Origin of the sequence: Ensifer sp. ENS08 (assembly GCF_014852195.1) — a bacterium.
In the GTDB taxonomy this organism is placed as follows: domain Bacteria; phylum Pseudomonadota; class Alphaproteobacteria; order Rhizobiales; family Rhizobiaceae; genus Ensifer; species Ensifer adhaerens.
The window spans coordinates 1-42680 of the sequence record NZ_JACVBF010000028.1; the positions used below are offsets into that span (position 1 = coordinate 1).

Sequence of the window (42680 nt, forward strand, 5' to 3'; positions counted from 1 at the left end):
CTTGACCGGCAGACGCCGGATCAGGCTTACTTCAACGCGCTGACACCGATGATGGCGGCAGCATAATCGAGGCGGAAATCCACTTAGCAAAACGCCCGAAACTGTTCAGACAAACCGAGCCAGCTCTGAACCAGCCCGGTCATACGTATAATCGATCTGGGTAAACTCGGCGGACAGTTGAAGCGCCGTGGCGGCAGCTTCCGCTGCAGCCGAAGCAGCCTCCGCAGCGGCAACATTGCAGACGACGCCTGACCGCTCAGCAGACGCGCTGCCTGACACGATGCCGAGAATGATCATGCCGCCCAGTAGCGGGGAGAGCGGTTGCGAGCGTCAACGCTTGAACGCGTGCAGCGAGTGCTCGAAGACGCAGGAATCGATTTCATCCCCGAAAATGGCGGCGGGCCAGGGGTACGATTTAAGAAGCCAATTTCCGACTAGCACTAAGGTCGCAAAGAATGGAAATTTTGCCTGCCATGGAGCGCGAACGATGTTGGACTGGAGCTGGGCAGACCTCGCGAAGCAGCAAGCGTTTCACACTAAACTATGGCCGACCTTGAAAGAGAAGCTGACGACGGATTGTGCACGCAGCGTCACGGCGTTGGCGAAGGCGGGAATTGAGACCGAGGCGAATAGTCGTGGCAGGCGTCGGCGTTCGTTTCAAGAGATCGGGCCCGCGATGTGCCGTTGACGGTGCTTGATCCCACTATCACAGACGCAAAGCGTGGAAGAGAGATATGAGCCAACTTTGAAGGGAGCTCAGATTCGCGCAGTGAAGGAACTATGGAATTTCCCCAGCCTGTGTCATCAATACCTCCGTCTGTGAAGTCGAACGCTCAGACGGAAGGCCCCTTAAGCTCCAGGGCCAAAGGGACCTTCGCTTAGCAAATCATTTTCTGAGCTATTTGTCACAGTGGTTCGACGTTTGACACCCCCCCTACGCTGCCCTAGCATCCCTCGTGCCGAGGGGCGCACATTGACTGTGCTGAGATGGCGGTGAGCCAGACCCTTGAACCTGATCCGGATCATACCGGCGTAGGAACGGCGAGGGTGCTTCTGCTCACCAGCCGTCTTTGCGCTTGTCGACCGGATCTCCGTCCATGTCCGGGAGGTTGCTTTGCTCGTGTCTGTTCTTGACTCAAACCGAAAAGGCTCAAGCCTCATGCAGGTGGGCCGATGACCGCGATCGCCGTTACCATCGCAGGCTCGGATTCCGGCGGCGGGGCTGGTATTCAGGCGGACCTCAAGACGTTCTCGGCGCTGGGCGTTTATGGCGCCAGTGTGATCACCGCGGTCACCGCGCAGAATACCCGCGGGGTATCTGCGGTGGAAGATATCTCCCCGACTGTCGTTACGGCACAGATCGATGCTGTGTTTTCCGATCTCGCCGTCGATGCGGTGAAGATCGGCATGGTCTCGCGGCGCGAGACGATCGGGGTGATTGCGGCCGGTCTGAAGCGGTACGACCGGCAGGCTGTCATCGATCCGGTGATGGTGGCGACCTCGGGCGATCATTTGATGCGGCCGGACGCGATCGCGACTCTCAAGGAGGAGTTGTTGCCGCTGGCGCTCATTCTGACGCCGAACCTGCCCGAGGCGGCGCTATTGACCGGACGCGCGATCGCCGAATCCGAAGCCGAGGTCGCGCGTCAGGCAGAGATGCTTCTGAAGCTCGGTGCGCGTTCGGTGCTGATGAAGGGCGGTCATGCCAAGGGCAAGGACGCGATCGATATTTTCTATAGCGGGGAGAGTGTCCTCAACCTGTCGCGGCCACGGATCGAAACCAGCAATGATCATGGCACCGGGTGCACTCTCTCGGCAGCAATCGCCTCGGGGCTTGCCAAGGGTATGCCGATTGAGGATGCGGTTGTGGCAGCCAAGGCCTACTTGCATGCCGCGCTGGTGGCGGCCGATGGCCTGACCATCGGCCATGGGCATGGGCCGGTTCATCACTTTCATCATTGGTGGGGCAACGAAAAAGGGTCGGGCGCCGCGGCTTCGAACGTAGCCGAAGCCCAGGGCGCTCTTGGCCGTGCTTCGCGATCTGGCTAAGCAGTGTGGGCTTCGGGCTTACCTCAGGCCACTGCCGCGCTCGGCAGGGCCGGTTGCTCGCCCTTGAGCATTTTCCGATAGAGCGCCACATGTTCCCGCGCGCAATCGACATGGCTCGTCGGTCGCCGAAGTGTCGCACGCAGATTGTCCCATGCCCGTGGCGCGCCCAAGACGTCGATCAGGCGGTCGGCCAGATCCTGGGCGCTGCCGGCGCGGAAGTGATAGCCGTCCAGCCGGTCGCGAACCTTTTCGGCCATGCCGCCGATGTCTGAACACAGGATCGGCCGGCCGTGATGCAGCGCTTCCTGGATAACGACAGGGGAGTTCTCCCACCAGACGGAGGGCATCACCACCCAGTCGACCGAGCGCATCAGCCTTGGCATGTCCTGGTTCTGGTAGGCGCCGTAGAAGCGGACGCGGCGACCGGCCTCCTCGATCAGTTTCGCCACCTTCTCCTGATAGTCCTTCGGCTGACGCTCGAGGTTGCCGCCGAAGATCATCAATGAGGAATCATCGCCCCAGATGTCGTCGGGCACGCGCGATACCGCGTCGATCAGCACGTGAACGCCCTTGAACGGTGTCATCTGCCCGAAATAGGCAAAGCGGTTGCGTCGGGCCGTCGGCGACGCCAGTTCGCGGGCTGGCGCCTTGTCGCCCATGACGATGCCGTTTTCGATCACGAAGATCTTTGCAGCTTCGAGCCCCCATTCGACATAGCGGTTGGCGAGAAAGGCGCTGGGCGCGATGAAAGCATCGGCGAGATTAAGCATGCCGCGCACGAACTGCTCGCGGCGAACGAAGCGCGACACCTGGATTTCAGGGAAGCACGTGTGGCAACTGATCGGTGAAGCGCCGTTGCAAAGCTGGCCCGAGGGGCGTTTCACCATTTGCCCGTGATTGTGGCAGATCGGCAGATATTCGTGGAACGTTACGATGATGCGCGCCTTGGGCAGGGCATCACGAACGGCGTAGAGCGCTTCCAGGCCGAAGCCGAGGATATGATGGAAGTGAACGATGTCCGGCTTGATATCGCCGACGAAGCGCAAGAGGTCACGGCGGATCGCGTCCGTATCGCCGTTGGAGAGGAAGAAATGGTCGAAGTCTTCGGCGTGGTAGAGCACTTCGTCCATGGCGAGACGCAGGCTCATCAGCGCGGAAGCGCCATGGCGCGGAACCGGATTGCCGACGCGGGCGAGGTAGATCGATTCCACACCCGACAGGCCGTTCAGCGCCTTGTGAAGACCATGCGAAGCAATTTCCGCCCCGCCAAGCGAATGGGTCGGGTGGCCATGGGAAACCACAAGTACGCGGAGTTTTTCGCTCATGCGTCAGTCTCCTCGAAGAATGTTTGGGCGGTTTCGGAGGCGGGCATCCATCGGGCGCGGAAGAGCGTCCGGTCGACACGCTCCACGAACCGGGCGGTGGCGGCGGAGCCCGCTCCGGGCACGTCGTCCGATCCGACCATCTGCAGGGAAGGAAGCCAGTAGGCTTCGTAGCCCTTGCCGCTGAGGCGAAGGGCGAGATCGAGGCCCTTCAGCGCTGCGCCGAGATAGGTCGGCGACAGACCTGCGTCCTCCATCAGCGCTTCACGCGGCAGGATGCAGCAATCGAGCGATGCGGCTGCGACCCGCGTCAGCTTGAGGCGATTGACGGCGCCAACAGGGTAGCCGGCGTAGCGGCTCGATTGAAGATGGTCGGGGCGATCGAGCGACGTGCTGCCGGCCCAGCGGATAGAGTGATCCTCGTAGGCAAGGGTCGGCGAAATGATGCTTCCCGTGTTTGCCTCGTAAGCGGCAACGAGTGCCTGATACCACCCCGTATTGGCCGGCGTCAGCGACGCGGAAAGCAGGATGACGGCGTCGCTGTTCGTGCTCGCAGCGGCCGCTTGCGCCAGGTCGCATGCATCGCCGGCGCCTTCGACGGATACGAGCCGCAGCGGCAGGCGATAGAATTCGGAGAGTTGACGGATGTGGACCGCGTGCCTTCGGAACCGCTCGGCCTGGAGCACGAGCGCGATCGGGGCCCGGCGCGTTTGCGGATCAAGCGCGAGCAGCCCCAGGAGCGGTGCGAAATCCGTTTCGGTTTCTCCGGCGACAAGAAGGATGGCGGTACCCTCGGCCTGATCGAACGGTCCCATGTCGACGACTGTCTCGACGCTCGGTGCGGTGTTGCGCGCCGCCGTCAGGAACGGGACGATCTGCCGGTCGATGATGTCGGGCAGGGCCCAGCTTGTCGGATCGATCGAGCCAAGCAGCCGCAAGGCGGCGGCGCGTGCGGGCAGCCGCACCGGGAAAAGTGGCATGTAGGCGCGGCGGGCGTCTCTGAGGGTGAGTTCGAGGTGAACTGGTCCCTCCGCCTCGCCATCAAGCAACTCGACGCGACTGATAAATCCATGGGACCGGCGATGGCCGGAAATCGCGCTTTTGAATTCCGGCCGATCGACGAAGGCCTCTTCGACGTCGGATCGTTCGGTACGGGTCCAGGCTGCGTCCAGCCGTGCCCCGCCGCCCTGCCGGCAAAGTCGCACGCTTTCAACATGGCCCTCCGCGTCTAAGAGCCAGCCCGAAATCAGGAAGGCACCATCCTCACCCTGGTAGAGCGCATCCACGCCAAGGCGGACAGGAACCGGAAGGCTCGAGATCGTCTCGGTGCCATCATATCCGCTCGCGGCATCGCGCAGGCGAAGCATGACCTGGGGCGAACTCTGGCTCTGGAGCAGCATCGCGCGGATATGGCCGGGTGTCTCGAGCGGACCTGTCACGACCCGGCGTTCGTGGAGCCCGGCATAACGCCAGGCGCCACGGCCGCGATAGAATATGCCCTTGATGTCGCGCGCTCGGGGCAGGTCGTTTGCGGACAGGAGGCCGACAAAGCCAGCCGAGCCGTCAGGCGCGTCGTTGCGCTGGAAAATGGCGACGTTGCAATCGGCAAGGACGGTATCGTCGCTCTTGACGATCGCCCGGCAGACGCCGGCGGGCAGGTCGTGCGCCCATCCTTTCAGGGCGATGGTCCCGTCATGGCCCTCGCCGAGCAGTTCGATATATCCGTCGCTCGCCGCTCCCGTTTTAAGCAGGGTCGTAATGGCCGCGAGCCGTTGATCGGCATGCGGTGGCTTGATCAGCACGTCGACCAGACGGCCGAGGACATGGACAAACTGCGGACCGGCAAAATCCTTCAGCATCGCCGTGACTTCACCGATCGAAACAGTGCGTGGCGCAACCATATAGCGCTTGCCGTTACCCGCCTTGCCGAAGCGCAGGGTAGTCGGCAGCGGCTCGGAGCCTTCGACCGGCAACAGCGCGGCGAAGCCATGCGTGGCGGAAGACTGGGGTGCCGCCAGCCGCCAGCCGACGACCGACGCCATGACCTGGCTTGACGCATCTTCATTGATCTCAACCGGCAACTGATCGGCCATCGGGCCACCGGTTCCGATAACGAGCAACAGTGTTTCGTCGATCGGGCAGGCGATGATCCGTCCACTACGCGCGATGCGGCCAAGCGGTGCTGGGCTTGCGGAAAGGCTGAGTTCCGAACTGGGCATGAGATGCGCCTCAGGTCCGAAGGAAGACGGAAAGGATCGCGCCTGCCGCAAAGCCCGCAAGCACGAAGAGTAGCAGAAACGCGGGCTTCAAATCGCCGTTCGAGCGCTGCTTCAGTGCGTTGAGGCTCTTTTCCATGCCCGCGATTACACCGTCGAGCCGCATCAGGTGGACGTCGAGATCGGTCAACCGTTGGGTGATCTCTCCGCGGAGGTTCGCGACATCGTCGCTGATTGCCGCAAGCCCGGGGCTTTCGGCTTCATCGCCGTCGTCAACTTTCGACCGCAGGGCGGAACGCTGCGAGACCTGCAATTGCCGTTGCGCTGCCATCAGCACGTCGAGCTTGTCGAGCACTTTTGCAAGCGGTGCTGCAATCAGCGCTTCGGCCGCCTGTTCATCGGGTTTGGGAACACGAAGCGGCAGTTCGCCGCCTTTGCCGGTCGCCGCAAGCACGACGAGTTCGCCGCTGCGCGCGCTCGCCATCTCAGGCAACGCGATTTCAAACGCGTGGTTGCCGTCGCCAATCCCGTTGCGCTTGAGATCGGGCCGGTTGCGGTCGGCGAGCGCCTCGGCGATCACCTTGCCGTCGAGAAGCACGCGAATGGCAAGCCGCTTTTCCGGAGTTTCCGGGTCGAATGCCCAGCCGAAGACGCGGCCCTGGTCGATCGCGTCCACGCGGCCCTTCAGCGGCTTTGCATTGTTTTGCTCCGGTGCGACGTCCGGTTTGTCGGCTGCTACAGACATGGTCTTCCCTCTAGGCGGCGACGGTTTCTCGGGGCTCGATCGCGTCGATGAGCGTGAGATAGCGCCGGGCAGTGGTATCGATATCGTTGGGCTTGCGCGCATTGGCCGAAAGGCGGCGCCGAAGGTCAGGGCTTTCCGCCATGCGGCGCATGGCGGCGGCCAGCGCACGCGGATCGTTTGGTGAGACGGTGATGCCGTTGACGCCGTCCTGCACCATTTCGGCCATTCCGCCGATATTGCTGGCGATCACCGGTTTGCGCTGAGTCTGGGCCTCGCCGATGACGAGCGGTGCGTTCTCCCACCAGATCGAAGGCACGATGGTGCAATCGACCGCCGCGATGAGCTCGCCGATGTCCTCGCGCCTGTAGGCGCCGCGCTGCTGGACCGAAGGCGCCGTCTTCTTGAAGAGGCGGGCGATCTCATCCTTGAAACTGTCGGCCTGGAAGGGGGCGCCCCCGTGCACCCGCAGCTCAAAACGCAGGCCTTCGTCGATCAACTGCCGCGCAGCCTCGAGAAGCACGGACGTGCCTTTCCAGGGATTGAGATTGCCGAAATAGCCGAAAACCGGCCGATCGTTCTCCGGCTGGCCCTTGCGCGACGGCGCGTCTCGTGGCGGTAGGCCATTGGCAATCACGTCGATTTGGTCGCCGTTAAGACCCCAGTCGATAAAGCGTTGCCTCAGAAACTGGCTCGGCGAGATGAAGCGATCGACGGTTCTGAGCAACGCTTTCAGATGCTGCTCGCGCAACACGAAACGATCGAGCGGAATGTCCTTGAAACAGCTATGGCAACGGTCGGGGCTCGACTTGTGACAAAGCTCCTTGCCGCTGGTGCGCACCATCAGCCCATCGTGATGGCAAAGCGGATAGTAGTCGTGCAACGTCATCACGATCCGGCAGTCGGGCAGGGTGCGGCGGACGATGTGCGGAAACTCCGCGCCGAGCAGCAGCAGATGGTGGATGTGAACCACATCCGGCCGGAAATCGCGCAAAAGCTCGGTAAGGTCGGGCACGACGCCATAGAGGTCGATCTGGCTCATGAAGAAGCGATCGAAATGGCCGGACCACAAAAGCACCTCGTCGCCTTCGGGGCCGATCGCCTGAAAGCTTGTGCCGGGCCGCACCTGGCGGTGGGTCTGGTTGGTGGCGCCGAGGAAGAGCGCCTCGTGACCGGCCCGCTGATAGGCACGGAAGAGGTCGTGCGCGAAAATCTCCGTGCCGCCGGGGTGAAGCGCCGGATGGTTGTGCGCGGCGACCAGAATACGCTTCTTCATCCGCTCACACTCCGGCGTTCGGCGACGAAGACATCCTGGTAGTGACCGGCACTTTGGCCCCGCCAGTGACCGAGCGATTTCAGGACCGTCGTGAAGCCTGCCCGCTCCAGCGCCCGGTCGAGGAAGCCGTCGTCGAAACCGACGGCAGCAAGCGGCGGCAGACCGGGCACGAACCAGCAGGGGCCGTCGCCGCTGCGAACGAAGGCAAGACGGGGATCCCGCCGGCCGTGTTCATCCTTCGCGGCGATGCTATCGACCACGAAGGCGGTGACGAAGAGCCGCCCGCCGGGCTTCAGCATCCGGTTGATCTCGCTGAAATAGACGAGCACTTCGTCCGGCGGCAGATGGGTGACGATCGACGTCATGATGGCGAAGTCGAACTGGCGATCGGGGTAGGGCAGCTTCAGCGCCTTGCCGTTGATCCTGCCTGACGGGTTGTAGAGTTCGTGGGCGATGTCGACATGCTGGAAGGTGAAATTCGGATAGACCGGCGTGACGCATTGACGGCACCAGGTGACGCCGCCTTCCACCGGGTCGATACCGACATAGCGCCCGTGATCGCTATCGAGATATTGCGTCAGCGGAACGGCCATGCGGCCGATGCCGCTGCCGATGTCGAGCACGCTGCTTTTCGGCTGTAATCCGCCCATGCGGATGAAGTGGCCGAGAAACTCCGCGCCGACAGCCCGGTAGTTGCCATCTCCGACGAAGACGCTGTTTTGGTCCGGCTGCGGCAGGAAACGATTGGTGAGAACCGTCTGAAGCATGCCTTCGATACGGTCTTCGTTCTGTTGCCAGGCCGGCTGCAGGTTGTCTGCGTGGCGAAGTGCGGGCTGGTTCATGCGGCGCTCCTGGCGGCAGGCTTACGGGTGCTCGGCGCTGCCGCCTCTTCGGCGCCGAGGTAGGATGGCATCAGGGTGGTAATGTCTTGGTTCCAGCGCTCGGTATGCAGCCATGCATTGTACTGGCTGGCGACGCCGCGCGTGTAATCCTGGCTGCGGCTGATCGAGCGCCGCTCCAGATGATAGAGACAGGCTGCCGGCTCATAGACGATGTCGAAGCCGGCTTGGCGGATCTTGAGGCAGAGATCGCTGTCCTCGTAGTCGCCAATGACGAAGTCCTCGGCATAGCCGCCGACGAGGTCCCACACCTCCTTGCGCATCACCTGGCAGGCGCCGGTGACGCCCGGGACGCTCCGCATTTGCTGCGCCGGCGCATAGGCGCCCGGCATGCCCTTGTAGAAATGGTGATTGAGCCAGATGTCCTGCTTGTTGCGGGCAAAATAGAGGCCCGCATGCTGCAGCGAGCCGTCCTCAAACAGCAGTTTCGGGCCGACGGCGCCGATCGACTTTTCCTTCAGCACCGGCAGCGCAAGCTTTTCCAGCCAGCCGGCCCCGCAGGGAACGACGTCCGAGTTGAGCATGACAATGACGGAACCGCGGGCAAACCGCGCGCCGGCATTGCAGGCGCGGGCATAGCCGCCGTTGCGGTTCATCACCACGAGCTTCATCGAAAGCCCGTGAAGCAGATGGAAGCCACCGAGCAGGTGTTCCGTCTCGTCGTGGATCTCCGGGGAATCGAGCACGTAGATGATCTCGGCGTTGGCCGCGACAAAAGGATCGGTCGCAAGTCCCGACAGCTGGAAGCGCAGGAAGTCGAGCACGCGGTAGAGGGGAACGACGATCGAGACGAGAGGCGCGGCCATCATCGGACCGAAGTCCTTGGTCTGGTCGACCCTGATCGTCTTGCCCAGTCGTTGTTCCACGTCTTTCAGCGCCGGCGCAAGGATCGTGCGGAATGCCTGATCGTTAGCGTGCTGGGGGGGAACGGCACGCAGGATCCGGTTGCGTTGCGTTGCAGGATCGAAGGGTTGCGGTTTTGGCACCAGCGGCTTGACTGCGCCGGACGCCAGCCGCAACTGGAATCGCGGCTGGAGAAGGGGACCAACCGGATCGCGCATCGGCAGCCAGCTGACAAAACCGGTCACGTCGGTCTTGGAGCCTTCTTCGGCGCCGCGGGCCCAGCCCGGAAATTCATACCAGTTGCCATCGAGCGGCAAGGCCGTGCCATCTTCCTGGAGATAGTCGATGCCGGCAAGGACGCCGTTCGCGTCCCGCGTCCATCCGCCGATGAGCAGGCCTTTCGACATGGCAAGGGCGAGGTCGATCTCAGCACCCGGATGCAGTGCGGACTTGCCCGCCTGCTTTGCCGGTAGGGCGGAGCGAAGCTGCAGGTCGATCGCAAGGGCCGTGCCGCTTTCCGGAACCTCGCTCAAGGACCGCACGACAAACTCGCGCAAGCCCGGCGCTGCGCCGTGCTCGGGCCACCATTGCTGGAGGTTGGGATATCGGGAACCGCGCGGCGAAAGCTCGCGCACGGCGATACCGCGCTTTCCCATGATGATGAGTGAGAGCGCCTGGGGCGCGCGCGGCGATTCAAGAACGAAATGGCAGCGGCGCTGGCCGCGCTCGGTTCGGCCGGTTATGGCGAATTGCTGCGGCAGCGGCAAAATTGCCTCGGCGCCGAGCGCATAGATGGCGTTGATCTCGCCGAGCTCGGCATTGACGGTCGTCTCTGCCAGATAGCGTCCATGCGCCAGCTGACAGGCGATGGTTGCGGGGCGCTGCCCAAGGTTCAGGGCGTGGATCACGTCATCGACGAGGCCAATAAAGAATTCGTCACGAGACAGGCGAAACGCGCTTCGCCAGACCGTGAGCAGATTGTTGAGAAACTTGAGACGACCTTCGGGCTGAAGATCGGAAAGTTGGGCCGCCAGATCGAGGAAAGGGAGCTTGGCGGTCGGTTCCAGAACCACCGTCTGCAAGATCTCGCCGTCCGCCGCGATTTCGGCGAGTTCGCGGTCGTTTCCGGGGCGCATCGCCCAGAAGATCCGTTGGCCCCCCTGGGCGCGCGGAAGCGCCATGCTGACGAGAGGTACGAGGGAACGCGACGCAGAAAGGGCGTATTTTGTCTTTGCCGAGAGTTCGGAAGGTGCGTCCCAGATCAGCACAGCAACGTCGAAGCCGAGCCTGAAAGCTGCGGCGCTTGTGAAGTCGAGGCCGAAGCTTCTGATACGGTCGTCTGCCGTCACGCGCTACTCCTGAAGGACGAAAAGGGAGGGCGCCCCACGGGAGGAAGTGGGGCGCGCCAGTCAATCTCAATGGATCGTGAAGTAGTGGTTCGGGTTCGCCTGGATGTCGTCGGCGTCCGCATTGACGAGCGTCAGCGTATCGCCATGGCCGAAGTCGATGACCACATTGCCACCAACCTGGGTGACGCGCGATGCCAGATCTTCCGGCGACGAAATGTCGAGGCCGTTGATGTCCTTCGAAATCTGCAGAAGGTCTTCGCCGGGCGTGAAGTCGAGGATGACGTCGTTGCCGCCACCGCCGTCAAACACGAACACGTCGCTGCCTTCCCCGCCGGTCATGACGTCGTCGCCCTGGCCGCCGTTGATGATGTCGTTGTCGGCACCACCGAACAGGATGTCGCTGCCGCGGCCGCCCATCAGCAGGTCGCTGCCGCCGCCGCCAATGAGAATGTCGTTCCCGTTGTCGCCGTAAAGCAGGTCATCACCCTGGCCGCCGAACAGAACGTCGTTCCCGTTCTCGCCATGGATAACGTCGTCACCCCAGCCGCCGAACAGGGTATCGCTGCCGTTACCGCCGAACAGCATGTCATCACCTTCGTCGCCGAAAATGGTGTCGTCGCCATTGCCTCCGTTCACGAAGTCATCACCCGCGCGAGCGTGGATGAAGTCGTCGAAGCGTGAGCCAAAAAGGGCGTCATCATACGCGCCGCCTTCCAACGTGGCCATATGCTACTCCTCTTAGTTGTTGCGTACGTCATTTTGGTTGTGCTTGCGCTCATCCTCGGTCTCAAACCGGTGGCGAGCGCGGCGACATTGCACTGCAAAAAAACATATGGCAACAGCAAAAAAGAAATAAAATCAGCTGCACTGTATTATTATCTGCTACCTACGATGTATATCTTGTATCAGTTTGATGATTATCCCTGATATCTAAGGGGTCATAGATTTGTTATTACTTAGAAATAAATTCAAATTTAGAAACAAATTGCCGGCGAAATTGAATTTCGCCGGCGCAGGCGGTGTTGGAGCCTTCTGGATCAGTCTTCCCGGAAGGCTCGATTGAGGCTCTCTGCAATCGGCGAAACCATGTAATCGATCGCCGAGCGCGGCTTGTGCACGATCAGCACTTCCGCAGGCATGCCGGGATAGAGGCGGATGTCCGGGTTGGCGGTGAGCGACGCCGGCGCAATGCGGGCGCGCGCCACGTAGTAGGAGACGTTCGACTTTTCATCGACTGATTGGTCGGCTGCGACGTAGCTGATTTCGCCATCGAGCGGCAGGTGCGAGCGCTGGTTGTAGGCGGTCAGCCGGATTTGCGTCTTTGAGCCGATGCCGATACTGTCGATGTCTCGGGTGCCGACATGCATCTCGACCAGAAGCGGCTCGTCCTCAGGCACGATGTCGAGCAATGGCTGGCCGGCAGAGACCGCGCTGCCGGGTGTGCGCAACTGAATGTTGGTGACGATACCGGTCTGCGGCGAGCGGATTTCGAGGCGGCTCAAGACGTCCTTGGCCGAGACGAGGCGCTGTCCCACATCTGCAAGTTCGAGGCGGGCGGTCGTGATTTCGCCGGCGATCTCCGACTGGAATTCGTTCTCGATACCGGTCAGCCCGAGTTCCGCTCCGGCTTCCGCCTTTTCGGCCTGGGCCTTGTTGCCGGCAAGCTCACCGCGCGAAGCGGCAAGTTCGCTGAGCTTGGCATCGATCTCGATCAGCTTGGAGCGCTGGGCAAATTCCTTGGCAACCAGCGTCGCGATCGCGGTGCGCTGCTCGGTGATCAGTTCGATCTGGCGATCGGTCGCTCTGATCTGCTCGGCAAGCGACTTGGCCCTTTCCGAGTACTCTTCGATGGTCTTGCCCTGAACCTCGAGCCGGCCGGCCTTTGCTTCGCGCCGGCGGTCGAAGAAGTTTGTCTCCGCCTTCACCGCGTCGTCGGCAGCGGTTTCAGCGGTGCCCATCAGCTCGTCTGGGAAATCTATCTGCGCGGCTTCGGTCTGCTCCGCCCTGAGGCGGGCAAGCTTTGCGATCAGCCCAAGGCGCCGGCTTTGCAGTGCCTCAAGGTCGGATCGGGCGCGGGTGTCGGCAAGCTTGACCAGCGGCTGGCCGAGCGTGACGCGATCGCCTTCCTGGACGAGGAGGCGGTCGAGGATGCCGCCTTCGAAGTGGCTGACGGTCTTGCGCTTCGAATCGACCACGATCGTGCCGCTTGCGACCGACGCGCTGCTGAGTTCCGTTGAAAACGCCCAACCGAAGAAACCACCGAAGGCGACGAGGATCGTCGTCAGGCCCGCAAGGACCACGCCGCGCAGCGGCGCGGTGGCGCTTCCTTCTGCGTCCGCATCCAGCCCGTGCAGAGGGTGGGGCCGCTCGGGGATCGCGGGCAAGTTCGCGCGGTCGTCCTTGGCCACGAGTGTGCGTGCGTCGCGAGAGGCTGGCAGGTTCTGTTTGTTCGTCATGCGGATACGCCTTCCCGTCTCGGCTCGCCGGGTGTCATGGATGCGACCACGTCGGTGCGCGGGCCGAACTGGGTGATGCGCCCGTTTTCAAGAACGAGCAGCTTGTCGGCAGCCTGCATGATCGTCGGCCGGTGGGCGATCATGATGACGATCGCACCGTCGTTGCGCGCCCGCTCGATCGCGCGGATCAATGCGCGCTCGCCGATGGCGTCGAGATTGGCGTTCGGCTCGTCGAGAACGATCAGGCGAGGATGGTCGTAAAGGCAGCGGGCAAGAGCGATGCGCTGGCGCTGGCCGCCCGAAAGCGTCAGGTGGCCATCGCCGACCGGAGTGTCGTAGCCGAGCGGCAGGCGCCCGATCATGTCGTGCACGTCAGCAAGCCGAGCCGCCTCGAGCACTTTTTGGGGTTCGCCTTCCTCCATGCGCGAGATGTTGTCGCGGATGGTTCCTTCGAGCAGCGAAACCGACTGCGGCAGGTAACCGGTCATCTGGCCAAAGGAAGCGCGCTCCCACAGATAGACATTGTTGCCGTCGAGGAAGACGCCGCCGGTGGTCGGCTTTTGAATTCCGACGAGGAGCCGGGCCAGTGTCGATTTGCCCGCCGCCGAGGGGCCGACGATGCCGAGAACTTCGCCGGGCGAGAGCGAGAAGGAAACGCCCTTGATGATCGGCACATCGAGGCCGGGCGCCGCGTAAACGAGCTTATCCACAACAAGATCGCCCTGCGTGCGCGGCTGCGGCATGGTCTGGCGTACGGCCAGATCCTGGTTCAGCGCAGTCTCTATCCGGCGCCAGCTTGCGATGGCGAGCACCCACTGACGCCAGTTCTCGATCATCGAATCAAACGGGGCGAGCAGGCGTCCGACGAGGATGGTTGTCGCCATCATCGCGCCGGGGGAAATCTCCTGTTTCATCACGAGGATAGAGCCGGTTGCAAGGGCTGCCGCCTGGATCATGAAGCGCAGCGAACGGGTGATTGAAGCCATCGCCTTGCTGCGGCTTCCGCTGGTTTCCAACGCGTCGAGCGCGTGCAGCTGTGCGGTGCGCCAGCGGCGGGCAAGTGCCGGCAGCATACCCATCGCTTCGATCGCCTCGGCATGGCGCAAGCTTGAACCAATTTTCGAAACGGCCTCGATATTGGCTTGATTGGCCTCTTTCATCAGCCGGCGAGTCAGCAAATCAGTCAGCAATCCACAGCATACAAGCAGGGCAATGGAAATGGCGCCAAGAAGGCCGAACATTGGGTGCAGCGCAAAGAGCACCCCGAGAAAGATCGGCGACCAGGCGGCATCGAGTGGGGCGCTGACGGCAGAGGTTGTGAGGAAGCTTCTCAATTCCGCCAGGTCCCGTAGCGACTGGGTCGCCCGGGTCAGCCCTTGATCGGCGGCCGCCTGAACGGCGGCGGTCAGCACCGGCAGGTTCAGCCAGCGCACGACCGCACTACCCATCGCCTGGAACGTCAAAGCCCTGATGTATTCGAGTACGCCGTAGATCACGAGTGCGCCGATGACGAGAATCGTCAGCATGGTCAGCGTGTCCATGCTCTGGCTGTTCAAAACGCGGTCATGAACTTGCATCATGTAGAGTGGTGTCGAGAGCTGCAATATGCCGATGCAAGCACTCAGCACGGCTGCATAAATAAGTGCCAAAACGAACACGCGGCGCGCCTTCAAAATAAGCAGCCGCGGATCGTTTGCTCCATTTTGCGCCTTCTTTGGCCCAATTTGGTTCTTGCTAATCATATTGCCTCGTTTGCTGTCACGCGTGGCGATTTTCTGGATAAGTTCGTTGGGGTCTTGAGGAAGCTATTTTGTTTGTTATCACTTAAATCACAGTGTTGCCGTGATAAGTGTGACACAATAATGGTGGAATGCTCAAGATAGTCGTATTCGGGGGGAGTAAAGGGGGCGAAAAATTGCTTCAAAATTTGAAGTAATTTTTGAATATTGTAGTAATGCTCAGTTGGAGAGAGGGATGAATCAAAGGATTCTCTATCCGTTCGCAGATTTTGGCGGCGCTGTTGCCATCCGCCCCGGGGATGACGCAGCTGGAAGTGCCCCTGAACATGACAATATTGACCAGGAGAGCGAAGCGTCCGTGGTCACATACTTCGAGTTGGCACGGATGATGGAGCGGGCCAGCCGGCGCTTTACCGGCCTGTTGCGTGCCGAGCTGACGAAGCTTGGCGTCGACGATATCGGCCCGGCACAGGCGATGGTCCTTCTGGCGATCGGCGACGCGGAAGTGTCGGTGGCGGAGCTTTTGGACCGTGGCCACTATGTCGGCTCCAACGTTTCCTACTACCTGAAGCAGTTGGGCGACGGAGAGTATATCGACAGGGCCGCCTCCCAGCGCGATCGGCGCTCGGCCCGCATCAAGCTTTCGGAGAAGGGCAAGCAATTGTGCGATTCCTTACGCAAGGCGGCTGGCGCCTATGAACGTGTCCTCAGCCACGGCGAGCAGGACCGGCGCAATCTCGAAACCGCATTTCAAACACTGCACCGGCTCGAGCTGGTTTGGGGGAATGCAACGCGCTACGGCATCTGAGATGCCCGCGCACAGGCTGTCCTTTCAACGGCTATAGGCAGGGAATATGCACGTAGCATTTGTACACCGGCGCGGCTTCTGCCAGTTCGCCGCTCTCGCGTCTCATTTGGCGCAGACCGGAAATGAAGTGACACTCGTGACGGAAACCGTGGATCAGCGGATTCCGGCAACGCGTGTCGTTCGCCACAGAGCAGAACCCGGCCCGCAGGCCAATTCGCAGATGGCAAGGCACCTTGGTGTGCCTGACCATCATGTCCGGATCGGTCACCGGGTCGCCGAAACCTTCGATGCCATGGCCCGCCAGGGGCAGGTGCCCGACGTTATCGTCGGGCACATCGGCTGGGGCGGTATGACCTTCGTCAAGGATGTGTTGCCGAATGTCCCGGCACTCGGCTATTGCGAGTTTTTCTACCGCGCCGAAGGGGCCGATATCGGCTTTGCTCCCGACGACAAGCCCGACCAGGACACGCGTAAGCGACTGCGGCTGCGCAACATGGCGCAACTCCTGACGCTTGATGCGATCGATGGCGGCTTCAGCCCGACGCAATGGCAACGGAGCCTTTATCCGGCGGAGCATCGCGCCCGTATCGCCGTCTGCCACGAGGGCGTCGACACTCGCGTCTTCCGTCCCGATCCGTCGGCATCGTTGAAGCTTCCGGACGGACGGGTGCTAAAGGCGGGTGATCCGCCGATCGTTACTTTCGTCGCCCGCGATCTCGAGCCCTATCGCGGCTTCCCGCAGGCGTTGGAGGCGGCCGCAAAGGTCGCGAAGCGCCATCCCGATGCGCTTTTCGTTTTCGTCGGTGGCGACGGCGTCAGTTACGGCGCCCCACCGCCCGGTGGCGGCTCGTGGAAGGACTATCTGCTTCAATCCCTGAATATCCCGGCCGACCGGTTCCTGTTTCCAGGCGTGGTGCCGCATGGTGTCCTCAAGCAGCTGTTCCAGATTTCAACCGCCCATATCTATCTGACCTATCCTTTCGTGCTTTCCTGGTCGGTCTTGGAGGCCATGGCCTGCGGCGCTCTCGTCATTGGATCGGACACTGCGCCGATGCAGGAGGTGTTGAGCTCCGGCCGCAACGGCCTGCTCGTGCCGTTCTTCGATACGGATGCGCTCGCGGAGGCGATCTCTGGCGCTTTGCAGCAACCGGAGAAGTATTCCGACTTGCGTGCAGCCGCCCGCCGCACCGTCGAGCAAAGGTTCCGTCTGGGCGATTGCATTGCGCGACAGATGACATTGCTGGATAAGGCAATGGGAACCCCCGGAGCCACTCAAATATTACGGGTCTCATCTGCATAATACTTCAAAACCCGAACTATTATTTCACGAGAAACGCAAATATAACTTATTGTGCAGTGCAAATAACCTTGATATGCTTTCTCTAGGTCGTTGAATTCGCCGGTTTATTTCGGATCGGGGGATTCAACTACAGAGAGAATTCGGTTGAATTGAGGGTGGCGCGTGCAAGGGTTGGTGTCTTCTGGCGTGAGGTATTCGCAGGCGAAGAGAAAGCTGGTGTTGGCCTCGGATCACGATAGGGCGAGTGTCCAGGGCAGTGGCATCGAGCACCTGGTTCATTTTCTTCCGGCAGGCGATCGGCCTGATGCGACCCTCGAAAACGTGTTTCCATTGATCGGGCTCGCCTTTTCTAGCGAGGGCGAGGCGGATCTGGCCGACGGCATCGTCTCGCTGCGAGCACTTGGCACCGTCCCGGATATCCCGATCAAGCGCTTGAGCGCCGAGGCCGTCAGCGAAAGCGCTGGGCTCATTCAGGCGCTGGTCGATGGTGGTGTCGGGCGGCTTGCCCGGTTCTCGTCGGCAATCACATCCGAGCTTGCGCTGCTTCGCCGCGAGCGTGAAACGCTGCTTGAAAACTACCGCGCGCTCGAAGATGCGTTCCAGGCACGCAACTGGGAACCGGTCGCCGAAGTCTTTGCGCACGACCCCTATGTCGACCCCAAGGACGAGGGCATCGGCCATCTGATTGCCAATGCCTTTGTCGAACAGCTCCTGCCGGTCTCCAGCCATGGCGTCGCCGGCATCGGGCTTCACTTCAACTCGGTCCCGCGGGACGGCGGCGAACTGGTCGTTGTCTTGAGCTATGTCGAGAGCGGCGAGGGGGTTGCAGAGTGGGTCGTTCCATTCTCGCAGCTCGTTCCGAGCTGGAACTTCTTTGCCCTGCCGCGCACCTGCGGGGGTGGCGCGAAGACACTGCGGCTTCGCGTTTCGACGACCGGTAGTGAAACGATCGGGCTTTCGCTCGGCTATCCCATCGCCAGTGAACACTATACGGCTCGATCCGAGACCCGACACGCCGACCTTGATCTGCGCCCTCTAGCGTTCCGCGTCTACACCGGCCTGCCCGGCGTCAAGCCGACGCGCATGCCCAACATGATCGCGCCGACCGCGCTGCTCGACGGCCACTTCATCGAGGACTACCGGCTTTCGGTCGATCTGCTCAGCCAAATCGTTGACGTATCGGTGACGCCGGTCGTCCCGGAATTCCAGACCGTGCGCTTTCTCGAACACGAACACGCCGTCGTCTGCCATCCGCTTGCAAATGGGGTATCGGCCGGCGCCGTCGGTCGCGCTGTCGAGCCCGGCACCATATCCTTCTCCGCAAGCGCTGTGGTCGATCATCCCAAGGGCGCCCCGGCGGCCGTCAGCTTCCTGCTCGCGCCAGCGGGCTCGAACGCGCGCTCCGAAGTGGCGGAACTGGCTCGCAAGGGGGTGGTCAAGCCGTCCGCCTTCTTCAGCGGCTGGCGCGAGGTCACCAATGAGCAGCCAATCAACATCAACTTCCAGCTCGACGAACCGGTGCGCCAGCCCATGGATCTGATGATCCTCAGCCGCGCCGTAACCGACTCGGTCGATTTCTCTTGGCTCAAGGTGTCGGGCTTCCGGATGGTCAAGCAGTCGAGTGGTGCGTCTCATGTCCAGCAATAGCGATCCAAGGGACCTCGTTGCGATCGCCATGCCGCTCTATGGCCATGCGGCGCTGGCGCTCGAAGCGCTCGAATCCGCGCTTGCATCGGACCTCGAGGGCTGCCGTATTGCCATCGTCGTTTCGGTCGACGGCGACCCGCGGCAGGAAACCTTCGATCAGCTGTTGCTCTATTCCGGGGCCCACCCTGATATCCATGTGGTCTTCGGGCGAAACGCCGGCCCCGGCGGCGCGCGCAACCGCGCCATCAACTACGTGCTCGAAAATCTGCCCGAGGCGAAGGCCGTCTATTTCCTTGACGCCGACAACCGAGTCCTGCCGGGAACGATCGAGACCCTCTATCGGCGCCTGCACGAAAGCGGCGCCGGCTGGGTCTATACCAACATTGACACCTTCTCGGTGAGCTGGCGGGCTCACTACGGCAACCAGTATTCGCGGCTCGTCCACTGCATCACGGACAACATCTGCGATACCGGCTCGATGATTTCGATCGAGGTCTTCCAGGAAGGCGTTCGGTTCAACGACGACCGACAGAACGGTTTTGAGGATTGGGAGTTCTGGCTTTCCTGCGTCGAGCACGGCTTTGTCGGAACGCCCTGCCATGACACGACGTTCGAATACCGCCTGCGCGCCGAAAGCCGTTTCAAGGAAGCCAACCGCGACCGCGCGACATCCGTGAGCTTCCTCAGAAAGCGCCACAAGGCGCTGTTCCAGCGGCCGATGCTCGTCGATTTCGAGCATGAGGAGTGCCCGCGTTATCTCTTCGCGCGCACCGAAGACGCGGCGATCTCGTTCTTCACAGATCCGACGAAGCAACCGAAGCGGCTGCGCCTCGACGACATCATCCCAGCCTTCTGGGCCAGCACCGGCGAGCCCGACAACGTGCATTTTCCGCCCTTCGTCATGGCCGGCAGCGGTGCGACGATCGATCTGCTTTTGCGCTCGCGCATGCTGCCCAACGTGCTTTGCCACCTGGAGCGCCTGAGTGAGAAAGCCAACGTCGTTTTCGTTCATCTCGGCAACGACGCGACGCAGCGCAAGATCGAGCCGACCTTCCTCGACGCCGGCGCCCAGCATCTCGGCCAACCGGATCTCATCTTCATTTCGACGGCGCTCTTGCGCGACGTCATCCGCAACAATGCGCTCGACTGGTTTGCTTCTATCGGCACGCAGCAGGTATGGCCGACCTCGGCGGTTCTCAATGTGCGCTTCCCGTTCCCGCGCGCCCTGCCGCGCCGCACGCTGATCACGCCGCAACAGGTGATGATCAACTGCGTCAACGCGATCGCCACCAGTCCGCTTCGCCGCACGGCCGGCCGTCGCTGGACCTGGCGCCCCGCGCGGCTCATGCCCTATTCCGACCTGCACAAGGCCTTGCGAACGGAAATCGGCGGCTCGCCGGTGCTGCCGCTCGGGCACAGCGAAGCCGGTAAGAAGACTGCCGCACTTCTCGTGCCGAACGCGTCGTTTGGTGGCGCCGAGAAGGTCATCTACGCCGCCTCGCGTGAACTTAAGGCCGCGGGCTACGAGACGCATCTGTTCGTGCTCGGCACAAGCCGGATGGACGTGATCGATGAGTTCGATTCGAGCTTCGACTATGTTCACTTCTGGGATCAGGGCATCCCGGCCTGGGGCGGCTCCGGCTCGTTCCTCGGCCAGGATTTCATTGCCGACCATCATGAAGTCGATTGGGGTGCGCTTAAAGGTCAGCTCTCAGGCTTCGATCTCGTCATCAACAACCACGTGATGGCGATGCATCCGCTGATCGCGCGGCTGCGCTCGGAAGGGACGCGCACGGCGTGCTATCTGCACGTCGTCGACAACACGCCGTTCAAGCGCCCCGCCGGCCAGCCCTTTGCAGCCATCGCCCACGAGCATTGCTACGACGCCTTCCTCACCTGCTCGGAACAACTGAAGTTCTACCTGCACAGCTTCGGCGTGCCGCTCGAAAAGATCTTCGCCGTTCCCAACGGCGCAAGTTTCTCCGTGCCGCCCAAGGTGCTTGCAGACGTGCTGCAGGTGCGGCGGATCGAGCGCAAGGACGACCGGCTGCGGCTGCTCTACATGGGCCGTCTCGACCAGCAGAAGGGCATCGACCGCCTGGCCGCGACGATCGCCGAACTGCGGGCCGCACACGTGTCGTTCGATGCGCGGGCGATCGGTGGCGAGATCCTGGCGGATGCCTCGTTCTCCTGGACGGACCGGCTCAAGGAACTGGGCGTCGACGTGCGCCCACCGGTCTTTGCCAGCCGCGACCTGATCAAGGCGCTCGGCTGGGCCGATGTTCTGATCATGCCTTCGCGCTGGGAAGGTGCCCCGCTGATGATCGCCGAAGCCCAACAGCTCGGCTGCGTGCCGATCGCAACCGCGGTTGGCGCCGTCGACGAACTGATCGTCGATCGCGAGGACGGCATCCTAATCGATGCCTCGTCCGATCCCCAGGTGGTGCGCGACATGGTCAAGGCGATCGCCGAGGTTTCGCGCGATCGCAACCTGCTGGCGCCGATCATGGAAGGTTGCCTGAGAACAGCGGCGCGCCGCGCCTGGTCCAACTCCTTCTCGGAGTTCCTCGGCTGGTGCGACGGCGCCGTGAACAATTCCTCGCTTTCGCGTGCCAAGGTCATCCGGGCGCGAGACACATCAAATACCGGCGTCGCAGCTGCAGGCTGATCGACCCGTACGACTTTTCAAAGAGAAGGGACTTACGCATGCGTCCACGAATCCTCCTGACGGGTATTCCTGGTCATTACACGCGCCTCGCAAACGGCGCGAATGGCCTGTCGGTTTCCTATTCGGAACGGCAGAAACAGCCCGAATCCAAGGACGAGTTCCTTCAGGAGCTTCGCAATATCAGCAACACCGGTAACTATCTGATCGGTGAAGGGGCTTTGCGCGCCATTGCTCCCCATGCCAAGCAGATTCCGTTCTGGCATCTTTACAACGCCCACAAGAACGGCTCCGGCTTCGACGAGTTCAACAACAACTTCGACATCTGCGTCTTCACCTGCGCCAATCTCCTCCGCAAGGGGCTCTCCGCGGATGCCGAGGCTGATGTCTTGAGCAAGCTGAAGATGCCAATCGTCATGCTCGGCATCGGCCACCAGAACCGTAAGGATCTGGAAACCGGCCTGCCAGAGGGAACGAAGCGGCTGCTCGACGTTCTTAAGGACCGCGAGCACTATTTCCTCACCCGCGGTTACGAGACGGCCGGCTACCTCAAGGACCAGGGCTTCAAGTACGTTCGGCCAACCGGCTGCCCATCGGTCTACTTCGCGCCGAACAACATGCGCGCCTCGATGAAGAAGCTGCCTGACGTCAAGATTGGTCAGGCAAAGACGATCTTCTCGGGCTATCTCGGCGCCAATCACGATTGCATCGTCGATGCGATCGCGCTCAACCCGGAAGGCGCCAAGCCCCAATACATCATCCAGGACGAATTCCTGCACTTCGACATGAAGGTCGAGCCGGATGCCGATGGCAGGGTCTTCGATTCCTGCTCGGGCAAGATGCTCGGCGAACTGGCTTTTCCGGGCGCTGAGCGCCAGAAGGTCCCCTTCGATGTGCGCACCTTCTTCGATACCAACATGTGGCGCGCCTGGGCCTCGCACATGGACTTCAATTTCGGCCGTCGTTTCCATGGCTCGATCATCGCCATGCAGGCAGGCGTGCCGAGCCTGATGGTGGCCGTCGACGACCGCATGCGCGAAATGCTGGGCTTCACCGGCCTGCCGTCGGTCGACGTCCAGGAGCTCGAAAAGGCGGAAAACCGGGCGGAGTTCGTTGCCAGCCATCTGGCCGGGCTGAACGCGTCGGAACTGGTCGACCGCTACTCCGATCGCGAACGCAATTTCCGTACGGTGCTGCGGGAGATCGGCATCGGCCTCTGAACCGTGATGCCTCGGACGCGTTCGATCCGAGGCGCTCAATTCATGATGTTCGGGCGGCACGGTGAGGTTTGCAGATCCGCTTCCCCGTGCCGCCCTCCCTCTTTCTCAACTCTGTGGGCCAGTCCACAAACCAGGTGTATCGATGCGTATCCTGCTCACCGGAATCCCTTCCTACCTCCAGCGTACCGTGGCGCGCGTTTCCGGTGCGACGGTTCATCACAAACCCTACTTCGACGATATCCGAAGCAAGAAGGATCTGGTCGACCAGGTCAAGAAGATCGCCAACACCGGCAACTACCTGATCGGCGAGGGCGCAGCTTATGCCTTGCGCGGTCATGACGTGACCTATGTGCCGTTCTGGCATCTGGTCAACAGCCGCGGCGCCAACGACGTCTACGATGCCCTGAACAAGGAATTCGACATGTGCGTGTTCGCTTCGGCGAACCTGCTGCGTCCGGGATACTCGGCCGATCTCGAAGCGGATGTGTTCGAGAAGCTGAAGATGCCGGTTCTGGTGATGGGCATCGGCATCCAGAAGCGTGAAGGTCTGAAAGAAAACCTGCCGGCCGGTACGTTGCGGTTCCTCGAGGTCTTGAAGCAGAAGGAAAGCTTCTTCCTGACCCGCGGCTATTTCACCGCGGAGTTCCTGCGCGCGGAGGGCATGAAGTTCGTCAAGCCGACCGGCTGCCCCTCGCTCTTCTTCGCTCCCAACGAGATGCGCCACTCCTTGACGTCGCTTGCCAACGCAGACCTTGCCTCGGCACAGAAGCTCGCGCTCGGCGGCTATCTCGGTAGCGTCGCCGACACCATCGTCGATGCCCACGCGCTCTTGAAGCCGGAGAGCGTGGCCAGCTACGTCATCCAGGACGAAGTCGTCGCCTATAACCTCACCCTTCCCGTGGATGACAACGCGCCGGTCTATGACCGCTCCAGCGGCCGCATCACCGGCAAGACCGAATACAAGCATCAGGAAAAGTGGCAGCGGCAGAACGAACTGATGGTGTTCTTCGACACCAACCAGTGGCGCGCCTGGTCATCGACCCGGGACCTGTGCATCGGCAGGCGCTTCCATGGCTGCGTCATTGGCATGCAGGCGGGCACGCCTTCGCTGATGATCGCCGTCGACGACCGTATGCGCGAGATGCTCGAATTCATCGGCTTCCCCTATATCGAGGCGGGCGTCTGGAATCGTGAGGCGGACAAGAAGGCGCATCTCGCCAACTTCCTGTCGAAGATCGATGCGCAGGCGGTTACCGAACGCTATTCGGCATGCGAGGCGAACTTCCAAAGTGCGCTTAAACAGGTTGGCATTTAATCTGCCCCTGACCCGTGCAGCGCCGTTGGCGCTGCTCCTTGCCGCCCTGGTCTCCTGGGCGGCGCTTTCGCGTGGCGCTCCGGCGTTCGCGGGCGAGGCTGCGGCTGCGCGCTACGGCGTCAATCGGCTCAATCTTGCTTGGCTGGAGCGCACGGATCAGGAACGCATCCTTCGCGAAATCGCCGACAGCGGCGCCACGCATGTGCGGCTATCGCTGTCGCGCCCTGTCGACAAAAGCATCGACGCGCTGGAGATTGCCAACCGGCTGGGTCTGCGGATCCTGCTCGAAATCCAGCTGTCGAACAAAAGCTATTATCCGGACAGCGTTCGCCCGCGCACCGGCTTCGGGCGCATCTGGGATATCAACCGGTTGTCCGATCTGGACCTTGATCGTTACCGTGTCGGCCTGGCGTCAGCACTTCAGCGCATCGATGCCCTTGGCATCCGTCTGGAAGCGGTAGAACCCGGAAACGAGATCAACCTCGCCGGCTATAACGGCGACCTCGCCATCTACGAGAAGCCGGGCCAAGCGACGCCGCGACATCTCGGCGAACTCACAGATCCCCAGGCGTTCGGGAAGGGGCTCGACAACTATGTCGAGGCGCTGAAGATCACCCGCGACGCCGTAAGAGCGAGCGCCAACAGCAAGGCGATCATCGTCTCCGCCGGGCTCTCCGACATGGGAGCCAAGGAAGCGGACCGCCAGGGGATGGAGCGGCTGGACCCGGGCGAGGTGATCGCCCTTTTGAAGGCGCGGGGCATGGACGCGCTCGTCGATGCCTATGGCATTCACATCTATCCGGCGCGCAAGGATAAGGCTGCAATCACCTTGATCGTCACCAAACTTCTCGATTTCTGCGCGCCCGCCGACCGGGGGCGGCCCTGCTGGGTGACGGAATGGGGGATTGCCAACACGGCGCGCAGCTGCCCCGTCGATGATCGCGAACGCGAAGGGGCGATGACGGCCATGCGGACGGTGTTCGAGCAGCTTTCCGAAGAAAAACGCCTGGATGCCGCCTACTACTACGACTGGGACACCCAGCAGAACTACCGGCTATGGCGCTGCGGCGGGCTTAGTCCAGCCGGGGCTTTGGCCATCGCACCGTAGTACGCAGCTCGAGTGAGGAAGCCGACAATTTGCGGCGGACATGGCGATCGAACTTTGACCGTATTGCACCGCGTCCCGAAAGTGTTGTTGCTGGAATGTTTTACGTCTCATGGATGATATCGTCGTCAACGCGGGCTCAAAATCTCGCCGCGTCATCATTCATGAAAAGGCATGGCTGTCGAAATGCGCGTCGCGGATCGCGGCGCGGTACGTAGGTCGAGACCGCCATATCATGCCTGGGGTTGGCCTGGGGCACCAGGTAACATCATGGGGCGCACTTTCGTCGATGCGGTCGGATTGGCAAGTCAATCACCCCGCGGGATTAGACACCGGCCCGCGCAGCTCTTGCGACCTTCGGACACTTCGCAGCGCAGATTCTACTTGCACTTATACGAGAACTCATACACCTCGTTTCCAAGAGATCTCGCGACCCCGACTACACATTCGCGTTCGCCTCGATCCTTAAGATATCTCTCGGCGGTGCTCTGCAGCTTTTGATCAAACGTTAAGGGAGCAACGAATTTGGGCGAGGCCTGAGAGGCCGCGACCGGCGAAACCATCAGAGATTTTTCCGATTTGTGCCGATAAACTCGAAAGGTGTCGCCCTCGAATTCAATTGTTTCACCTTCGAAATTATAGGTATTCATCCGTGCCATCTCCCTCGCAGAAGAGCAGCCTGCCAGAGTTGCGGCGGCGACTAACCCAATCACCACGATGATGCGCATCCCTCTCTCCCGATTACGACTTAGTTGGCATAGACCATGCGCTATTCTTTCGAAAGTGGTATATCCCGCGTCCTCAGAAAGGCGGCGATTACGTGCCATCGCAAGTCAACCCCTGAAGGGGTGCGTGGCGAAGTCTGTGAAACGTTCAAGTGATTCGCTGCAACGCGCAGAAACGCGGAACCTCCGATCATCTAAACCGAAAGAAAATCCGGAACACACTTGGCGTGCGGCCTAGTGGCAAGTAATACGTGAGAACACGTTGAATCAGATAAAGTTCATAGAAGAACCGACCGATTTGCGCGAAGACTGAAGAGAAAACCGATAGAAAACAGGATCGAGCATTATGACTTCGAGTATTTTGGCGGCAAGCGGTGGTGTAAAGCAGGTCATTTGCATCAATTGGGGTACGAAATATGGCGCGCCGTTCATCAACAGACTCTATGCGATGGTTGCGCGCAACATAACGCCTCCTTTCACGTTTACTTGTTTCACCGACAACCGTGTGGGGCTTAACTCGGAAATCCGGTGCGAAGATCTGCCGCCTCTCGATATTGAGAACATGCCCGTCAATACACGAGGTATCTGGCCGAAGGCGCGTCTCTGGGGGCCGACGCTCGGTAACCTAAAGGGAGCGGTGCTTTTTCTCGACCTTGACCTAGTAATCGTCTCGTCGCTTGATCCCTTCTTCGAAGTCGGCGAAGCCGAGGATGTGGTGATGACGAGAAATCAAACGACGCCGTTTGAGCGTCTTGGCCAGACGTCGCTCTTCCGGTTCCCCGTGGGCAAACTCCTCCCGCTTCAGGAAAAGTTTCGATCCGACCCGCAGGGCGTCGCTGACGAGTATCGCTATGAGCAGCGCTTCGTGAGCCGGAATGCGCCCGGCGGCGCAAAGTTCTTCCCACGAAAGTGGGTTCTCCATTTCCGTCAGGATTGCCGCTGGCCTTTCCCTCTCAATTATTTCCTCGCTCCCCGTCTCCCCAAAGACGCGCTCGTGGTGATCTTCCCGCGAGGTCTTCACCCGCAGCATGCGATCGAGGGACGATATGGAACGAAGGGACCTCGCAAATCGGCACTCGAACATGTCGCTGGTGTCTTCGATCCGCAGCAAAGGAAAAATAAAGGAGCCTTTCAGTACCTGCGGCACTATATACGCCCGACGGCCTGGGTGGCCGAGCATTGGCGCGAGTAAGCATGAGTATCGAGGCTAAGATTTATCTTGTTTCATTTCGGCTCGGATGACCGAGGCAATGCGTTTCGTTTCGTCGAGTGGCTCGTAGGTGTAGGGATAGATCGTGCCTTCAAATGGCCTGGTCAGTTGCAAGGTGTTTTGAAGGTCCCTGTGGTAGCGCTCGAATTTTTCGAGCCGCGGACCTTCAACGTTAGTCAGGTCCAGCGAGAAGACTGGCTTACCAGTCGCCAGCGCTTCGCATGGCATCGTGATTGAATCCTTCGCCACAACGAAGGCATCTGCGGCAGCCATGTAGGCCAGATAGGGATTGTCGCTCAGCCGATCCCATACAAAGACATGCTCGCTTTTCAGGCTCATGAGGGCCTGCTGCGTATTGTCCTCGGATCTGCGTGAGACAGAGGCCACAACGCACCAGCCCGCATCGCTCAGTTGACGGACAGCGTGTTTGATTTTTACAAGAGTGCCCTCGTCATAGAGGTATGCGCCGTTGGATCCCCCAACAAAGAGCGCCGCGATCGGGCGCCCGTCGGGAGAAAATCGCTGGCGCGCCTCTTCTCTCAGCGGCGCAAGTCGTGCCCAGGTGATTTGATGCGGTACCCCCACCATCTTGTGATAGTTCGGCCGATCAGCCAACTCATCCACCCAATCATGGCGCGACACGAAGACCAGGTCATACCCCTCGATGCGCGGACGCTGAAGGTGGACTGTAAGGGGCCGCCCGCCATAGGCGGATTTGATCTGAAGGACTGCGGGCTCGGCGCGGAAGCCACAGGAAATTACAAGTTCAGGACGCTTCTCCCTTTTGCGGAAGAGCGGCGGTTCAAACAACCGCTTTATGCCGCGGGTTCTACTGATCAGCTTGGCGACCGGTTCCGGATCGAATTGTCTTCCGACGCCGAGACATTGCGTAAGCGTCCCGGCTTTGCTTTCCGCGACCGCCCATACACAGCTCAGGTTTGATGATCGGGCTCCGCCACTTTGCTCTTGCAAACCACTCATTCCAATCCGAACTTTCCTCAGAATAACTCTTGGAGCCCACGCCCGTGGAAGAGTTCACTAGATTAGTGTGATTCCGCTGTTTCTGATGAAGTCCACCATGCTTCGATCTTCCACAACGTTGTCTTCGATGTATTTAATTGTCGCCGACACCTTAGTTCTGTATTTGTCGATTGAACTATCAAAGGACCAGCCTCGTTCCGTCTTTTCTTTCAGTTCCTGGACCGATTTTGCGTAATAGTGGTTGAGCTGAAGAAACTCCGCCGAATAAAAATCGGCAGCTTTCCTGTGCTTCTTAGCAAACGTTTTCCCCGCATCGTTCGACGTCCGGTCACCGTGGGACCGTGTCTGGAAGTGATGTACCGCCACTTTCGTAACTTCGACGGGATCGACAATGCATTTGAAATTGCTGGCGTCGAGATGCTGGCGCAGGGGGTCGGCAACGCGCATCGTATACTCGAGGCAAACAGGCCCTGCCGGTCGTTCGACATGCCCGCTGTGGCCAAACATGTGCCATGGCAGCGAAACATTCGGAAACCCTTCTGCGCCACGCAGCGCATCCTGTAGGGTTCGCCCTTTTTTCGGCAAAAGAAATTCGTCAACGTCAATGAACGCCATACGGTCGTACCTGCCGCCAAAGTTCAGGATCGCGTGAGCGAAAGCAATGGTTTGGCCATTCAGATGCTCGCCACATCCTTCGTCGCGCATGCGCATCTTCCACGGGATGACAGTCAGTTCATCCTGGCTCAAGACATTCCGTAGTAAGTCGAACGTCCCATCAGTTGAACCGTCGTCATAGAGATGGAAATGGCACACGCCTACGGCCTTATGAAAGCGTACCCATTCCTCGATATAGCGAACTTCATTTTTGACGCAGGCGACAAGCGCGATCCCGTGTCGGCCCGGCTCTGGCACCGGAGGGGTGATACCCAGCTCTCTGGTAAGATGCCGCTTACCCTTCAGTCCAAACATCGACGCTCCTTGGTTGTCGAGCATTGCGTCCAGCGACCTGCGTGAAGGAAGGTGAAGACCTGTCGGTTTCTTGAACATGCATTTCGCATTTTATCAAGCATCCTTGCTTTAATTCGAAAAAAATCATCAATATAGAGAGGACAACCTAGCGTCACGGGCGCAAACGTCGTAGTGGTGCTCCAGAAGTACAGTAACCTAGGGTTGATGCTCAATGGATTTCCGCGCCCCCGGAGCGACGGCGAATGTTACGGAGGCAGGTCAATGGCGTACCCTCCTTGCCAGCTTCTCTCACATCGTCCTTGTCGCGAATAGCGAAGAGGTGAATATCCGGGAGCTTCAAGCCGAATACCCGCAGACGGCGCTCTTCGTCTTTTTCAACAAAGTTTACAAAGTTCTCGACGAGCAGTTTTCCGGAAACGCCCTGCTGGTGTCGCGCGCGCAGCCCGGAGGCGCGAACATTGTTTACCGGCACGAGGTTGCCGACGTCGTAAAATTGTTTGCGCCCGAACGGTTCCTCGGCATCATGAATATTCGCTTGGCGAGGAGCGAGCGCCTGAACACGAGTGCGGACTATCTAGGCACCTCGACGGGGCATCTCGACCTAACCGGCTTCTGCGGTGAGTTCTACCCTCAGGAGAAGTTGCCGACCAGCGGCTTCGCAATTGCGCTGTGGCTGGTCGACCAGCAGCTACCGAGCAAAATTGTGCTGGCGGGGTTTTCCGCTAAGCGGAGCGACAAATGGCGGGTCGTAGCCGTCCATGACTGGACGTTTGAGCAGGTTTTTCTGCGTCTCTTTGCCAGGGTGGGAAAGTTGTCAATCCATGATGGCGTCGCGAAAAACAGTTATGCTTCGCTTGCCTCCCGTTTCCCGGAACTGACGGCGGCTGACATTACCTCGACGATCGCTGAAGTCTTGTCCTCACGTCTCAGCCAGACAGACGCCCAAGTCGACAAGCTGATCTCATTGACGAACGTTCTGCGGTCGCTCGACGAATTCTTGCGTCGACTGAAGCCAAAGTTCTTAAAGAAACGCTAGAGGGGAGCTGTCGTTTTTGCAACGACAGTAAGCGAGGTTCGTATGGGGTCGTGGATCTCAGACACGCGCAAGCGCATATACAGAAACACGAAGTACTGGCTGATGCGCCCGGCGCCCCCATCGGCGCCCAGTCCCTTCATTGGACCGGTCGTGGTTGTTGGGTCTGCGCCGGTCTCCCACAAGCCTGCTGGATTCAACGAGAACTTCGCAGTTATTACTGTGAACGGTTCCCAGTCCGTCAGCGCTGGATGGGGAGTTGAGATCCCGGCTGTAACGATGATGATGTTCAATCAAGTCGAGGGCACGACGCCCAATGCTATCGAAGTCCGGCGCGTGCTAAAGGGGCGGCGAACGGGCGCTCTCTATGTCTTGCTCTGGAGAAAGGATGACCTTCAGCGGCTGGAAGAGGGTCTGCGCGCGTTCGACTACAGTTATGACACCCTGCAGATCGTCGATCGTTACGAGCGCATGGCGCTGCTTGACCGGGTAGCAGGCTTGCGCTCGCTGGAGCTGGATGCGGATTCTAAATGTTCAAACGGAATGAACGCAGTGCTCTTTGCTCTTCATAACGGAGCGCCGGCGGTCATCATCACTGGGATCAATCCCAATTCAGCAGGGCATGTTTACAATCAGGCAGGCCTCACACGGCTTCATACGCAGATGGACAAACAGCTCGTCGCCAAGCTCCTGCAAGCCGGTCGACCAATCTATACGGCTGACCCCCTGGTGTCAGAGGAGCTCGGCATCCCCTTGTGGAACGGGTTAGGTAGTTAGCTTAGCGGAGTCGACCTCAGTCAAAGGATCGGCGTCACCTCAGGAAGAGTAATGAGCTCAAATCGTCCATTCGCCCGTTCGCTCATCAAAATTGCCGTCCGCCTCGCGCTGGGCGGCTCGCGAGCGCATGCTCAGGATTGGTTTCCAGGTCTTAAGCTGAATCTTGCGACCGAAACTCAGGACGGCGCCATCTGGTACCGGGGAAGGCACGTCGGAACGCTTCTGTCTGCTTCCCACAGCTTACCATCGCGTCCATCGAAGCTGATGATCGTTGGCTCCGGGCCCTCCATCGAGCAGAACGATCTGACCCGCGTTGATGGATCTTCTTGCATACTCCTCAACGGAGCCTTGAGCCTCGTTCCAGATGTCATAGAAGAGCCTTTAGCAATTGCTATCGAAGACGAGCGGTTCATCTGGAGGCACTTCGAGCTTGTCCAGAAAATTCCGGGACAGAGTCTCTGTCTGTTCTCGGTGAGCGTGATCAGGGCGATCTGTGAACTGGACACGTCGTGGCTAAAGGGCCGACGGATTGCCTTGATCGACAATGTCCGGAAACCGTACCGTATCGGTCGCCGGGCGACTGCGGAATTACGCGGGCTTCCCTACACGAGGCTTACTGACGATGGTGCAGCGGGGTTTTCCGAAAGCCCGTTCACTGCTGTGTTTCAGGCTGGCTCGGTGGCCGTCTCGGCGATGCAATTCGCCGTCGGGTGGAAGCCTCGTGAAATCGGGCTTTTGGGAATTGATATTGGCAATGCTGACCAGGCGAGATTCTACGAGACGACAGACAAAGCCTATTCCGGCATTCGCAGAGCGCAGGTTCGGATCATCGATCACCTTGTCCTGGCGAAAAATGTGGCGGCCGAAAGTGGCATCGAAATCTTCAACCACTCTTCTATCTCGGCTCTGAAGGATTTCGGCTTTGGTTTCAGCGACAAAATAACGAAACCCGACTGAAGTTAGCAGATTTGGGGGCCGCGCGATGCAGACCGCTGCGCCCCCCAAACGGCTCGACATCCGGTGACTTTTTGCGCCTTAGCCGGCGCGCTGCGTTACATGCAAAACGCGGTCACGTGCAGCGAACCACTCATCGGCGTAATCGTCGTTTTTGTATTCGTCGAAGTAAGGCCCGCCATCCGTGAAGTGAACGAGGTTCGCATCCGGCGAATGCTCGTACTCGTTAACGAGCCAATTCCAGCTGGCAGGCAGTTCGCCGATGAGATCGTCGGATTCCAGCCACTTGAACTGGTGCAACTCAAGGCCGGTTGCGGTGTTGACGTAGTCAAGATCCAGTTTGCGGCACTTTGCGTTGTTGAACAAAATTACGCTGGACCAGTTCTTCTTTTCGTATTTGGTCTGAACCTGGCCCAGGAACTTGGTCTCAACCTTGGGAACATAGTTGTGCTTGACGCACATCGCGGCGTAGCGGTCGTCTCGCAAGTTCCAGAGCTTTGCGATGTCAGTCCGCATCAACATGTCGCAGTCGGCAAACAGCGACCAGCCTTCGTAATTGCTTAGGTAGGGCACTAGAAAACGTGAGAAAGAGAATTCCGTCGACTGAAGAGGATTGCGCTCGCGGGTAAAGATGTTCTCAACGTTGTTGAGAGAAATAGGCGTGAACTTCACCGGAATGGAGCTCTTCTCAAGAATACTTTGGCAAAGAACGTGGTATGCTACTACTTCTTTGCTGTCGAAACCGATGTAAATATTAGCGCTTTGCGTCATGACACTTCCGATTCTAGTTGGTTCAAAATGTCCAAGGCCTGGCTGGTTTAACCAAAAAAGATGGCAACGTGAAGCCTAGGACAATCGCGAGCTTGGCCCGCGGCATGAATCCGGCCTTCGTATGTCATCATCTCTCTCCCCAAAATTCCATCTGCTCTACCATATGGTTTCGTAACCGACGCGATCGTATCTGGCAAATCCCTTCTAGTTATCTTAGTAGCTACTTTCGGAGTGCGAACAGGTGCACTTATGAACTTCGAGCCCGGAGAGAATATGCGCAGCCTCCTATTAAAAAGAGCGGATGCTATTTACGTGCTCGTCGCCAGTTACTGCCTATTGAGCGTTGTTCTGAAAATTCTCCGCCCAGATTCCCTCGAAATTGACGAGTCTGAACAGGCATTTCTTTCGCAGTATCTGATGCTCGGATATGGAGCTCAACCGCCGTTCTACAATTGGCTCCAATATGGCGTCGCCGCAGTCTTCGGGATCTCTGTCGCGTCGCTGACAATCCTGAAAAACGCCCTAATGTGCGGATTCCTCGTCTTTTACGGCTTGACGGTTCGAACGCTCACCGACGGCCGCTTACTTCCGGCAGTCGCCATCCTGGGAGCGCTGACGCTTCCCCCGGTTTTCCTTCTGTCTCAGCGCGATCTGTCTCATACGGTTGCCGCGCTCTTTTCGGTGTCGCTGTTCCTCTTTTGCTTCTTCCGCGTCCTCAAGCATCCTCCGAGGATTGGCGGGTATCTGTTCGTTGGCGCAGTGGTAGGTATCGGGATCTTGTCCAAGTACAACTTCGTCATCGTACCTGCGGCGGCTTTGATCGCCATTCTTCCGGAAGCAGCGTTGCGAAAGCGCATTTTCGACTGGCGCGTGCTCGCCTGCGCCGTCGCCGCTGCCACCGTCGTCGGACCGCACGCCTATTGGGTGATCAACAACCTTGGGCATGCGACCGGTGTGACCGTCGCGGAGATGAAAGAGGGGGCAGAGACCGCTCTTCTGCCGCATTCGATCGAAGGGCTAGTTTCCCTTGTGATTGCCGCAATCAAAGGTGTCGCGCCGACTGTCTTGGTTTTCGCTGCAGCCTTCTATGCGGATATAGGCAAGATCCTGCGCGCCGAAAGCATTTGGACACGGGTCGTCGGAAGAATGCTCGTTGCTAGCTTCGTTCTGGTAGCGCTGATTGTTATTGCAATGGGTGCAACGCACATTCGCGTGAAATGGCTGGCACTCTTTACTGCGCTTCTGCCACTCTATTTGACGCTCAAGATTGATGCTGCCCGCATCGATCCGGGCCCGCGGCTCCCGGTACTTTTATTGGTCGCCGGTGTTACCTCGGTCGGCGTTATCCTGATGCTGTGGGCGCGGGTTTTCATTGGTCCTGTGATCGGCGACTACTCCTTTGCGCATACGCCCTACAATGGCTTTGCACGAGCCGTGAGCGCCGAGAGGGGAGTGCCGCCTGCCGCGATTGTGGTTGACGATCGGATCGTGGCGGGCAATCTGAGGATCCAGTTCCCCGGCACCCCAATCATTCTCCCGGGCTTTTCCCCGGACCTAGAGGGCGAGAGCATTGTGCCGCGAGGCCGAATCTTGGCCGTATGGCCGGCGGAAGGTGCGAACCGCGAAAAGCTTCCGCCGCGTATTGAGAGGCTACTGGCGGAACAGAATTTCGCTGTTACCAGTCCAGAGCCGGCCTTCGTGTCAATTCCATACAACGCCGGGCGTCCCGGCGATGTTTACGCGTTCGGCTACATCTGGGCGGATTCCAACTGACTTCCAGAGCGGCGGGACATACAGACCGCAAGCTCGTCCTTGTTGCGAATGAAGGGGAGGCCGATCTGTTCAGAGAGCTCCGGCTCTGTCGTAAACACGTCACCCCGCTCCTTCAGGAGATTAAGGACGAAAGTGTCTTCCGCAATTTGACGTCGCTCCTTGCCCTTGTCGTTGTAGGAATGCCCCATCTGGGTCAACGAGAAGCCGGTCAAGGTGACAGAGGGTACACCGACGAACAGCCCGTAGCAGAGAGCCGCCACGCCGTTCGTCACCTTGCCGACGTCTCCCACGTCAGCAGGAAGGCCCCCGGTGACATGGCTCACGATTGCTTCGCGCTCGGCCTTCGTAGCGCGCATCAAGCTCTTGTAGCGTACGCTTGGCTTCAAGAGCAGTTTGAGATGCATGACCCAGAGAGGTCTTCTGTGGAGCCAGAGCAGGCCTCTGGTTCTTACAAAGGGATGCTCTCCCCAGGATTTCTTACGTTTGCGGAACGTCAGGTCTGCCGCGGGGAGGCCCAAAGCGTTTGCCGTCTTGCCAGAGTTGTTCACGTCAACGCGGGCACAATGTCCGATCAGGTCGGATGGCAGGGTGGGACGAGGTGCCGATCCGAAGATCAGCCAAGGCACGTCGAGGATCCCGAGTTGCGCCAGCCAGCGGCGATGGGTTTCGCGAAGCTCTTCAATCGTCACAAGCTCACTCGTCATCAGCGGGTTCCAGGATCGCAGCTAATTCGCGGCTGCTGTGTACGGACTTCCGGCAAAGCAGGTTTCCATTGAACCATATGCGAAAAACACCTCCAGCCAACTGGAATGTGTCAAAAAACTGGCAACTGCCTAATTTTGCCACTTTGATCTGATTTCCGGGCACTTTAAAAAGGCTCACCAACTAGGATACCAAAATGACTGTTCGTGACGCAGTGCTGGCTTCAATTACTCGAACCTTAGGCACTGCGGCAGACGGCATAGCGGCGCTCGCCGCCGAGTTAGCTCGGCAAGCAGAATTGTCCAAAAGTTTCATCGAAGCTGTCGATTTGCTCGCCTCGCGCGGTGGACGGGTAGTCGTCGCCGGAGTTGGCAAGAGCGGGCATATCGGCCGCAAGATCGCGGCGACGCTCGCTTCGACGGGGACTTCCGCCTACTTCGTGCATCCGACGGAGGCAAGCCACGGAGATCTCGGCATGATCACGGCGCAAGATTTGCTGGTTCTTTTGTCTTGGTCGGGAGAAACGCTCGAACTCGGCAACATGCTGACCTATTCCAAGCGGTTCAATGTACCGGTGATTTCCATCACATCTAGTATGGAAAGCACAATTGCGCGCAACTCCACTATCGCGATTGTTCTTCCAAAAGTGCAGGAAGCGTGTCCGCATGGACTTGCGCCGACAACGTCGGCATTGCTGCAGCTGGCGGTTGGTGACGCCCTCGCCATTGCCCTTCTGGAGAGAAGGGGGTTCTCTCCCGCCGACTTCAAGACATTTCACCCCGGCGGGAAGCTAGGTTCACAGTTGATGCTTGCCCAAGAACTCGCCCACTCTGGTGATGCCATGCCCTTGCTATCTTCCGGCGCGCCCATGAGCGAAGCTGTGATCCAGATGTCTTCAAAAGGGTTCGGAGTCGTTGGCATTTTGGGTGCAGACGGTAAGCTGGCCGGAATCATCACCGACGGAGACCTGCGCCGACACATGTCCTCAGACCTTCTGGCCCTGACCGTTGATTTGGTAATGTCGCACAGCCCTCGCGTTATTCCCCGCAACTTGCTGGCCAGCGCCGCAATGGAACTCATGCAATCGCAAAAGATAACGGTTCTGTTCGTTGTAGGTGATTTGGGCGAGCCAACGGGTATCCTGCATGTGCATGATTTGTTGCGTGCCGGCGTCGCCTAGCTTTCGGTCTGACCTAACTACGATAGATGACCTGCCGCGCTGCTCCGTGCAGTGAAATTGGCAAAGGGGGCATGTTGACCGGAATTGCACATCATCGGGGTTACAGACCCGACCTCGACGGCCTGCGGGCCGTGGCAATCTTATCGGTTCTACTTTTCCATGCCGGGTTCAGTATCTTCGGTGGGGGATTTGTCGGGGTGGACGTGTTTTTTGTCCTTTCCGGCTTCTTCATGGCCAGAACTATCTTAAGCTCTCTCGAGCGAGGCAGCTTCAGTTTCATCGAGTTTTACGCCGGCCGCATGCGACGAATATTCCCGGCGCTGTTCGTCATGATGGCGATCTGCGCTGTCGCTGCATGGTTTGTATTCATGCCTCGGGAGCTCACGTATTTTTCCAATAGTCTTGGCGCCGCTGCAGTATTTGTCTCGAACATTTTGTTTCGGCAGGAGAGCGGTTATTTCGATATTGAATCCGACTTGAAGCCCCTGCTTCATACTTGGTCTCTTTCTGTCGAAGAGCAATTCTACATCGTATTCCCGGTCGCATTGTTTGTCTGTCACAAAGTTTACCGCAAAAAAATACTTGTAGCTGTTCTTTCAATTTTAGCCCTGTCCTTCGTCATTAGTGCTGTTGAGGTCTACGGCAACCCGCAAAAGGCGTTTTATCTGCTGCACTTTCGCGTCTGGGAGTTGTTGATAGGAGCCGCCGTAGCGCTTTTGCCGCATCCGAACTATTCGGGACGGACGAGCCAGCTGCTAACGGGGGTCGGGCTCCTCATGGTGTTCTCGGCCATCTTCCTCTATTCTCCGAGCACCCCTTTTCCTGGCTTGGCCGCCGCACTTCCTTGCCTTGGAACGGCACTCATAATCCATGCGCATTGCCAAGAGGGCCCGTTCGCGCGGTTGCTCGACAACTCCGTTTCCGTCTTTATTGGGCGGATCTCTTATTCGCTCTACCTTTGGCATTGGCCCCTCCTCGTTTATGCCCGCTACCTTCTTGAAGGAGCTCTTACGTCTGAGCTCACATTGCTTATCGTCGCGCTCTCCTTCGTGGCGGCTTATGTTTCGTGGCGGTTCGTAGAGCAGCCTTTTCGCCATGGAAGTCTTGCCCTCTCGAGCGCGCCCATGTTCATGCTGAGCGGCACAACAATCGCCAGCGCCGTTGCCTTCGCACTCTTCGTTAACAACCTAGATGGAGTCCCACAAAGGTTGCCCGAGGAAGCTCGCACGCTTTATGAAGCTACCTTCGACGACAGCCCGTTCTTCGCGGCGGAGTGTTTCACCGATTCTAACGGAAACGGCCTAACGCCGGACCAGATACGAAAAGGTGAGCTTTGCAGACTAGGAGACAAGACCAAGGGTAGCCCGTTGTTTGTTGTATGGGGGGATTCTCATGCTGCCGCGCTTGCGCCGGCGATCGATCTCGCTGCTCGCGAAGCGGGAGTGGCGGGTGTCTTTGTTGGTAGAGGTTCTTGCCCGCCGCTGCCGGAGGCAGATTTCGGACCATCCTGGGCGGTAAAACGGTGTGTCGATCACAATTCGGCCGTGATGTCCTTCATCGAAAAAGAGAAATTTCCGTATGTGTTCATGGTGGGCTACTGGCCGAAATACGTTCACAGAGCCGAGTTGCCACGCCAAGGGCACGTCTTTGATCCGCGCGTCCCGCCCTCGACAGCGGACTGGTCTGCGCCTGTCAAAAAAAGTCTCGAGGAGACTATCGCCCATTTCTCTCGGCAGGGTACGAGAACAGTATTGGTGATGGATGTGCCGGAAATGGGCCACGAGGTTCCCGAAGCACTCGCACGAGCGGTTGTCCGCGGTACCACCCTGAATATAGCGCCTTCTCTTGAGTACACCTATAAACGGCAGGCCTTGGCAAGGGGAGTTCTCACAAGGGTCGCGAAAACCAGTGGATCCTTGGTCGTTGATCCGCTGAGTGCCATTTGCGATGCAATTCGTTGCCACGCCTTGCGTGGTGGCACTGTGCTATATAAGGACGAGGATCACTTGTCTGCAAAGGGAGCAAAGAGCCTTGCCTCGGTGTTCCTTCCGGTGCTGAATCTGATCGAGGCGAGCCAACTATCTCGCAACCCAGCACCCCGTTCCTGATGAACGCTTCTTCCGGCATTGATTTCGTTCGTGGGGTTAGGCTGTAGCCGATCGGCGGTGTTGGCGCACTGAGCTTCGTTAACCAGGATGCCGTTTTGCCGTTTCTAGGGAGAGCGCCTACTCCCCCGAGTGCTGTCAAACCTGGCGTATACCTTCACGTTGCGAACGTCTGCTGCTGCTGTTAAAGGTACAAGTTGAATACACACTGCACTGATTGGGGGGGGGTGTTTTGGGTATCGATAATGAACAGTTGCGAATTGCAACCCTAGAATTTATTCTACGATCCCTCGTAGCGAAGGTGCTCGAACACACCCCTGGTCCTGACCTCACACACCATGTCCTGAGCGCGCTTGATCAACTGGCGCCTTCGTTCGCAACCGCGGATATAGACCCAGCTGAGGTCAGAGCGCGGATGCGTGCCCAGGCAGATGCAATCCTGAGTTGGGCAATGGACGAAAGCGGAATTGTCCAGTCACCCATCAAAGGTCGTCCACTCTCGGAGACCCACTATCGTGATTGGCGCTAGTGCAGGTGCTTCAATAAACCTGCGTCGATAGCTTGCGCCACCAGCGAGGCGAACGAACCGCGCTTTCCCCGTTGATGGGCCTCGCGAGAAATCCCGTCAAGTTTGTGAGCCCTGGTGACGCGGGACCGCCTTGAGGTGAGCTTCGGCCTTAAGAATTAAAGCTATGATCCCTTGTTCGCGAACCTTCCTGGCCCGCGGCTCTTCCCTTCCGACGTCCTTTGCAAGGCGGAGGTCGGGACTGCACCCATGCTGAGTATCTGTCTGAGAGAAGGGTAATTCAGTTGCGCCTGCATTAGGAGTGGCTGTAGGCTTGCGGGTGGAATTTTCATCAACTTCGTTGCCGACCTTCCGTCAAGCTCGGTATTTCAACGTCCGACAAGTTCGGCTGCTCGGGATGAACAGGTTTGAAGACAGCAATTCTCATCAATGATACATCCACAAAAGCGCATCTTGGATGTCGCGTTGTCGTTAGCCAAATCGCTCAGTTGGCGAAATCGGTGGGAATTCGGATCGCTACGTCTGCATCAGTTCACACCGACTGGCGAGAGCATCCGCTCCTTCTTGCCTCAATGCGAACTGCAGATCTCGTGATTGTCAATGGTGAGGGAACTCTGCACGATGGCACGAGGCAGGCGCGAGCGCTTGCTGAGGTCGCCCCCTTCTGCAAGGCTGCCGGTGTCCCCAGCGTTCTGATCAACAGCGTGTACGAACGAAACGACGCGGCAATTGCAAAAGCATGCCAGGCCTTCGAGAAAATTTATGTTCGAGAGTCCGTCAGCGGTTACGAAGCACGTCAGGTCGGATTGGAGGTTGAGGTTGTGCCAGATCTCACGTTATCGAGTGATGTCATGAAGCCATTCTTGGGCGGGCCAAGGACACCTACAATCATCGTGACCGACAACGCCAACAAAAATATTGCAAAAAACGCCCAGGAGGAAGCGCTAAGGAGAAATCATACTTCTTTTCTTCACCTCGACACCTCAGAGCCGAACAACCCGTTTTTAGGGGCAGGGGAGTCACCAGACTTCGTTTTTATGGGCTCTGGTATGGTAGCTCAGGCGCCGCGCCCTTCTCAACGCCGACAGATCACTCCCATGCGCGCCTTCCGAAAATCGCTTTTCAAAGCAAATATGCTGCGGCGTATGGAAATGATCCACCAATTCGGCGAGCCTTTATCTTCCCAGCAGATACTTTCGCGAATTGCCACGGCCCGGGGTGTCATCGGTGGCCGCTTTCACGCGGTGTGTATGTCCATCCTGTCTGGAACTCCATTCATCGGAATGTCATCGAACACATCAAAAATGATCGGTATGTTAACTGACATGGGGCTGACAAGGTTTCTAACAGATGATGCAAAGCTCGCTTTCGATATGGTAGATCACTGGCAGGATGCCGATTACAATGCAACTGCTGCCTACGTTCAGAAAGCCCGCCGAGAGGCGAAGTCCATGTTCGAGGAAATCGCGAATCTCGCAAACTAACGCCTCCGGACCTGATACAACGGCACATCCGATTTTCTTAGAACCGACAGGACTCGCCAAACGGTTAACACGGCCATATAGAAACGGGAGTTTGACAATGTCGCTGATATGCACAAGGGATCAGCTAATTGAGGGTGAAGCATTCGAAACGGCCGACAGGCGATTCTGAAGCAATCACGCGAGTTCTTCGCCGCGTAGTCGCCGAAAACGCTCGCGACCACATCTGGGGCTACGCGTTCGCTATTGGCTGTCTTCTTATAATGGCGGCGACGACGGGCTTTACAGCCTGGATCATGGAAACCGTGATCAACGAAGCGTTCGCCAACAAGCGAGGAGATGTCGTTGTTCTCGTCTGTGTTTCGCTTTTTGCTGCCTTTGTATTGAGGGGGTTAGCAACTTACGGGCAAGCGGTCACCCTCTCGAGTATAGGTAACAACATCGTCGCGAACTATAAGCGGCGGCTGTACTCACACCTAATGGCGCTGAGCGTCGGTTATTATCACGAGCAACGCTCGGCACGTCTGCTTGCAAAAATTAATCAAAATGTCGGCGGCATCCGCGACGTGTTGAATGTAACGGTGACTTCGATCGCTCGTGATCTCCTCACGCTCATCGGGTTGATCGGCGTAATGTTCAGCAAGGATTGGGTGCTTTCACTTATCATTTTTCTCGTAGCGCCCATGTTGGTCCTCGGGTTGCGCTACATCTCGAAGCGGCTTCGACTGGCAACTCGCGAGGCAGTGGAGGCAAATAGCCGCGTCCTCGGGGCGATGCAGGAAACGATCCAGGGCATTTCTATCGTGAAGGCTTTTACGATGGAGCAGGAGTTGTGCCGCAAGGTCGATGCGACTATCGAGCGTGCCGAAAGTCGTGCCAACCGAATTGCGCGCCTGAGCGAGCGTACAGCCCCAATGACAGACACGTTTGCCGGTTTGGCAATCTCAAGTGTGCTTGCCTATGCCGCCTTTCGGGCGATCTATAGCGACGTGCCCCCTGGGGCGTTCTTCGCATTCGTTACAGCACTTCTCCTAGCGTATGATCCAGCCCGACGCCTGGCCCGTTTGCAGGTATCCTTGGAACGCGCTGCCGTGAATGCCCATATGCTCTACGAAATCCTTGATACAGTTCCGCATCAGCGGGATCACCCCGAGGCTAGGGAGCTGAAACTGAGAGACGCGACGGTGGAGTTGCGAAACGTCCACTTTGGCTATGGCAAGGAAGATGAGATCCTGAAAGGCGTGAGTTTCCGTGCTGAAGGCGGAAAGACGACAGCGCTGGTCGGTCCTTCGGGGGCCGGCAAGTCCACTATCATTAGCCTCATCCCGCGATTTTATGATGCCTTATCCGGGCAAATCCTGATTGATGGTCAGGACATAGCCGAAGTTACCAAGCACTCGCTGCGCAACAAACTCGCGTATGTCTCGCAGCAGCCTTATCTCTTCGAAGGCTCCATCCGAGACAATATCCGCTATGGTCGGCCCGAAGCCACGGACGCTGAGATTGAAGAGGCAGCACGCCTCGCCTATGCGCATGACTTCATCTTAGCGCAGCCGAAGGGATATGATACTCCCGTGGGCGAGCAGGGCATGACGCTTTCGGGCGGCCAGCGGCAACGCATATCGATTGCTCGCGCCCTCGTGCGCAATGCCCCCATTCTTCTTCTTGACGAGGCAACGTCCGCGCTAGACGCAGAGTCGGAAGCCGCCGTCCAAAAGGCGCTCGAGGAGGCCATGAGCGGACGCACCGTTATTGTAATAGCCCACCGGGTCTCCACGGTAGTCAATGCTGATAAGATAGTCGTTATGAAGGATGGCCGGGTCGTCGAGGAAGGTACACATCGAGAGCTTGCCCAGCGAAATGGGGCCTATGCACGGCTGCACAATCTAAGTAACCGACCTCCCGTACTGAAAGTGTTCGCTGACCCCGTTTAGCGACGTTTGAGGCGATGTATAACACTCCTGCGAGATACCGCACGTGAGTGGGCGGATTCAGATCCGCAATCTGGGAGGTCAGCGAAATGGAGTGGGAGAAGGCCGGCAGAGCGAGGATGATGTTGCGCTTCCCAAGACATCGAAAACAAATTGCCGATGCAAACTTCCTTGCTATATCCGATTTACTCGAAGCCTACGGCAGAACTGCTATCGCTCGCGATGAACTGCGCAAGCAGGAGGTCTCGGACCCAGCTCGGCTGAAAGAATATGAGACCCTGTGCCAAAAGTTGGAACGTGACCTCCTAAGAATGCTCGCCGCCGCCATTCCACGCACTAGCCGCTAGCGATCGTTCTCTCCGACGTCGTGCTCTGACCGACTCGCATCAAGGCGGACAGATGCCTTCGGGAGACTAAGTTGTTGCCGCTTTCTGCAATCTCTTGATTAAAAACTCGATGGAAACGGGGAGTATTCATGACTGCTAGTCAGAATCGGAAGGTTTTCCGCATCTGACTGGGTCGGCGCCCAAGCGAAAACTCAGCATAATCGGGCTCACGGTGGTCATGCTGAGGGATTGGTAGAGGGGTGTTATTTCAGATGGCGTTCAAGC

Annotated in this window: 32 protein-coding genes, 1 pseudogene and 1 riboswitch; of the genes and pseudogenes, 19 read left to right on the top strand and 14 right to left on the bottom strand. The window is 59.0% G+C overall.

Annotation, left to right across the window (positions count from 1 at the left end):
* Positions 1-309: 309 nt before the first annotated feature.
* Both IB272_RS35240 and thiD read left to right on the top strand, forming a co-directional pair.
* Positions 310-438, top strand: a pseudogene (locus IB272_RS35240) (transcriptional regulator); the annotation flags it as partial.
* A 514-nt stretch (positions 439-952) separates the two neighbouring features.
* Positions 953-1056: riboswitch (TPP riboswitch) on the top strand.
* Positions 1057-1173: 117 nt separating this feature from the next.
* A complete protein-coding gene (gene thiD, locus IB272_RS33185) occupies positions 1174-2049 on the top strand; it encodes a bifunctional hydroxymethylpyrimidine kinase/phosphomethylpyrimidine kinase (RefSeq protein ID WP_192445799.1) in 876 nt (291 codons plus the stop codon).
* A 23-nt stretch (positions 2050-2072) separates the two neighbouring features.
* On the opposite strand, the gene IB272_RS33190 is transcribed toward thiD, so the two are convergent.
* The 9 genes from IB272_RS33190 to IB272_RS33230 all read right to left on the bottom strand — a co-directional run bounded on the left by IB272_RS33190 (position 2073) and on the right by IB272_RS33230 (position 14894).
* Positions 2073-3374: a glycosyltransferase family 4 protein gene (locus IB272_RS33190; protein WP_192445800.1), complete on the bottom strand. Its 1302-nt coding sequence runs from the start codon at positions 3372-3374 to the stop codon at positions 2073-2075.
* Complete coding sequence (locus tag IB272_RS33195; RefSeq protein WP_192445801.1) at positions 3371-5590, bottom strand: hypothetical protein; 2220 nt, start codon at positions 5588-5590, stop codon at positions 3371-3373. Before IB272_RS33195 ends, IB272_RS33190 begins: the two co-directional genes overlap by 4 nt.
* 10 nt (positions 5591-5600) lie before the next feature.
* A complete protein-coding gene (locus IB272_RS33200) occupies positions 5601-6332 on the bottom strand; it encodes a hypothetical protein (protein ID WP_034798045.1) in 732 nt (243 codons plus the stop codon).
* Positions 6333-6342: 10 nt separating this feature from the next.
* A complete protein-coding gene (locus tag IB272_RS33205) occupies positions 6343-7605 on the bottom strand; it encodes a glycosyltransferase family 4 protein (RefSeq protein ID WP_192445802.1) in 1263 nt (420 codons plus the stop codon).
* Positions 7602-8447, bottom strand: coding sequence for a class I SAM-dependent methyltransferase (locus tag IB272_RS33210; protein WP_060582965.1), 846 nt, complete (start codon positions 8445-8447; stop codon positions 7602-7604). The genes IB272_RS33205 and IB272_RS33210 overlap by 4 nt, the downstream gene beginning before the upstream one ends.
* Positions 8444-10696, bottom strand: coding sequence for a glycosyltransferase family 2 protein (locus tag IB272_RS33215; RefSeq protein WP_060582964.1), 2253 nt, complete (start codon positions 10694-10696; stop codon positions 8444-8446). Before IB272_RS33215 ends, IB272_RS33210 begins: the two co-directional genes overlap by 4 nt.
* A gap of 66 nt (positions 10697-10762) precedes the next feature.
* Positions 10763-11422 (bottom strand): calcium-binding protein, encoded by a 660-nt coding sequence (locus IB272_RS33220; protein WP_034798040.1) that lies wholly within the window; start codon positions 11420-11422, stop codon positions 10763-10765.
* Between the two features lie 311 nt (positions 11423-11733).
* Positions 11734-13152 (bottom strand): HlyD family type I secretion periplasmic adaptor subunit, encoded by a 1419-nt coding sequence (locus IB272_RS33225; RefSeq protein WP_113136284.1) that lies wholly within the window; start codon positions 13150-13152, stop codon positions 11734-11736.
* Positions 13149-14894, bottom strand: coding sequence for a type I secretion system permease/ATPase (locus IB272_RS33230; protein WP_112772768.1), 1746 nt, complete (start codon positions 14892-14894; stop codon positions 13149-13151). Before IB272_RS33230 ends, IB272_RS33225 begins: the two co-directional genes overlap by 4 nt.
* A 232-nt stretch (positions 14895-15126) precedes the next feature.
* Between IB272_RS33230 and IB272_RS33235 the strand changes: the two genes are divergently transcribed.
* The 7 genes from IB272_RS33235 (at position 15127) to IB272_RS33265 (ending at position 24954) form a co-directional block, all read left to right on the top strand.
* On the top strand, positions 15127-15699 hold the full coding sequence (locus IB272_RS33235; RefSeq protein ID WP_034798035.1) for a MarR family transcriptional regulator: 573 nt from the start codon (positions 15127-15129) through the stop codon (positions 15697-15699).
* 46 nt (positions 15700-15745) lie between these two features.
* On the top strand, positions 15746-16999 hold the full coding sequence (locus IB272_RS33240) for a glycosyltransferase family 4 protein (protein ID WP_060582961.1): 1254 nt from the start codon (positions 15746-15748) through the stop codon (positions 16997-16999).
* A gap of 174 nt (positions 17000-17173) precedes the next feature.
* On the top strand, positions 17174-18646 hold the full coding sequence (locus IB272_RS33245; protein WP_192445803.1) for a DUF6212 domain-containing protein: 1473 nt from the start codon (positions 17174-17176) through the stop codon (positions 18644-18646).
* Complete coding sequence (locus IB272_RS33250) at positions 18633-21314, top strand: glycosyltransferase (protein WP_192445804.1); 2682 nt, start codon at positions 18633-18635, stop codon at positions 21312-21314. The genes IB272_RS33245 and IB272_RS33250 overlap by 14 nt, the downstream gene beginning before the upstream one ends.
* A gap of 38 nt (positions 21315-21352) precedes the next feature.
* A complete protein-coding gene (locus IB272_RS33255; RefSeq protein ID WP_060582958.1) occupies positions 21353-22531 on the top strand; it encodes a polysaccharide pyruvyl transferase family protein in 1179 nt (392 codons plus the stop codon).
* A 142-nt stretch (positions 22532-22673) separates the two neighbouring features.
* On the top strand, positions 22674-23846 hold the full coding sequence (locus IB272_RS33260) for a polysaccharide pyruvyl transferase family protein (protein WP_034798026.1): 1173 nt from the start codon (positions 22674-22676) through the stop codon (positions 23844-23846).
* Positions 23847-23871: 25 nt separating this feature from the next.
* The gene (locus IB272_RS33265) at positions 23872-24954 is read left to right on the top strand and encodes a glycoside hydrolase (RefSeq protein WP_192445805.1); all 1083 of its coding nucleotides are present in this window, start codon (positions 23872-23874) and stop codon (positions 24952-24954) included.
* Between the two features lie 377 nt (positions 24955-25331).
* On the opposite strand, the gene IB272_RS33270 is transcribed toward IB272_RS33265, so the two are convergent.
* Complete coding sequence (locus IB272_RS33270; RefSeq protein ID WP_192445806.1) at positions 25332-25679, bottom strand: hypothetical protein; 348 nt, start codon at positions 25677-25679, stop codon at positions 25332-25334.
* 343 nt (positions 25680-26022) lie between these two features.
* Between IB272_RS33270 and IB272_RS33275 the strand changes: the two genes are divergently transcribed.
* Positions 26023-26868 (top strand): glycosyl transferase, encoded by an 846-nt coding sequence (locus IB272_RS33275; protein ID WP_134886928.1) that lies wholly within the window; start codon positions 26023-26025, stop codon positions 26866-26868.
* A gap of 15 nt (positions 26869-26883) precedes the next feature.
* Here IB272_RS33275 and IB272_RS33280 read toward each other — a convergent pair whose 3' ends face one another.
* Both IB272_RS33280 and IB272_RS33285 read right to left on the bottom strand, forming a co-directional pair.
* The gene (locus IB272_RS33280) at positions 26884-27867 is read right to left on the bottom strand and encodes an ELM1/GtrOC1 family putative glycosyltransferase (RefSeq protein ID WP_134886926.1); all 984 of its coding nucleotides are present in this window, start codon (positions 27865-27867) and stop codon (positions 26884-26886) included.
* Between the two features lie 57 nt (positions 27868-27924).
* Complete coding sequence (locus tag IB272_RS33285) at positions 27925-28836, bottom strand: glycosyltransferase family 92 protein (protein WP_134886946.1); 912 nt, start codon at positions 28834-28836, stop codon at positions 27925-27927.
* Positions 28837-29047: 211 nt separating this feature from the next.
* Here IB272_RS33285 and IB272_RS33290 point away from each other — a divergent pair, with 211 nt between their 5' ends.
* From IB272_RS33290 to IB272_RS33300, 3 genes are read left to right on the top strand one after another with little or no spacing between them, the layout of a single operon-like run.
* On the top strand, positions 29048-29872 hold the full coding sequence (locus IB272_RS33290) for a 3-deoxy-manno-octulosonate cytidylyltransferase (protein WP_112985404.1): 825 nt from the start codon (positions 29048-29050) through the stop codon (positions 29870-29872).
* Positions 29873-29914: 42 nt separating this feature from the next.
* Positions 29915-30646 (top strand): membrane-anchored protein, encoded by a 732-nt coding sequence (locus IB272_RS33295; protein WP_134886925.1) that lies wholly within the window; start codon positions 29915-29917, stop codon positions 30644-30646.
* Between the two features lie 51 nt (positions 30647-30697).
* The gene (locus tag IB272_RS33300) at positions 30698-31603 is read left to right on the top strand and encodes a glycosyl transferase (protein WP_112985406.1); all 906 of its coding nucleotides are present in this window, start codon (positions 30698-30700) and stop codon (positions 31601-31603) included.
* Positions 31604-31681: 78 nt separating this feature from the next.
* On the opposite strand, the gene IB272_RS33305 is transcribed toward IB272_RS33300, so the two are convergent.
* On the bottom strand, positions 31682-32371 hold the full coding sequence (locus tag IB272_RS33305) for a glycosyltransferase (RefSeq protein WP_112985407.1): 690 nt from the start codon (positions 32369-32371) through the stop codon (positions 31682-31684).
* 273 nt (positions 32372-32644) lie between these two features.
* On the opposite strand from IB272_RS33305, the gene IB272_RS33310 reads away from it, so the two are divergent.
* Complete coding sequence (locus tag IB272_RS33310; protein WP_134886944.1) at positions 32645-34144, top strand: glycosyltransferase family 39 protein; 1500 nt, start codon at positions 32645-32647, stop codon at positions 34142-34144.
* Here the strand turns inward: IB272_RS33310 and IB272_RS33315 are convergent.
* Positions 34120-34848, bottom strand: a complete 729-nt coding sequence (locus tag IB272_RS33315; RefSeq protein ID WP_134886923.1) for a hypothetical protein — start codon at positions 34846-34848, stop codon at positions 34120-34122. The genes IB272_RS33310 and IB272_RS33315 overlap by 25 nt on opposite strands.
* 194 nt (positions 34849-35042) lie before the next feature.
* On the opposite strand from IB272_RS33315, the gene IB272_RS33320 reads away from it, so the two are divergent.
* The 5 genes from IB272_RS33320 to IB272_RS33340 all read left to right on the top strand — a co-directional run bounded on the left by IB272_RS33320 (position 35043) and on the right by IB272_RS33340 (position 42416).
* A complete protein-coding gene (locus IB272_RS33320) occupies positions 35043-36026 on the top strand; it encodes a KpsF/GutQ family sugar-phosphate isomerase (RefSeq protein WP_192445807.1) in 984 nt (327 codons plus the stop codon).
* Positions 36027-36097: 71 nt separating this feature from the next.
* On the top strand, positions 36098-38134 hold the full coding sequence (locus IB272_RS33325; RefSeq protein ID WP_192445808.1) for an acyltransferase family protein: 2037 nt from the start codon (positions 36098-36100) through the stop codon (positions 38132-38134).
* A 930-nt stretch (positions 38135-39064) separates the two neighbouring features.
* Positions 39065-40141, top strand: a complete 1077-nt coding sequence (locus tag IB272_RS33330; RefSeq protein ID WP_192445809.1) for a polysaccharide pyruvyl transferase family protein — start codon at positions 39065-39067, stop codon at positions 40139-40141.
* A 128-nt stretch (positions 40142-40269) separates the two neighbouring features.
* Entirely contained in the window at positions 40270-42072 is a 1803-nt protein-coding gene (locus tag IB272_RS33335; protein ID WP_112985412.1) for an ABC transporter ATP-binding protein, read from the top strand.
* A gap of 86 nt (positions 42073-42158) precedes the next feature.
* Positions 42159-42416, top strand: a complete 258-nt coding sequence (locus IB272_RS33340; protein ID WP_192445810.1) for a hypothetical protein — start codon at positions 42159-42161, stop codon at positions 42414-42416.
* The last annotated feature ends 264 nt before the right edge of the window (positions 42417-42680 follow it).

Coding starts and splice junctions, on each gene's coding strand:
- thiD (WP_192445799.1), top strand. CDS start 1,174: ATGACCGCGATCGCCGTTACCATCGCAGGCTCGGATTCCGGCGGCGGG.
- IB272_RS33190 (WP_192445800.1), bottom strand. CDS start 3,374: ATGAGCGAAAAACTCCGCGTACTTGTGGTTTCCCATGGCCACCCGACC.
- IB272_RS33195 (WP_192445801.1), bottom strand. CDS start 5,590: ATGCCCAGTTCGGAACTCAGCCTTTCCGCAAGCCCAGCACCGCTTGGC.
- IB272_RS33200 (WP_034798045.1), bottom strand. CDS start 6,332: ATGTCTGTAGCAGCCGACAAACCGGACGTCGCACCGGAGCAAAACAAT.
- IB272_RS33205 (WP_192445802.1), bottom strand. CDS start 7,605: ATGAAGAAGCGTATTCTGGTCGCCGCGCACAACCATCCGGCGCTTCAC.
- IB272_RS33210 (WP_060582965.1), bottom strand. CDS start 8,447: ATGAACCAGCCCGCACTTCGCCACGCAGACAACCTGCAGCCGGCCTGG.
- IB272_RS33220 (WP_034798040.1), bottom strand. CDS start 11,422: ATGGCCACGTTGGAAGGCGGCGCGTATGATGACGCCCTTTTTGGCTCA.
- IB272_RS33225 (WP_113136284.1), bottom strand. CDS start 13,152: ATGACGAACAAACAGAACCTGCCAGCCTCTCGCGACGCACGCACACTC.
- IB272_RS33230 (WP_112772768.1), bottom strand. CDS start 14,894: ATGATTAGCAAGAACCAAATTGGGCCAAAGAAGGCGCAAAATGGAGCA.
- IB272_RS33235 (WP_034798035.1), top strand. CDS start 15,127: ATGAATCAAAGGATTCTCTATCCGTTCGCAGATTTTGGCGGCGCTGTT.
- IB272_RS33240 (WP_060582961.1), top strand. CDS start 15,746: ATGCACGTAGCATTTGTACACCGGCGCGGCTTCTGCCAGTTCGCCGCT.
- IB272_RS33250 (WP_192445804.1), top strand. CDS start 18,633: ATGTCCAGCAATAGCGATCCAAGGGACCTCGTTGCGATCGCCATGCCG.
- IB272_RS33255 (WP_060582958.1), top strand. CDS start 21,353: ATGCGTCCACGAATCCTCCTGACGGGTATTCCTGGTCATTACACGCGC.
- IB272_RS33260 (WP_034798026.1), top strand. CDS start 22,674: ATGCGTATCCTGCTCACCGGAATCCCTTCCTACCTCCAGCGTACCGTG.
- IB272_RS33270 (WP_192445806.1), bottom strand. CDS start 25,679: ATGCGCATCATCGTGGTGATTGGGTTAGTCGCCGCCGCAACTCTGGCA.
- IB272_RS33275 (WP_134886928.1), top strand. CDS start 26,023: ATGACTTCGAGTATTTTGGCGGCAAGCGGTGGTGTAAAGCAGGTCATT.
- IB272_RS33280 (WP_134886926.1), bottom strand. CDS start 27,867: ATGAGTGGTTTGCAAGAGCAAAGTGGCGGAGCCCGATCATCAAACCTG.
- IB272_RS33285 (WP_134886946.1), bottom strand. CDS start 28,836: ATGTTTGGACTGAAGGGTAAGCGGCATCTTACCAGAGAGCTGGGTATC.
- IB272_RS33290 (WP_112985404.1), top strand. CDS start 29,048: ATGGATTTCCGCGCCCCCGGAGCGACGGCGAATGTTACGGAGGCAGGT.
- IB272_RS33295 (WP_134886925.1), top strand. CDS start 29,915: ATGGGGTCGTGGATCTCAGACACGCGCAAGCGCATATACAGAAACACG.
- IB272_RS33300 (WP_112985406.1), top strand. CDS start 30,698: ATGAGCTCAAATCGTCCATTCGCCCGTTCGCTCATCAAAATTGCCGTC.
- IB272_RS33305 (WP_112985407.1), bottom strand. CDS start 32,371: ATGACGCAAAGCGCTAATATTTACATCGGTTTCGACAGCAAAGAAGTA.
- IB272_RS33310 (WP_134886944.1), top strand. CDS start 32,645: ATGCGCAGCCTCCTATTAAAAAGAGCGGATGCTATTTACGTGCTCGTC.
- IB272_RS33315 (WP_134886923.1), bottom strand. CDS start 34,848: ATGACGAGTGAGCTTGTGACGATTGAAGAGCTTCGCGAAACCCATCGC.
- IB272_RS33320 (WP_192445807.1), top strand. CDS start 35,043: ATGACTGTTCGTGACGCAGTGCTGGCTTCAATTACTCGAACCTTAGGC.
- IB272_RS33325 (WP_192445808.1), top strand. CDS start 36,098: ATGTTGACCGGAATTGCACATCATCGGGGTTACAGACCCGACCTCGAC.
- IB272_RS33340 (WP_192445810.1), top strand. CDS start 42,159: ATGGAGTGGGAGAAGGCCGGCAGAGCGAGGATGATGTTGCGCTTCCCA.